This window comes from Bradyrhizobium sp. HKCCYLS20291, assembly GCF_051167715.1.
Lineage (GTDB): Bacteria > Pseudomonadota > Alphaproteobacteria > Rhizobiales > Xanthobacteraceae > Bradyrhizobium.
This window is the reverse complement of the sequence record NZ_JBNPTO010000030.1, coordinates 1-44,970: the sequence shown is the minus strand read 5'-3', so window position 1 is coordinate 44,970 and position 44,970 is coordinate 1. Positions and strand designations below refer to the sequence as shown.

Sequence of the window (44,970 nt, the reverse complement as noted above, 5' to 3'; positions counted from 1 at the left end):
AGCACGGTCATCCTGCGGCTGTCACAATCTTCGCCATCAATGAGCCCAAAAACTCAATTGGCTCACGGGCTCTACGGCTTCACGTCAGGCTACGGCGAGCTCGCCGCGTCCGGCGTCCGCCGCTTCACCCGCTTGATGGTGCCGGAGAACGAGAACAGCGGCTTCGTCCCCGAATGCAGCATGCCGCGCAGGAAGATCAGCGAGGCGCCGGCGCGGGTGACCTCGCCGGTGGCCTCGATCAGCTCGCCCTCGCGCGCGGCATCGAGGAATTCCGACGAAAACGACACCGTGACACCCGGCCCCTGCATGATCGGCGCGGCGAACGCAAACAGGCAGTAGTCCGCGAAGGTCATCAGGCAGCCGCCATGGACGTTGCCGCCGCCGTTCAGATGCTTCTTCTCGACCCTGAAGGCGCAGCGGATCGAGCCGTCGTCCTCCATGCGGTGCCAGAACGGGCCGGTGTGGGATTCGTAGCTGTCGCGCATCCAGGTGCGCCAGCCGGCAAATTCGCCTGATGTGGCGATGTGGATGCCGGGGCGGTTCTCGAAGGCGGAACGGGTCAGGTCGTGCACGTCGCGGGGCCTTTAACTGTTGATTTACCGTCTTAAATCCGATCGGTCGCAAATCTGCAAATATCCCGCCAGACGGTCCCGGCCAAAGCTCTGGACAGGGCGGATGAGGGCCGTAAAAGGCCTTTTCCCACTTGGCCTCTGTATTTATGAAGCAGGGTTTAAGGGACCAGCGGCCCACGGGCAAAGGCATCTCCATGCGCAATGAACCGCAGATCACCCCCGAGCTCGTCGCCGCCCATGGCCTGAAGCCCGACGAGTACGAGCGCATTCTGAAGCTGATCGGGCGGGTGCCGACCTTCACCGAGCTCGGCATCTTCTCGGCGATGTGGAACGAGCACTGCTCGTACAAGTCGTCGCGCATCCATCTCAAGGGCCTGCCGACCAAGGCGCCGTGGGTGATCCAGGGGCCGGGCGAGAACGCCGGCGTGATCGACATCGGCGACGGCCAGGCCGTCGTGTTCAAGATGGAGAGCCACAACCACCCGAGCTACATCGAGCCGTACCAGGGTGCGACAACCGGCGTCGGCGGCATCCTGCGCGACGTGTTCACGATGGGCGCGCGCCCGATCGCCTGCCTGAACGCGCTATCGTTCGGCGCGCCGGAGCATCCCAAGACCCGGCATCTGGTGTCCGGCGTCGTCGCCGGCGTCGGCGGCTACGGCAATTCCTTCGGTGTGCCCACGGTCGGCGGCCAGACCCGCTTCCACACCCGCTATGACGGCAACATCCTGGTCAACGCCATGGCGGTCGGCCTCGCCGACGCCGACAAGATCTTCTACGCGGCGGCCTCCGGCGTGAACATGCCGATCGTCTATTTGGGCTCCAAGACCGGCCGCGACGGCATCCACGGCGCCTCGATGGCCTCGGCGGAGTTCGACGACTCGTCCGAGGAGAAGCGCCCGACGGTGCAGGTCGGCGATCCCTTTGCCGAGAAGCTGCTGCTGGAGGCGTGCCTGGAGATCATGGCCGCCGATTGCGTGATCGCGATCCAGGATATGGGCGCGGCGGGCCTGACCTGCTCGGCGGTGGAGATGGGCGCCAAGGGCGATCTTGGCGTCGACCTCGATCTCGATGCGGTGCCGACCCGCGAGGCCGGCATGAGCGGCTACGAGATGATGCTCTCGGAAAGCCAGGAGCGCATGCTCATGGTGCTCAAGCCCGAGAAGGAAAAGGAAGCCGAGGCGATCTTCCGCAAATGGGGACTCGACTTCGCCGTGGTCGGCTACACAACCCCGAGCAAGCGCTTCGTCGTCAAGCATGGCGGCGACGTCATGGCCGATCTGCCGATCAAGGAGCTCGGCGACGAGGCGCCGCTGTATGACCGCCCGCATGTCGCGTCGCCCGTGCTGCCGGTGATCCATGCCCGCGAGGTCAAGCCGCCGATGGACATCATCCCGGCGCTGGAGAAGCTGATCGCGACGCCGGACCTGTGCTCGAAGCGCTGGATCTGGGAGCAGTACGACCACGTCATTCTCGGCAACACCGTGCAGCGCCCCGGCGGCGACGCCGCCGTGGTGCGCGTGCAGGATGGGCCAAAGGGCCTGGCGCTCACCGTCGACGTCACGCCGCGTTATTGCGAGGCCGACCCGTTCGAGGGCGGCAAGCAGGCCGTCGCCGAGGCCTGGCGCAACATCACGGCCGTCGGCGGCCGACCGCTGGCGATCACCGACAACCTCAATTTCGGCAATCCGGAGCGGCCCGAGATCATGGGCCAGTTCGTCGGCTGCCTGAAGGGCATCTCGGAAGCCTGCCGCGCGCTGGACTTCCCGGTCGTGTCCGGCAACGTCTCGCTCTACAACGAGACCAACGGCCGCGCGATCCTGCCGACACCCTCGATCGGCGGTGTCGGCCTGCTGGACGACTTCACCAAGTCCGCCAGCATTGCCTTCAAGGCCGATGGCGAGGCGATCCTGTTGATTGGCGAGACCCATGGCTGGCTCGGACAGTCGGCCTATCTGCGCGACGTCTGCGGCCGCGAGGAGGGCGCCCCGCCGCCCGTCGACCTGGCTGCCGAGAAGCGCATCGGCGACGTCGTGCGCGGCATGATCCACGCGGGCACCGCGACGGCGGCACATGACCTGTCCGACGGCGGCCTGTTGGTCGCGCTCGCCGAGATGGCCATGGCCTCCGGCATCGGCGCGCGGCTGCTGGCGGCACCCGCTTCGATCGTGCCGCATGCCTATTGGTTCGGCGAGGACCAGGCCCGCTATCTCGTGACGGTGCCCGAGACCGAGGCCGGCCGCGTGCTCGCCAAGATGCGCGGCGCGAACGTGCCGTGCACGCGCATCGGCACCACCGGCGGGACCGCGCTGGCCATTGCCGGCGAAGCCTCCCTCGAGATCGCCGCGCTGAAGACCCGCTTCGAAAGCTGGCTGCCGAGCTACATGGGCGGTAGCGCCGCATAACCCACCGCCGTCGTCCCGGACAAGCCATGACGGCGCCACGCGCCGTCATGGCGCTGATCCTGGACCCATACTCCGTGACCGGAGTTGTCAGGCGGGCTGGTCGTTGACCTGCGCCAACAACAACACCCTGTGGTTATGGGTCCCTGCGTTCGCAGGGACGACAGCGGAGTTTGTTAGCGCGGCGCCCCTTCCACATTCGTCATTGCGAGCGAAGCGACCTGTAAGCCGAAGCTCGAAGAGCGTAGGCGGAAGCAATCCAGGGCTCCGGCGGGACTGCTGGATTACTTCGTCGCTTCGCTCCTCGCAATGACGGACGGAAGCAGATGCGTGCTTACAGCACGTTCTTCGCGCCCGGAATCTGCCGCAGCACCCAGGTCGCGCCCCAGCTCAGGAGCACGCTGCCGATGAAGGCGATCGTGGCCTTGGCGACGGCCGGCAGATTGAGGTCGAACAGCCAGTACTGGATCCACAGCACGATCGGATAGTGCACGAGGAACATGCCGTAGGCGTCCGCCTGCATGCGATCGAGCACGGAGAACTCCGAGCGGCGGTGGTTGAGGAAGTAGGACAGGATCGCGAACATCATCGCAGCGCTGAAGATCACGAACAAGAAGCCGTAGGCTCCCTCGTACCAATGCGGCAGCACCGGCGGGTTGTCGAGCACCTCGCGCTTGATCGTGATCAGCACCCAGAGCAGCACATACGGCACGAGCGTCACGACGATCCAGGCGCCGAGGCCGCGTTGCGACATCTGTCCTTCGGCGGCCAGCAGGCCGCGCTCGAAATTGGCCGAGCCGATGCCGGCGCCGACGTAGAAATAGGCGGCGTAGAGCAGCACGCGGCTGGCCTGAACCGAGAACGGCCCGGCCTCGAACCAATGTGTCGGTCCGAAATACAGCCGCGCCGGAATGTAGAGCAGGCCCGTGATCAGCAGGAAAATGAAGAAGAAATCCCGCGGCTGCGCAAAGCCGCGCTGCGACAGGTTGTTGAGCGGCTCGAGGAGGCGCGGCGACACCCGATAAAGCAGGGCTGCCGAGGTGTCGAACGCCAGCAGCACCCATATGAACCAGATCGGTCCGCTCGGCCAAGGGCCGACGGTCACGGTCTTCCACCAGAAGGCTGAGAAGCTGGTGTCCGGATTGGCGCGCAGCTCGATCGCATAATAGGCGAGAGGGATCAGGGTCAGCGCGGCGATCGCGAAAGGCAGCCCGAGGCGGAGCAGGCGGTCGCGCAGGAATTGCAGCGTCGTCTTGTGGGCAAGGCCCGACCACACGAACAGGCCCGACAGGAAGAAGAACATGGCCATGAAGAAGCTGTCGGTGGCCAGCACGATGCCGTCGAAGCCGAGGAAGGAGGTCGGATCGGTGTGCCCGAAATAGGTGTAGGGAATCACGGCGTGGTGCAGCAGGACCACCAGCGTGAGAAATGTCCGGGCATGATCCAGCGCTGCGTTGCGCGCGCGGGCGCGTGGACGGGCCTGAAGCTCGACCTTGGCGGCGGCCGCCGATTGCGTAACCGATATGACCATGTGCTCCCCCAGCACCGCTGCTGCCGTGCCCGACTATAGATCTCGTTTCCAATGCTGCAAAATCAGCAAGCGCCCCGGCCCGCAAGCCGGTTTCTCACACATCCCGACGTTTTTTTGCACTTGATGTCGTTACGAACCGGCGATGTACGAAGTTACGTGCCACCTGTTCCGAAGTTGCGGAAATCCTCCCGGGTCCTCCCAGCGCTGAAGGAACCGGTTCCAGACACCGTCGTTAGTGAGGCGAACGCGCCGGCACGGCGCTGGACTGGAGGACGATACCGTGACTCTTCTCAAATGGGCGCTGCTGTTCTTCGTGATCTCGGTGATCGCCGGCATACTCGGCTTCACGGGTATCTCGGCAGCTTCCGCAGATATCGCGCGGATCCTGTTCTACATCTTCCTGGTGATCTTCCTCGTGCTCCTGATTCTCGGGCTCACGATCTTCAGGGTCTAGCGTGCCGAGAGGCTGCTGACGAACAGACGCCGGGCCGGCTGGCTCCAAGCCGACCGGCCGGCGATCTCAGGCAAGGTCAACTTGAAGGAATTTCCTCGATTCGCACCTTGTCGGGATAGAACGCCAGATGATCTGCGATCTCGGCCATGGCTGGAAAAGGCGTCTCATAGCTCCAGATCGCGTTGTCGAGCGTCTTGCCGTTGGCGCTGACGCTGAAATAGCTGGCATCCCCCTTGTAGGGGCAATGGGTCACGCGATCGGTCTTTTGCAGGGCCGCCATGTTGGCGTCGGCCCGCGGCACGTATTGAACCGCCGGATAGCTCGCCTCCTTCAGCGTCAACGCACTGGTGGTATCAGCGATGACCATACCGTCGGCGAGCACGCGAATTCGCTTTGGATTGCGGGTAATCGTGATCGGGTGGTCCGGCCCTGGCAGCTTCATATGAACCCTCCTCGTCCCGTTTCGGGTGCGTCACCCGGTCCACGCCATCTCGTCTGAGGCTGGTATATAGTGGTTCCGGGCGTGACCTCGAAAGCGGTTCGCGCTAGATTTCATCATCACGGTCGCGCGAGAGCGCCTTGATTCGATGCGTCGAACGGGCCACTGAGGGGGCAGCAGAGCATGTCTCTGGGGCTCTGCATCAGTTTGCCGCCGGACAGAAGGAGATGCACTGGGATGCCCATGGATGCCCACGATATCGAGCAGATGATCAAGGCCGCCATCCCGGACGCCCAGGTGACGATCCGTGATCTCGCCGGCGACGGCGACCATTATGCCGCGACGGTGATCTCCGAGGCCTTCCGCGGCAAGTCCCGCGTGCAGCAACATCAGCTCGTCTACCAGTCGCTGCGCGGCCAGATGGGCGACGTCCTGCATGCCCTGGCGTTGCAGACCGGGGTGCCGGAGCAGCGCTGAGAGAACGGCGGCCGCAACGCATCGGGGGGGAGATGGCGGTGGACAATCCGCGTGGTGCGCTGTTCCGCGTCATCGAGCCGAACCAGCACAGCCGCGTCACCTTCGTCGAGCTGTTTTTCGATCTCGTCTTCGTCTACGCGGTCACGCAGATCTCGCATTATCTGATCGGTCATTTCACGCTCCTCGGAGCCGTGCAGACCGCCGTCCTGTTTCTCGCCGTATGGTGGGTGTGGGTCTACACCGCCTGGGTCACCAACTGGCTCGACCCCGAGAAGGCGCTGGTCCGCAGCCTCCTGTTTGCCTTGATGCTCGCCGGCCTCGTGCTGTCGATGTCGATCGCGCGGGCGTTCGACGATCGTGGCCTATGGTTTGCCATCGCCTATGCGGCCATGCAGGTCGGCCGGACCGCTTTCTGGTGGATGGCGACACCGCCGCACAGGGTGGCCGTTCGCCGTAACGCCATCCGCATTCTCGCCTGGCTCATCGCCTCCGCCGTGCTGTGGCTGCTCGGTGGCCTGGCTGAGGGCTCCGTGCGGATGGGGTTGTGGGCCGCAGCGTTGACGCTCGAATACATCTCGCCCGCCGTTCGCTTCTGGGTGCCGGGCCTTGGGGCATCGACGGTGGAAGACTGGATGGTCGAGGGCGGCCACATGGCCGAGCGCTGCGCGCTCTTCATCATCATCGCGCTCGGCGAATCGATCGTCGTGACCGGCGCGACCCTTGCCGATCTCGACTGGACCTCTGCCAACGTCGCCGCCTTCGCCTGCGCCTTCATCGGGACCGTCGCGATGTGGGCGGTGTACTTCAACCGTGGCGCCGAGGCCGGCTCCGAGATGATTTCGCGATCGACCCGGTCCGGGCTCGTCGCGCGATCCGCCTACACCTATCTGCACATGCCGATCGTGGCCGGCATCATCCTGACGGCCGTGTCCGACGAGATCGTGCTCAAGCATCCTGCGGGACACACCGATTTCAAGACGGCCGCCGTGACGATTGGAGGGCCGTTTGTGTTTCTGATCGGGACCGTCCTGTTCAAGCGCGAAGTGCGCGGATTCCTTCAGCTGTCCCACGGGGCGGGCCTGCTCGCCCTGGCCGGTCTCGGCTGGTTTGCGACCGAGCTGCCGCCGCTGATCCTCTCGGCGCTGACGAGCGCGCTGCTGGCGATCGTCGCGCTGTGGGAGACGCTGTCACTGCGTTCGAAGCCGAAGGCTCACGGTTCTGCGACCAGCGCCTGAACGGAGAACATCTTCGCCGCATCGGTCCACACGGTCTGGACCTTCCAGCCCGAACCGCGCGCCAGCGCGCCGAACCGTTCGATGCTGTATTTGTAGCTGTTCTCGGTGTGGATGCTCTCGCCGGCACGGAACGCGATGGTCGTGCCGAGCAGCCGCACCGACTGCGGCTTCCGCGCGACCAGATGCATCTCGATGCGATGCTGTTCGCGATTGTAGATCGCGCGATGCACGAAGGCGGACAGATCGAAATTGCCGCCGAGCTCGCGGTTGATGCGCAGCAGCAGATTGAGGTTGAAACGCGCGGTCACGCCGGCCGCATCGTTGTAGGCCTCATGCAGGACGCGCTCGTCCTTTTCGAGATCGACGCCGACGATCATCAGCGCACCAGCGCCCAGGATCTCGCGCGCCGAGCGCAGAAAGCGGCAGGCTTCATGCGGCTCGAAATTGCCGATCGTCGATCCCGGGAAGAAGCCGACCTTCGGCTGTCCTGCGATGGCGTCGGGCAGCTTGAACGCCGTGGTGAAGTCGGCGATGACCGGATGGACAGCGAGAGCGGGGAAGTCGTGGCGAAGGCTGTCGGCCTGTTCGGTCAGGAAGTCACCGGAAATGTCGACCGGGACGTAGCTGGCAAAGCGGCAGCTTTCGAGCAGCAGACGCACCTTCGTGGTAGAGCCGGCACCGAATTCGATCAGCGCCGCATTCTCGGGAATGATCGCGGCGATCTCGGCGCCGCGATCCCGGAGAATGCCGAGCTCGGTGCGCGTCGGGTAGTACTCGGGCAGGCGCGTGATCTGCTCGAACAGATCCGAGCCTGTCGCATCGTAGAAATATTTCGGCGACAGCTGCTTCGGCTGCCGGGTGAGGCCTGCGACCGCATCGAGCGCAAAGGCCGACGTCTTGTCGTCGGGAAGGTGGGCATTGGACAGGGCATTGACGTGCACGTTCATGATACTCTCCTGGACGCGCACACGCGCGATTGTCGTGCCGGATGGCCGGCGGCTCAGGCGTAGTCGGCGAGCCTTAGTCCCGTGAATTGCCAGCGATGGTGGGGATAGAAGAAGTTGCGATAGGTGACACGGCTGTGACCCTCTGGCGTCGCGAGCGAGGAGCCGCGCAGCACCAGCTGGTTGACCATGAACTTGCCGTTGTACTCGCCGAGCGCACCTTCCATGGCGCGATAGCCGGGATAGGCGCCGTACGCGCTGCGCGTCCATTGCCAGACGATGCCGAACGCGTCGTTGAGCTGGCCGCCGCGCGCGGCGACCTCCCACTCCATTTCGGTCGGCAGATGCTTGCCCGACCAGCGCGCGAAGGCATCGGCCTCGTAGTAGCTGACATGACAGACCGGAGCGGCCGGGTCGATGCCGCGCAGTCCGCCGAGCGTCATGAGGCGCCACTCGCCCTCGACCTTGTACCAGTGCCCGGGCGCTTGCCAGTGCTCGCGGCTTGCCGTGGCGAAGCCGTCCATCAGCCACAAGGTCGCGGTCTCGTAGCCGCCGTCCGCCATGAAGGCGAGCCATTCGCGGTTGGTGACCAGATTGCGCGCGAGCTTCACCGGCCCGACCAGCGCACGATGCGCCGGCCGCTCATTGTCGAAATGATAGCCGGCTCCGGCGTGGCCGACGGTGTGGATGCCTTCGGGGAGGCTGATCCACTCTTCGCCGGTCCCGGCTGCGGCAGGGAAGCTCCAGGCCGGATCGTAGGCCGGCGCCGTCGGGTTCTGCGCAAACGCATGCAGCATGTCGGTCAGCATAAGCTCCTGATGCTGCTGCTCGTGGTTGAGGCCGATCTCGACGAGCGGAGCCACCGTCTCCAGGGCCGCGACGTCGGCGCGGCGGAGGAAATCGACCATGGCTGCATCGACGTGCTTGCGATAGGCGGTGATCTCGGCCGCTCCCGGACGGGTGATCAGCCCGCGCTCGCCCCGCGTATGTCGGGGCCCGGCGCTGACGTAATAGGAGTTGAACAGGTATGCATAATCGGCATGGAAGGGCGCATATCCCGGGCAGTGCTCGCCAAGAATGAATTGCTCGAAGAACCAGGTGGTGTGGGCCCGGTGCCATTTGGCCGGACTGGCGTCCGGCATGGATTGGATGACCTGATCCTCCGGGCTCAGGTGCGCGGCCCGACGCTCGGTCTCGCCCCGAACCGCCAAAAAGGCCTCGATCAGGCTCTCCGCGAGGAGGGGAGACCGTGCCGGGGATACATCATCAGGGGAGAGCGGGGCCGTAGCGGAGGCTGAACTGGTCACGAGGGTCTCCGTTTGCGGAGGAGAAAACGATCTTCGACGGAACAGGTTCCTTTCGAACGGTTCGTCCTAGATAGGGGTTTGGTTACGGGATGAAACCCTCGGAATGGCTATTATATTGCTGCCGTCAGGCTATGGTCGGGGCGGGGGCGAGCCCCTGACCCGACCCCCGGCATTTTACTTTGGCTGAACAACGGTTTGCGCTACATATGGGGAAGTGACCCGTCGCCCGGGACGGGCTTCGTCCCGGCGCGATCAGAGCGGCACCGAGCCCCAGGCGTTCCTTGAGGCGCCCTAGAGGAAGCGAAGATGAGCATCGAGCAATTCATTGACAACGAAGTGAAGTCGAACGACGTCGTCCTGTTCATGAAGGGGACGCCGCAGTTTCCGCAGTGTGGATTTTCCGGCCAGGTCGTGCAGATCCTCGACCATGTCGGCGTCGGCTATAAGGGCCTCAACGTTCTGGAATCGGCTGAACTGCGCAACGGCATCAAGACGTTCTCCAACTGGCCGACGATTCCGCAGCTCTACGTGAAGGGCGAGTTCGTCGGCGGCTGCGACATCGTCCGCGAGATGTTCCAGAGCGGCGAGCTGCAGCAGCTGTTCACCGACAAGGGCATCCCGGTCGGCACAGCGGCCTCCGCCTGAGCTATCCCGTCCGCAAGATCGGCGCGACCCGCTTCGAGGTCATCACGGCCGACATCACCAAGCTCGGCGTTGACGCCATCGTCAACGCCGCGAACTCGTCTCTGCTCGGCGGTGGCGGCGTCGATGGCGCCATCCACCGCGCGGCAGGGCCGGATCTCGTCATGGAGTGCCGCATGCTCCATGGCTGCAAGACCGGTGAGGCCAAGATCACGAAGGGCTATCGCCTGCCGGCGCGCCACGTGATCCACACCGTCGGCCCGGTCTGGCAGGGCGGCGAGCGCGGCGAACCGGAGCTGCTGGCGTCGTGCTACCGGCGCTCGATCGAGCTCTGCCACAAGCACCTGCTGGACTCCGTCGCGTTTCCGGCGATCTCGACCGGTATCTTCCGCTTTCCTGCCGAATGGGCAGCGTCGATTGCGGTGACCACGTCGATCGACGCGATCAGCGAGGAGACGTCGCTGTCGCAGATCGTGTTCTGCTGCTTCTCCAGCGAGAGTGCCGAACTGCATGATCAGGCGCTGAGCGCCGCGATCACGAGCCGCGGTCGCGGGAGATGACGACGCCTGGCCCGTCGCGAGGTCGCTAGGATGGGCCGCCAGATGTCGCGGCGGGCGCTGCTCGCCAGCTTGCCTGCAACCGCGATGCTCTCGGTCTGGGCCCGCGCCAGCCGGGCCTCGCCGCGCGATCTCGACCGGCAGCGGCTCGGCAAGGTCTCCGACTATTTCCGCAACGAGGTCGCTGCCGGCACCATTCCCGGTGCGGTCGTGCTGGTGCAGCAGCATGGCAGTCCGGTGCTGCTGCAGAGCTTCGGGCTGCGCGATCCCGCGACCGGCGCGGCGATGACGGAGGATGCAATCTTCCGGATCTACTCGATGTCGAAGCCCATCACCTCGGTGGCCGCGATGATGCTGGTCGACGACGGCCGGCTGAGGCTGGATGACGCGCTTTCGAGCTACATTCCCGCCTTCGCCGACGTGAGGGTCGACGGTCGGCCGCTGGCGCGTCCGATCACCATTCTCGATCTGCTGCGCCATACTTCGGGTCTCACCTACGGCTTTTACGGCGTGACCGCGGTGCGCCGGCTCTACGCCCATGCGCAGCTGTTCGATGGCGACATCGACAACGCGACATTCGCCACGCGTCTCGCCAGGCTGCCGCTGGCCGAGCAGCCGGGGACATTGTGGGACTACGGCCACTCCACCGACGTGCTCGGGCGGGTGATCGAGATCGTCTCCGACAGCTCGCTGTATCAATTCGAGCGGGACCGGCTGCTTGGTCCGCTCGGCATGCACGCGACCGCGTTCTCCCTCGCTGACCCTAGCCTGCGCAACCGCGTGGCCGAGCCGTCGCCGCGCGACTGGTTCGATCGGCCGATTGCCGGCCTGGACGATCCGATCCGTCCGAAGCGCTGGGAGTCGGGCGGGGCGGGCATGATCGGCACCATCTCGGACTACGCGCGGTTCGCGCAGATGCTGCTGAACAGCGGCGAACTCGACGGCCACCGCTATCTCAGGTCCGAGACGGTCGCGCTGATGACCCGAGATCATGTCGTGGGGGCAGGGATTCGTCGTGACGACCTCTATTTTCCTGGTCCGGACCACGGCTTCGGCCTGGGCTTTTCCGTGCGCCTGACGGAGAAGCCTCCGCTGCCGTCGGGCGAATATGGCTGGGACGGCGTCGGCGGGACGTTCTTCTTCGTCGATCCCGCCGACGATCTGTTCGTCATCGTCATGATGCAGGCGCCCTCGCAGCGCGGCCGCATCGCGAGCGATGTGCGGCAGCTCGTCTATGGGGCGCTTGCGTCGTGACCGTCATGCGCCGCGCGCGATCTCCCTCACATGGCCGATCATCTCCTCGATCATGGCGGCCGTCACATCGAGATGGGTGCAGGCGCGGATGCGGCCGTCCATCATCGCCAGCAGCACGCCGCGCTTGCGCAGTTCGGCCACCATCCGGTCGCCGGGCACGCCGGTGCCGTCGGGCTTGAAGAACACCAAATTGGTCTCGGGCTCCTGCACCTCGATGCCCTGGATCTGCGACAGCCCGCGTGCCAGCGCGCGCGCATTGGCGTGATCCTCGGCGAGCCGCTCGACATTGTGGTCCAGCGCGTAGATGCAGGCGGCGGCGACCACGCCGGCCTGGCGCATCGCGCCGCCGAGCCGCTGCTTCCAGCGCCAGACCTCGTCGATGAAGGCAGCACTGCCGGCGAGCACGCCGCCGATCGGCGCGCCTAGCCCCTTGGAGAAATCGATCCAGGCCGAATCCCAGCCGGCGGCCATCTCCGAGGCCGGAATGCCAGTGGCGACCGTGGCATTCAGCAGCCGCGCGCCGTCCATATGCGTCGCCATGCCCTGCGCTTTTGCGATCTGCACGATCTCGTCGAGCGCGGCCTTCTTCCAGATCGTGCCGCCGCCGATATTGGCGGTCTGCTCGACGCTGACGACGGTCTGCGGCGGCTGATAGCGCGAGCGCGGATGCAGCGCGGCCTGGAACGTCTCCGGCGTGAACTGCCCGTCGGGTCCTTTCAGCTGCGTCACCTGAAAACCGCCGAGCGCGGCATGCGCGCCGCCCTCGCGCGAGATGATGTGCGCGGTCTCGTGCGCCAGGATCTCGTCGCCGGGGCGGCAATGCACCAGGGTTGCCGCGACGTTGCACATCGTGCCCGAGGGCATCAGCACCGCGGCCTCCTTGCCGAGCAGGGCTGCGACGCGGGCCGTGAGCGCGTGCACGGTCGGATCGTCGCCGATCTGCTCGTCGCCGACCTCGGCCCGCGCCATCGCCTCGCGCATCGCGGCCGTGGGCCGGGTCTGCGTGTCCGACAACAGGTTGACGCGCACGGGCGGCGCCTTGGGATCGCGCGGGGGCGGGGTGTAGTACATCGGATGTCCTCGTTCGGCTTATCAGACCCCGACCTTACCCAACTCGCCGCGCTCCCGCAAAACGACCCTCCGAGCGGTTCACGCCGCCAGCCAGATGTCCGGCTGCAGCGGCCTGGAGACATCGATCGGCTCGGTGACCAGGAGCGGTGCCTCCGTGCAATCGAACACCCAGGACTCGAGCGGGCTCCGTCGCGCCGGTGACAGCAGCAGCGCAGGCCCCGGGCGCTGCCGCTTGATGTTCCAGCCCGTGTTCACGGCCGCCCAGCCGATCAGCATCGTCTGCCAGTCGTCGGCGGCGTCGGAGGATTCGTCGAAGCAATGCAGAAGTTCGAGCGCGAACGGATCGCAGCCGAGTTGCGCGTCGGCAAAGGTGAGCCCGGTTCCGAGATGGCGGATCACATGGGCTGTCGCATCGGACTGGACGTGCCAGCAGGAGCGTTCGAGGTGATCGAAGACCGTCGAGGGATAGATGCCGTCGTTGAACCGGTAGCGGATCCCCGAGGGACGTGCACGTAATGGCGAAGCGCGAAGCGGTGGCGACCGCAACGGCGGCAGAGGCGGAGCACCGACCGCATCGGCCGGCAATGCACCGAAGATGATATTGCGCCTGTTGAACTCCATGGCGAACGCCCCGCGACTTTACAACTGCAGACAGTGAATCACGGGATGGACACGCTGTCAGCCCAGCTGAGGCGATTTCGTGGCAAGTGTGGCATTCGGGAATCGGTTCGCCTGATCCGAAACCTCAAAAAGCAAAGGCCCCGGCGCATGCCAGGGCCTTCGGATTATCAGATGGGACCGGGCCGCCGTCAGTTCAAGACGGAGCCGGTCAAGATCAGCGCGAGTAGAACTCGACGATCAGATGCGGCTCCATCTGCACCGCGAACGGCACGTCCGACAGCGCCGGGATGCGGATGAACTTCGCGGTCATCTTGGAGTGATCGACCTCGACGTAGTCGGGCACGTCACGCTCGGCGAGCTGGCTCGCCTCGAGCACCACGGCGAGCTGCTTGGAGGCTTCCTTGACCTCGATCACGTCGCCCGGCTTGACCTGATAGCTCGAGATGTTGACCTTGCGGCCGTTCACCTTGATGTGGCCGTGGTTGATGAACTGGCGCGCGGCGAACATCGTCGACACGAACTTGGCGCGGAACACCACGGTGTCCAGACGGCGCTCGAGAATGCCGATCAGGTTCTCGCCGGTGTCGCCCTTGAGACGGCCGGCCTCGACATAGATGCCGTGGAACTGGCGCTCGGAGATGTTGGCGTAGTAGCCCTTCAGCTTCTGCTTGGCGCGCAGCTGCACGCCGAAGTCGGAGAGCTTGCCCTTGCGGCGCTGGCCGTGCTGGCCGGGGCCGTATTCGCGGCGGTTGACGGGGCTCTTCGGGCGGCCCCAGATGTTCTGGCCCATGCGGCGATCGATCTTGTACTTCGCCTCACTGCGCTTAGTCATCGCGTCCTCTTCAGTCTTTCGTTCGGGTTTGAGGAAACGCGCCCTCCTGTGTGTCCGGAAAATCCGGTCCACCGACAGGCCCATCCCCAAAGCATGAAGGGAGAAGGCCACGGGTCGCGAAACGCAACGCGGGCCGAAAGCGGCCCGCGAGCAGGGCGGTTCTTAAGGGAGAAACCGCCGTCTTGTCAAACCGCTAGGCCGGCTTTTCGCGCCCAAATCGCCTCCCGGGCCCGATTTTCTCCGCCACGGCGCCGATTCCGCCCCCTCAGCCGCCGATCGCCCTCACAGGCTTGGCCTCGGTGCCGCGCGAGGCCCGGATCTCGGCGGCAATCTCGCCATTCAGCACCTGCTCCAGCCGGGCAAAGGTCTTCGCGATCAGCGCCGCGTCGGTAACCCGGTGATCCCAGCGGATCATGACGCCAATGCCGCCGTCCGGCTGGGCGACGTCGAAGCTCAGGATGTACGGACCCGGGCTCAGCGCCTGCAGCTGGCCGCCGCCATAGGCCGAGACCCCGGTCACCGCGAAATTGCCGAACCAGTTGGCCCGCTGCCGGCCGAAGCTCAAGCCCACCCACCAGGCGAACCGGCGCAGCGGCCAGGGCAGCCGGGTGGTCAGCAGCATCTTGCGGAACGACGGCACCTGGTCGGCCGGCGCTTCCTTGCCCTGGCGGATGATGCCGTCGACCTCGGAAAGCGTCAGCCGGTCGGGATCGCCGACCCGCTGCGGCAGCACGCAGGGCTCGCCGTCCTCGACCCGGGCGGTCGCCACCATCGCGATGTTGCGCGGCAGCTCGTAGAACGCCGGCCAGGGCCATTTGACGTACAGCGTCCGCAAGGTCGGCTCGTCCCGGGCGACCAGCGCGAAGGCCTTGACGAAGATCGCGGCGAAGCCCGGCGGCTTGGCGGCAGCGCCGCGGGCGTCGAGCAGCGGCCGGATGTCGAGGGTTCGCGCCAGGGAGACGAACGGAACGTCGCTGGAAGCGCGCATCAGATCGATGATCAGGCGCCGTGGCACCGAGATGGACCTGGTCGTTCCGCGCATCCTGAAACCGTCACTCCCGTCGAATTCTGCTTGGCCTGATCCGTCTCCGGCGGCGGCTGCTGTTAGCACCGCCGGCCGGGTTACGGAAGCGCCGCGCTACATCATGATGCGCTTCCACGGAATCGCATCATGATCTATCCCTTTGTTTGAGCGTGATCTTTTCGGAAAACCGGCGTCCACTTTTCCGGATCATGCTCTATGGCGCCGGCGAGGCCAGCGGCTTGGTCTTGTCGACGACGTAGACCCCGAGCACCTTCAGCCCCTTGTCGCCGTGAACCTTGGCGTCGTGGACGACGCCTGCCGGGATCTGGAACGAATCGCCGGCCTTGAGGTGCCGGTCCGGCTGGCCCTCGACGATCAGATCGGCCTCGCCCTCCAGGATGTAGGCGGTCTCCACACCCGGGTGGGTATGGCGGCCCGCCGAGCCGCCGACGGCGACCTCGGCGATCGCCTGGACGATGGCATAGCCGTCCGGGAAATCGGTCTTCTGCAGCATCGTGCGCTTGATCGCCGGCTGCTGCGCCAGCGCGGCGCCGAGCCCGAGCACGGCCAGCGACAGGCCGAAAATCGTCTTCTTCATCATGGTGTTCTCCCCCACTATTGGTTTTCGTTCGGAACGTGAAGCGCGCGGGCGGTGACCCCGCGGAATCAGCGCCTGATCCCCTCGAAGCTTGCGGCAATGCCGCGCTGGAACAAGGACCAGTCGAAGCCGAGCGCCAGCGCCAGGTAGCCGCGCGCGATCATCGCATTGGCCTGCTCGGCCGAGCGCGCCACGCCGCCGATCGGCACGCCCGATTTGAGGATGCCGGCTTCGGCGCGGGCCATCAGGGATTTCACCTGGGGATCATCGAGTTGGCCGCGCTTGTTGATCGAGGTGGCCAAGTCGCCGGGGCCGATCACGGCGATGTCGATGCCGGGCGTCGCCATGATCTCGTCGATGCGCTCGACCGCCTCGACATGCTCGATCGTCACCATGCAGATCATGTCGTCATCGGCGGTCGCCATGTACTCGGCCATCGACACGTTCCAGTGGAACGGCGCATGGAACGGACCCCACAGACGGTCGCCAACAGGCGGATAGCGCACGCTGCGCACTGCCTTCTCGGCGTCCGCGCGGCTCGAGATCATCGGGAAGTTGATGCCGAGTGCGCCCAAGTCCATCGGTGCCTTCGCCAGATGCGGCTCGTTGGCGGCGATGCGCACCAAGGGCACGCAGGGTGTGCCCGACGTCGCCGTGATCATCGCATGCGCGGTGGAGAGATCGATCGGCCCGTGCTCGAGGTCGACGATGATCCAGTCGAGCTGCTGCGCCATGATGCGCACGGTCTGGATGCTCGGGATGGTGGCGATGGCGCCGAAGGTCGGCCGCTTGTCGCGCCAGGCCTGTTTGAGGCGGTTCAGCGGCTTGGGCGTTGCGGACATCGTCTTGTCTCCGTCAGGCCGGGACGCGGCCGCCGAAATAGGGTGTGAGCGCGCCGCTCAGCTGGTGCGGCCTGTTCGAGGTGAAGATCATGGTGGCGCCGCCGTCGGCGGCCTCAGCCACGACAGGGCCGAGCAGGTCGGCGACGCGCCGGGCGATCGCCGGGGCCGGATCGATCCAGGTCACGGGCCAGGGCGCCAGGCGTTCGAGCCGGTCGAGCAGCAGCGGATAGTGCGTGCAGGCCAGCACCACCGTGTCGGTCCGGGCGGCCGGATCCTCGGCATCGCCGGTGAAGCAGGCGGCGATCTCGGCCGCGATCGCGGCATCGCTGACGCTGGTCCCGCTCAGCGCGGCTTCGGCCAGCGACGCCAGCTCCGGCGAGCCGACCAGCGTCACCGCGCAGCCCTGCGCAAAGTCGCGGATCAGCGCATGGGTGTATTCGCGCTGCACCGTCGCCTTGGTGCCGAGCACGGAGACGCGTTTCGTCCGGGATTGGGCGCAGGCGGGCTTGATCGCCGGCACGGTGCCGACGAACGGGGTCGCGTAGGCCGCGCGCAGCTCGGCCAGCGTCTGCACCGATGCGGTGTTGCAGGCGATGACGACGAGATCCGGCCGATGCGCTGATATCAATTCGCCCATCAGCGGCACCACGCGGGCGATCAGCGCTTCCTGGCTGTGGTGGCCATAGGGGAAGAACGCGTCGTCGGCGACATAGACGTAATGCGCATCGGGCCGGGCCCGCACCACCTCGCGCAGCACGGACAGGCCGCCGAGGCCGGAGTCGAACACGAGAATCGTCGGGCGCTGGGTCACGCGGGCAGTGTACCGGAAGCAGGAGGCGGGTTCAGTCGGTTTTTCCCGTGAGGCTTGGGCGGGAGTGGGGCGCCTGGGTGTGTTCCGGCGGGGGAAGCGAAGGTTCAAAGCCTCTGTGTCTTCGCCGGGTCATCGTGTCCGTGATGGCCATCGGCGCATCCTCACATTCAGTGTCATCCCGGCGAACGCCGGGATCCATAACCACCGGCGGCAGCTGATGCGCGAGCTGGCAGCTCCAGCGTGCCTCCCACGCCCGCCGCGGATTATGGGTCCCGGGTCCGCGCCGCGCCGACGCTGTCGCGTCGTCGCAGCTTGCCCAGGACGACAGCGGAGGGTGAGGCGCGAGTGTCTCGTCTCTTTGGAATTCGTTTTCTCTCGAAACAGGCACAGCTGCCCGCCATCACAACAGGTGTCATCCCGGCGAACGCCGGGATCCATAACCACCGGCGGACATTGCTGCGCGAGCTGGCTGCTCCATCCTGCCTCACACGACCGCCGCGGAGTATGGGTCCCGGGTCGGCGCCCCGCCGACGCTGGCGCGTCGTCGTGTCTTGCCCGGGACGACAGCGAGTTTGGAGACATGCGCTCTCATCCTCGCACCCGCTTTCGCGTCCGAGTGTTGCTCATCTCATCGCCCTCCTAACAATGAGGGCGCGGGGAAGGCCGGGTGCCGGTCGCACCCATGGCCCGCCTGCGAAAAAAATGCAGGCGGCAGGAACCACAGGTACGGGCCGGATCATCCGGCCTTCCCCGCGCAATGGGTTTACGGCTTATACGTGCTCTCCCCGGGGACCGGCTGTCTTGCCCCCGTCGCCAGCGCGCTCGTCGAACTTGCACGCCGACTTGGCATCAGCACCGGGATGCCAGGACCACACGATTTCGCCGTGCGCATCGGATCGTTCGTCGGCATGATCGCTCACGCTGCAACCCGACACGCCCACCGCAGCCCGCACTCCACGCTCGTGACGATCGCGAAACGTCCCTCAAGTGAGACGGGATGGTGCAACATAGCATGTGTTTCTGAAAAACGGAAGAAGAATCTTCCAGAAACGGGCGGAGCCGGCGATTTCCTTGCAACGATTTGGAAATGCTGAATTTGCACGGCCGCGATGGCGTCTTGCGTCTCGGCACATCACCGTATCTGGTGGTGGAATGAGGAGGAGGGGGAGACTGCCTTGACCGGACGATCGCAACGCCGATTGCGGCGACCTGCTGGTCGAGCTCGACCGCACCGTGACCGTCGCCGAGTGCCGTCGCGTTGCGCAGGGCTTGAAGCAGGCGAGGCTTGATGTGGCCCGGCTCGGCGTGATCGCGCCCGCAATGGCATGTCGCGGTCGAGATCAAAGCGGGGCGGGCGAAGGATCATCAGATATGTGATGTCGCCGCCTGCGAAGTGGTTGGTGTCTGGAGTGCTGACATGGGAAGATTCTTCGCAGCGATCATCGTCCTCCTTGCAATTGGGGGAGGCGTTCTGCTGCGAGGAATAGATACGCGAGTGCTTTTCGGTGGTTCGAGCTTCACTAAGTCGGTCGAGGTCAGCGCTCCCGGATCGGATCGCGGCTACTATTACCGGTTCAAGGCCAGCTTCGCCTACAAGGGGGAGCCGCTCGATTTCGACATCGTGGTCGGCTGCAATGTCAGGATCACGACCTACAAGGACAACGACCGAACGGTCTACGTCGGCATTGCGCCGATGGCGTTCGGTCTCAAGATGAAAGATAGGCACGGCGTGGTGGTGCGTCCGCCTCACGCTTGCAGAGGTGAAACCACCGATAATGGCGAAGTTCCTCAAAATCTGCTGCCGCTCGTGGTCACCTACGAAGATGCGGAGGCACCGTGGTCTGGGATCGCCTATGCGTCGGAGGACGCTTATGAGAGTCCCATTTCCGAACTCAAATTCTTCGGCGCGACCATCGTAAAAGCCACCGCCGAGGAGTGGCGGGAATGGCGCCGCTCCGAAGCGCCGAAGAATTTCATCACCTACGAGCTTCTCGGCATCAACGCAAAGAACATGTGGGAAGCTCCTCACTGGAAACCAAGCTATCGGGTGATGGCTTCGGGCTGTCTTGCCGCCTCCTGGGTCAAGCTTCCTGAGCCGGTGCGCGACTTGGTCCACCGGTTTTGGCCGTCCACGAACCCTCTCTATTGGTTTCCGAGTCGGGACATGCGCGACGCATTGTGGAGCGTTGCTGTAGATCCCAAGGACCCGCTGCTGTTCGAAGGCAATCGTTTTTTAGACTACAAGCAGGAGCTGGCCGACTCGGATGGGAGCCAAGGGTTGCCCCGACACCAATCAGGTGCTGTCATATTCTTCAAGCATTACGTTGCCGGCGACCTCTATCCAGCGCGGATCGATCGCTCGGTGAACCTATTGAGAGCCGACGGCGAACTACCTCCCGAGATCAAAGAAAAGCGGCTACCGCCGCGGATTGAAGCAGAAGCGAGGCCCGAGTTGCGTGGGTTTGCCTATTGCGATGACACCGTGTTCAAGATCGAGGAGGTGCCGGGCGGCTTCTACGGAACTCCGTTCTACCTAAGCGACATCAATGGCACGGCGATCAACGAGGACCTTCAGTCGTGGCGTGTGGGATCCAGTTTGGTCCTCGAGCGTGACGAGTTTGTGATTCTTCCACGCAGATATCAGATCGGAACCATCTTTGGGGGGTTATGATGAGCCTTGCGTCGCTTGAACCTTGCAGCAGCTCTCGCCGAACAGGTCTATGATCGAGATACTGATTGGTCGAGGATGTAGCTATGCTTTGTGATAGTTCATTAGTTTAAAGTGAATTGTTCCAATCGGATATTTTGCTGTCAGCGTTGTCGATCAGTTGGCTTCTTGCAACAACATGGCGTTCGTAATGGCCGAAAAAGAAACACCTAAATACGTTCTCCACATAAGGTCTGGCCGTCCGGCGGCTGCTTCGACTGAAGAATCGGCGGAGCGCTGGCAGAAACTTGTCGAGAGAAGAACACTTCGGTCGCGCGAGGAGCTTATGCCTGTGGCGCTCCAGCTTGTTCAGGATCAAGCGGTCGTGCGCCAGTTCCGGGCAGTGCACGGATCCGAGAACGAGGAGTTGGCGAGCCAATTTATCGATCAAATAGAACGAAGCGCGCGGGCGATCGATCCAGTTGTAACGCATGCAGGTGCTGCAACGATAACCGTGATCCTCATGGAAATGCTGACGAGCTCGGGTGAGGATTCAGATGGCAACCGCTAGCATTGGGAGCGCATCGCAGTTGTTTTGTCGATTGTCGCGAAGAAGCAAAGCGCCGCCGTCAGGCGGCGTGTGCCCACCGTCGAGCCGCGTGTTATGTGGTGAGGTGGTGAGCACCGCGTCATGACGAACAGCGTGTGACGCTATGGCTCGGGCTCACCGCGCCCAGCGCTTCAGTCCTCGTCGTGCTCGCCTTCTTCGAGCTCCTCCAGCTCCTCGCTCGCGTGGTCGATCACGTCGAGGGCTTGCTGGACCTCGATGAGGCTCTTGACCACAATTTCCGTTTCGCCCTTCTTGTAACCGGCCGCAACGGCCTTGGCCAAATTCAGGCGCATGTCGACCAGCACGTTGCGCGCGGTCAGGAAGACTTCGAGATCGTTGTCGGCCATGTTGCTCCTCGTCAAGGCTGTTCATGCAATTGGTAGCCCGGGCGTATGGCGGGCATATGTCGAATCGGGTGTGCATCGGCATGACGGTTGTCGTGTCGCGGACAGTGCACTCAACAGACCTGCGTCGACGGCCGGGGTGATCACGATCCTTGTGAGAGGCTGACCCAAACCGCTCGTGCAGACGTTTGGGAAGCACGGGCCGAAGTCGGTCCTCGCCAGGGAGGTGCGCGTGGCGCAAGAGCAGGCACCATGCACCGTGTATTTCGACGGATCCTGCCCGCTGTGCCGGGCGGAGATCGGCTACTACGTCCGTACCGACGAGGCTGGCGCGCTGTGCTTCATCGACGTCTCGCAGGCGGGCGCCGCAGTGCCGGACGGCTTGACCCAGCGAGAGGCGATGCAGCGGTTCCACGTGCGGGCCGGTGACGGGCGGCTGCTGTCGGCGCTGCGGCGTTCGTCGAGGTCTGGCGGCGGCTGCCGCGCTGGCGCTGGGCGGCGCGGCTTGCATCGCTGCCGAGCGTGCTGACGGTGCTCGAACTGGGCTACCGGCTGTTTCTTCCCGTCCGGCCCTTCATCTCCCGCACCGTCGCGCACGTCCAGCAGCGCAAGGCACGGCATCCGACGGTGCCCCGCACCGGTGACGGTTCGGCCGGTCAATGACACACCCGGGTCCTTGAACGACCGTGGTGGACATCCATATGACCTCCATACGCCATCCATTTGGATGGTCTTTGGATGGTCCGCATGCCCGACAATGTCCACCCGCTCCGCAGCAAAGCTCCGGATACCGAGAAGATCACCGTCAATCTCGGCTATGTCGATCTCGGTCAGGTCGACCTGATGGTGCGGGAGGGGTTCTATTCCAACCGCGCCGATTTCATCCGCACCGCGATCCGCAACCAGCTCGATCGCCATGCCGACGTGGTCAAGCAGTCCACGCTGCGCCACAGCCTGGACCTCGGCTTGCGCAACTTCAGCCGCGCCGATCTCGAGGCCGTGCAGCGCGCCGGCGAGATGCTGCAGATCAACGTGCTGGGGCTCGCGACCATCGCCGCCGACGTCACGCCCGAATTGGCGCGCGCCACGATCGCCTCGATCGCGGTGCTGGGCGCGCTGCATGCTCCCCCCGCGGTCAAGGCCGCGCTCGCCGACAGAATGAGGTAGCGTCATGCTCGATCAGGATATCATGCGCGAAGCGACGCTGTTGACGCGGGCCGGCCGGTTGGCGGAGGCCACGGCGCTGCTGCAGCGGATGCTGCAAGGCGCGAGCCGCCCGGCTGCGGCAAAGGCTGGTCCCGCGCGGCTGTCACCCCCGACCATCGACGGCGAAGCGACGCGCATCGGCGAGCGCACGCGCTCCGCTCGGGACGCGTCTGCGCCCGCGCGCACGGCGCAACCCGCGACAACGCAAGACATTTCGACACAAGAGATCCCATCGCGCGGCCCGTCCGCCTTGGCGCGCAAGCGCTTCGTCCGTCGTGACGGCCTTGGTCCCCTCCCGGAGATCGGCCTGCGAGGTCCGAATCTCCGCGCACCTTCGCCGCGGGACACCACGCCCGAGGGCGCGCGCTTCACCCAAGCCAGCTTCAGCAATGCGGCCGGACGCCGGTCCTACAAGCTGCTGATCCCCAGCGAAACGCACCAGCGCCCGTTGCCGCTCGTCGTCATGCTGCACGGCTGCACCCAGTCGGCGGACGATTTCGCCGCCGGGACACGGATGAATTTCGCGGCCGAGGAGCAGGGCTTTTTCGTCGTCTATCCCGAGCAGACGAGCGGCGCCAACTCGTTGAAGTGCTGGAACTGGTTTCGCCCCGGCGATCAGCAGCGCGACGGCGCCGAGCCGTCGCTGATCGCGGGCATCACCCGCCAGGTGATGCACGATCATGCAGTCGACCCGCGGCGCATCTACGTCGCGGGCCTGTCGGCCGGCGGCGCGGCCGCGGCCGTCATGGCGGCCACCCATCCCGATCTGTACGCCGCCGCCGGCATTCATTCCGGCCTCGCCTGCGGGGCTGCGCGTGATCTGCCTTCGGCGCTGATCGCCATGCGTCAGGGCGGCTCGGCGCCCGCGGCCGAGCGCGGCCCGGCGGTGCCGACCATCGTCTTTCACGGCGATCGCGACGCGACCGTGCATCCGGTCAACGGCGACCGGATCGCGCAGTCCGCCGGGGGACGCGGGATGGCCTCCGTGATCAGCGGCCGCGTGCCCGGCGGCCACGCCTACACCCGGACGATCCTCACCGATCGCGGACAGGTGATTTCGGAGCACTGGACGATCCACGGCGCCGCTCACGCCTGGTCGGGCGGCAGCCCGGCCGGCTCCTACACCGATCCGAAAGGCCCGGACGCATCGCGCGAGATGCTGCGCTTCTTCCTCGCGCATGCGCTGAAGTGACCTGGCGCCACTAACATTAGTCTTGACTAATGAATTAGTCTTGGCTATTGTTTCTGAATGACCGAAGCCGAAACCGTCACTGCCGTCATGCGCGCCTTGGCCGATCCGACGCGGCGGGCGGTGTTCGAGCGCATCGTCGCGTCCGACGAGATCACCGTCGTCGAGCTGACCCGCGGCAGCACCGTGACGCAGGGCGCCATCTCGCAGCATCTGAAATCCCTCAAGCAGGCTGGCCTCGTCTGCGAGCGCCCGGAGGGACGCAAGGTCTATTACCGCGCCGAGCCGCGCGGGCTGGAGCCGCTGGCCGACTGGATGAGCCATTACGGCGCGTTCTGGCGCGACCGCTTCGCTGATCTGAGACACCTGCTGAAGGACATCGATCCATGAACCAGACCGTGAAACCGGACACCCAGGACATCGTGGTGGAGGAGATCTTCCCGCATGCGGCCGAGGTCATCTGGAAAGCGCTGACCAATGGCGAGCTGATCGGCCGCTGGCTGATGGCGCCGAAGGGCTTTGCGGCCGTCGCCGGCACGCGCTTCACCTTCCAGACCACGCCGGCAGGCGAATGGGACGGCACCATTCATTGCGAGGTGCTGGAGGTCGTGCTGAACGAGCGGCTGGCCTACGCGTGGAAAGGCGGCCATGCGGATAATGTCGGCTACGGCGCGCCGCTGGAGACGGTGGTCACCTTCAGCCTGTCCAGGACCGATAAGGGCACGCGCCTTCGCCTGGTGCATTCCGGCTTCGTGCTGCCGGCCAACGAGACCGCTTATCGCAAGATGGGCGAGGGCTGGAAGACCGTCGTCAAGAAGCTCGATCAGATCGCCGCCGAACACGATGCTTCGACGCGATCGCATTGAGAGGGCAACATGACCAGGTCCTATGTCGGTGGCTGCGCCTGCGGCGCGGTGCGTTATGAGATCAAGGGCGAGCCCGCCGTGATGCTGGATTGCCAGTGCCGGCAATGTCAGCGCGACAGCGGGACCGGCCATCAATCGCACCTGACCTTCGTTGCGGCGGAGGTGAAGCTCGACGGCGAGGTCTCTCATTTCCAGACCGTCGGCGATGGCGGCACCGTGAAGCGGCGCGCGTTCTGTCCGAGCTGCGGCTCGTCGATGCATCTGACGTTTCCGGCGATGCCCGACCTCTTCATCGTCACGCCGGCGAGCCTCGACGATCCCAGCCGCTACCGGCCGCAACTGGTGTCCTGGACATCAGCCGGACATGCCTGGGATCACCTCGATCCGTCGCTGCCGACATTCGACAAGATGCCGCCGCAGTGAGTTCGGAACTGGGGTGATATCGACATTGCCGACCTCCGCTGTCATCGTCCACGACGGCGGACGATCCGGTACGCCATGGCAACCCTGGTGGCGCGATGTCGCGAGTCCTGAACTGGTTCTTCCGCAATCGCGCCACCGGCGAGATCACGATTGCGCAGATGCCGAACCCGGCGCTGTGGATCGTGCTGGTGGGCATCCTCGTCGGCTGGATCTGGCATCCCGCGGGGCAGACGGGCCGCAATCTCGATTGTCTGGTCAAAGCGGGCCTCGTCGTCTGGGCGTTCGACGAGCTCGTCCGCGGCGTCAATCCCTGGCGCCGCTGCCTCGGCGCGGCGGTGCTGATCTACGAGATTCGCGACCTTTGAATGGTCGTGAACGAATGTGAGTGAGGCGCCACAGCGCCGACGACTCGTTGCTTGATATGCATCAACCGATAAACACGGCTTCAGACCGATTGTACGTGTCGTCCGGTCTCGAGACGTTCGCCGGATAGGAATGCAGTCCGATGAGTCCGACCAGCACCAACGACGCGAGCGCCGTCACGCACAGGGAAACCGGCGCCGCCCCGGTGTTCCGCGCCCGCAAGCTCAGCAAGACCTACCTGATGGGCGAGGTCGAGGTGCATGCGTTGCGCGATGTCGATCTCGACATCTACGAGGGCGAGTTCGTGGTGCTGCTCGGTCCGTCGGGGTCGGGCAAGTCGACCTTGCTGAACATCCTCGGCGGGTTGGACAGCCCGACCTCGGGCGATGCGCAATGGCGCGATCATCAACTGGTCGGCGCTGATGACGCCGAGCTGACGCGCTACCGGCGTGAGCATGTCGGCTTCGTGTTCCAGTTCTACAATCTGATCCCGAGCCTGACCGTGCTCGAAAACGTCCAGCTCGTCACGGAGATTGCCGACCGGCCGCTCGATCCGCTGGAGGTGCTGAAGCTGGTCGGGCTCGAGCGGCGGATCGACCATTTTCCCTCGCAATTGTCCGGCGGCGAGCAGCAGCGGGTCGCAGTGGCCCGCGCCATCGTCAAGGCGCCCGACGTGCTGCTGTGCGACGAGCCGACCGGGGCGCTGGACTACGAGACCGGCAAGGTGGTGCTGGCCGCGATCGCGCGCGCCAATGAGCGGCTCGGCACCACCACCATCGTCATCACCCACAATGCGGCGATCGCCGGCATGGCCGACCGCGTGCTGCGGCTCGGCGGCGGCCGCATCGTCGGCGAGACGCGCAATCCGCGGCGGCTCTCGGCCGAGGAGGTGACGTGGTGAGCCTGCTCAACCGCAAGCTCTGGCGCGACATCGGCGCCATGCGCGGGCAGGTGATCACCATCGCGCTGCTGGTGGCGGCCGGTGTCGCCGTGTTCGTCGGCTCGGTCTCGACCTATCAATCGCTGCGCGCCGGCTGCGAGTGGTTTTATGCCGAAGCGCGCTTTCCGCAGGTCTTCGTCACCTTGAAGCGCGCGCCGCTGGCGCTGGTCGGCCGGCTCAACGAGATTGCTGGCGTCATCGCGGTCGAGCCGCGCATCGTGCGCGAGGTCATCGTCGATGCGCCGGCCGCGTCGCTGCCGGTGTCGGCGCGCATGGTCTCGCTCAGCCGCGCCGGCGACGAGCCGCTGGCGCGGCTGCATCTGCGCCGCGGCACGGCGCCCGCGCCGAGCGATGCGCGCAGCGCCGCCGTCAACGAGGCGTTTGCCGAGGCCAACGGTGTCAAGCCGGGCGATGAGATCCGCGTGCTGCTCAATGGCCGGCTGCAGGCGTTCCGGGTCTCAGGCATCGCGCTGTCGCCGGAATATGTCTACGCGGTGCGGCCGGGATTGCCGATCCCGGACGATCGCCTCTACGCCATCCTGTGGGTCGACCGCAGCGCGGCCGAGGCCGCCTTCGACATGAAGGGGGCGTTCAACGACGCGGTGGTCGCGCTGGCGCCGGGCGCCGCTGCGCAGCCCGTCATCGAGGAACTCGACCGACTGCTCGAACCGTATGGCTCGATCGGCGCGATCGCGCGGCGGGACCAGCCGTCGAACCGGTTTCTCGAGGACGAGCTGAACCAGCAGAAGGTGATGTCGATCACCATTCCGATCATCTTCTTCGGCGTCGCCGCTTTTCTGCTCAACAGTGCGCTCGGACGGCTGGTCGCGGCGCAGCGCGAGCAGATAGCGGCGCTCAAGGCGCTCGGCTTCCCGACCTCGGCTCTGACCTTGCATTACCTCGCGCTGATGCTGGTCATCGTGCTGATCGGCTGCTTGCTGGGCATTGCCGGCGGCTTCGGCTTCGGGCAGGCGATGATCGCGAGCTATCACGGCTTCTTCCGTCTGCCGGAGCTGCCGTTCCGGCTGGCGCCATGGGCGATGCTGGCAGGAGTCGCGATCAGCGCTGCGGCCGGGTCGCTCGGCGTCATCACGGCGCTCCGCGCCGTCGTCCGCCTCGCGCCGGCGGAGGCGATGCGGCCGGCGATGCCACTCGGCTTTCGCCGCTCCTGGCTCGAATTGATGATGCCCGGCGGGGCACGGCGTGCGCGGCGGATGATGATGCTGCGAAATATCGCGGGGCGTCCGTTCCGCTCGCTGTTCACCGTCGTCGGCATCGCCTTCGCGGTGCCGATGATGGTGCTCGGGATCTTCTGGCGCGATGCGATCGGCGAGATGATCGAGCTGCAGTTCAATCTGGTCGAGCGCGGCAACGCCACCATCAGCTTCCCGCATCCGGTGGATCGCGCGGTGTTGCGCGATCTGGCGCGGGAGCCTGGCGTGCTGCTCGCCGAAGGTCAGCGCATCGTCCCGGTGCGGCTGCGCGCCGGTCATCGCAGCTACCTGACCTCGGTGGTCGGGCTGGCGGCGACGGATCAGTTGCGCCGGCCGCATGATGCGGCGCGCCGGCCGATCGCAGCAGTGCCCGACGGCATTACCCTGACGCGGCGGCTCGCCGAGCGGCTGGCGCTCGGCGCCGGCGACCTCGTCACCGTCGAGGCGATGGAGGGCCGGCGGCAACGGCGCGACGTCCCGGTCAGCGCCATCGTCGACGAGGCGATCGGGATGGCGTCCTACATGGATATCGACACGCTCAACCGCTTCACCGGCGAGGGCAACGTCCTCTCGGCCGCCAGCCTGCACGTCGATCCGGCGGCGCTGGCCGCGCTCGGCACGCGGTTCAAGAGCCTGCCGATGATCGAATCTGTTTCGATGAAGGCCTATGCCGTCGCCTCGTTCATGGACAAGATCGCGGGCCTCGTGTTTGTCACGGCGGGCATCCTCACCGGCTTCGCCGCGATCATTACGATCGGCGTGGTCTACAACAGCGCCCGCATCAGCCTGCAGGAACGGGCCTGGGAGCTCGCCAGCCTGCGCGTGCTCGGCTTCACCCGCAGCGAGGTCGCGGGCATTCTGTTCGGCGAGTTCGCGCTGGAGATCGCGGTCGGGATTCCGCTCGGCCTGCTGCTGTCGCGCGGCATCATCGCGCTGATCGCCCGCCTGCATTCCAACGAGAGCTTCGAGATCCCCGGCGTGATCGCGCCGCGGACCTACCTGATCGCGACTGCTGTGGTGTTGGCCAGCGCCGGGATCAGCGCCATCATCGTCCGCAGGCGGGTCGATCGGCTCGATCTGGTCGCCGCCCTCAAGACCAGGGAATGAGCATGCGTCCCGTGTTGCGCCTGATCGTCATCGTGTCGGCAGCTCTGGCGGTCGCCGCCGGCATCGCCTGGATGGTGATGCCGAGCCCGGTGCCGGTGGAGACGGCTGCGGTGACCAAAGGACAGTTCGTTGCGACCGTCGAGGACGACGGCAAGACGCGGGTGCGCCAGCGCTATGTCGTGGCCGCGCCGCTCGCCGGCCGGTTGGGGCGCATCCGTTTCAAGGCCGGCGACCAGGTCAAGGCCGATGATGTGGTTGCCACGATCACGCCGGCGCCGGCGCCGCTGCTCGATCCGCGCGCGCGCCGCGAGGTCGAGGAGCGGCTCGGCGCGGCCGAAGCGAATGTGGAGCGCGCCAAGGCCGTGGTGGCGCGTGAGCAGGCGCAGAGCGCGCAGGCGAGCGCCGATCTCGCGCGCACCACGGCGCTGGCTGCGAGCGGCGCTGCGACGGCGCAGGCGAAGGAGCGCGCCGAGCTCGCGATGCAGATCGCCGACCGCGACCTGCGGGCCGCCGAATATGTCGACCATGCCGCGGGACACGAACTCGGCCAACTCAGGGCGATGCTGGCGCGCTATACGAGCAACACCGATGCCGACGCGCCCGCGGACAGTTGGAACGTGACGGCGCCGGTTGGCGGGCTCGTGCTGAAGGTGACGCAGGAAAGCGAGACGACGGTGCAGCCGGGTACGGCGCTGCTCGAGCTCGGCGATCCCCATGATCTCGAAGTGGTCATCGACGTCTTGAGCACCGATGCCGTCGAAATCCGTCCCGGCGCCGAGGTCGCGATTGATCGCTGGGGCGGTCCGGGCAGGCTGTCGGGCCGGGTTCGCCGTGTCGAGCCGGCGGCCTTCACCAAGATCTCGACCCTCGGCGTCGAGGAGCAGCGCGTCAACGTGCTGATCGACATCGTCTCGCCGGCCGAGCAATGGCAGCGGCTCGGCGACGCCTATCAGCTCGATGCGCAGATCGTCGTCTTCACCCAGGACGATGCGACCATCGTGCCGACCGGCGCGCTGTTCAGGCGCGGCGACGACTGGTCGGTCTTCGCATTGAAGGACGGCCGCGCCGAACTGCGCAAACTGCGCATCATCCGCCGCTCCGGCCGGTTCGCGGCGGTGGCCGAGGGCGTCGGCGGCGGCGATGTCGTGATCATCTATCCGAGCGACCGCGTTGCAGATGGTGTCAAGGTCGCGCCGCGCTGACACGTGGCGTCCCCCGGGGCCTCACCGCTGCGACGCCAGCGTCCTGAGCCGCGATTGCCGCGCCAGCGCATGCGCGATCAGGCTGTCCATCAGCGCCGGCTGGGGCAGGCCGGTGGCCTCCCACATCTTCGGGTACATGCTGATGTTGGTGAAGCCGGGCAGGGTGTTCACCTCGTTGACGTAGACCTCGTCGCCGCGGACGAAGACGTCGACGCGCGCGAGGCCCTCGCAGCAGAGCACGCCGAACACCTCGGTCGCCATCTTGCGGATGCGCTGCGCCAGGCCGGGCTCGACCTGCGCCGGGACGTGCAACGAGGCGCCGTTGGCATCGGTGTACTTGGCCTCGTAGGAGTAGAAGCCGTGGCTGCCCGCGGGCACGATCTCGCCGAGCTCGGAGGCGGCAATCTCGCCGTCGGCGCGCTCGAGCACGGCACACTCGATCTCGCGCACCGGCGCGATGCAGCGCTCGATCAGGATTTTTCGGTCGAAGCGCAGCGCCAGCCGGCACGAGGCGTCGAACTCGTCGGCGTTGCGCGCCTTGGAGATGCCGACCGAGGAGCCGAGATTGGCCGGCTTCACGAACAGCTCGGAAGAGCCGACGGCGGCGACCGCCGCGTCATAGGTCGCCGGCGAGGCCGCGGTCATGGTGACGAACGGCACGATCGGCAGGCCGGCATCGCGCAGCAGGCGCTTGGCGACGTCCTTGTCCATCGCGACCGCCGATCCCAGCACGCGGCCGCCGACATAGGCGACGTCGGCCAGCTCGAGGGCGCCTTGCACCGTGCCGTCCTCGCCGTTCGGGCCATGCAGCACCGGAAAGATCACGTCGAAGGCGAGCTCGCGCGTGCCGGCGCCGCCATCGCCAAGGACGAGCGCACGGCCCTGGCCGGCGGGCAGCAGCACGATGTCAGGCCCATCCATGGGCACCGTGAGTGCGGCGTTCGCGCGGTCATTGACAGCATCGGCGAGCACCCAGCGGCCGTCATGCGTGATGCCGATCAGCGTGATCGCGTAGCGGCCGGCATCGAGCGAGCGAAAGATGTTGGCTGCCGAGGCCCGGGAGACGTCGTGCTCCGCCGAGCGCCCGCCGAACAGGATCGCCACGCGGATCTTTGTGTCAGTCATCGTTCGTCCAGCCCCAAGCCTCTGCGGAGCGTGACGGTACAGCAAGAGCGCGACGCGTCGCAATCACGCTGTCGCCGTGCGTATCGCGCAGAGCTCTGCCGATCACCGGCTTCGCATCTCGCCGTCCGAGCACAGCATGGTCGTGCCGCCGGCATGCATGCAGCTGCGGTAGAGCGGCGGCTCGACGAAGCGACCGGACCAGATGCCGCGGCCGGCACGGCGGGCGGCAAGCTGATCGCTCGCGTAGGCGCCGTGCGAATATTGCGGTTCCTCGATCGCGAGCCCGCGCGACACCATGAACCGGCCGAGATCGACAGCACCGGCGGCGCAGCGCGCGACGATGCGGCCATAGCGATCGCCGTCGACGGGCATGCAGCTGATGACCTTGCCGCGGGCAAAGGCGTCGAGCGTGTTGGCGGCCAGCGCGCCGCATCGATACGGTTTGCGGCCGCGGCAGAGCTGCGCGCTCTCGGGCGCATCGATGCCCCACAAGCGAATGCGCGTGCCGTGAATATCGAGCGTATCGCCGTCGACGATGCTGGCGCGACCGACGAGGTCGCGGGCCGTCGCCGGCCATGCGGTGACGAACGAGAGAACGATGCAGACGAAGTGAGGGAGGATGACGCGCAAGACCGGAACCCGTTCACGAGCAGCCGTGCCGTTCGTCCATTGGACGAATCAACGGCTCGTGAGCTGTTATAGCGAAGTTCGGTCGTGCATTTGTGGAACGGGCGTGCGCGGCAGTCTCGATCGCCGTCAGCGCGCCGGGTCAGCTGATGATGGCCCGATTGATGCGCGCGACATGCTCCACCTCCGTGGCCAGCATGCTCAGGTGTTCGGCAAGTCGCGCGAACAGCTCGCGCTTGTCGCGATCGGTGGCGAGATCGCGGATGAGGGCGCATTCCGCCGCATCGGCTCGCAGCTTTTCTGGCTGCGTCATCAACTCTGACATTCGTTCGCTTCCCTGCCGCGCCGGCAAGTTCTCGAAACGGATGAGACTCTGCATTGTTCCGTGATCACGTAAAACTTTTTGACGGGTTCGCCGTCACCCGATCGGAATACCTTCGCGGTCCTCGGTTGCGGCGCGGGCCGTCAGCGCTCGCCCGGCCACCACGTCGACGCAGGATGGGCTGCCGAGATCTTGGTCTCGCGCAGTGCGACTAGCGCACTCCGCTTGTAGGGATGGCCGCGCAGCCGCGAGCAGTCCTGGCAGCGCATGTAGCGCTCGAGCTCGTGGATCGGCGTCGTCTTGGGCCGACGGATGATATCGAGCGCGACGGTCTGGTTGGTATCGCAGCCGAGGCAGCGCACTTCGAGATAGAAGTAGCCGGCATTGAGCGCGTCGCCGAGCAGCGGCGAGGGTTGCGCCGGGCCCTTGTAGCCGAGCATGCGCTTGTTCCAGGCCTCGCAGGCGAGACGATCGGCTTGCTTGCGCGCGCGCGTCGCCTGCTCCTGGGCGATACGAATGCCGGCGCCGTACAGTCTCTCGCGCGATTTCGTGGTCATGACGCATGATCGGCGCTGACGCCTGCAGCGGCAAGCCGCTAGGTTTTGGGCTGCAGCAGCGTTCGAACTACAAGCTTGTTCACAGGGGGAGCGCCCCGATACCGCTAGCGAGCAATGGGCTACCATCGGGGCGCCTCGCATCGTGCCAGTATCGCGAAATGCAGTCTCAACGATACTACGTAGCGCGGCGCAACTTTTACGGTACGTTGGGCGCTCGTTTTGCTACGTAGCCCGCGCGAGCAGATCTCTGCAACGGTGCTTGCCAGCGCGTGAAAGACGACTTTTCATCCTGCGGAAGGATGAGTTCGGAGGGTGCAGCGGAACGCAACTACGTAGAAAAAGTTCCAAACTTTTTCGACACGCGTGGGAGTTCCTTGTGCTTGTTCCCCTCCGCGGGGGGCGATAGACCTTCGGCTCGGGGTCAATCGTGCGCGCGGGTCAGAGTCTTTCAAAGTTGGTCGTTCGGAGCAGGCCGTGGTCGCCGATCACGTTCCTGCTCACAGCCCTTGCTGTCGCGCTGTCCGCCGGCGGCCGTGTCGGCCTCGATCTGCTCGGCGCGACGCTGCCATATGCGACGTTCTATCCAGCCGTGATGCTGGCGGCTTTGCTCGGCGGCGTCCCCTCGGCCATCTTTGCCGCCTGGCTGTCGGCTGCCGTCGTACTGATCGGATTTACGGATCGCCCCGGCCATGAAGAAGCGGTCAACCTCGTCGGCTTCCTGAGCACATCGGCGCTGATCATCTGGCTCGCGAGCCTGAGCCGCGACGCGTTGCTCGAGCTCAAGCGCAGCGAGCACGCACGCGAGCTGCTGCTCGGCGAACTGAGGCATCGCGTGAACAACCAGCTTGCGGTGTTTCAATCGATCGTGCGGTCGAGCCTGTCGGGCGAGGATCGCGGCAAGGGCGAGGCGATTGCGATGAGGCTCGACGCGGTCGCGCGCGCCAACAGCCTCGCCTGGTCGGACCACCGCCTCATGAGCCTGCGGATGCTGCTCGATGCCGAGCTGCAGGCCTATCGTGCCTCCGGCGCCGTGATGCTGGAGGGAGCGGACGTGCAATTGGGGCCGGACGCGGTGCGCAATCTCGCGCTGGTGTTTCATGAGCTCGCGACCAATGCCGTCAAATACGGCGCGCTGCGCGGCAACGGCGGACGGCTCGAGGTGCAGCTGACGCAGGACGGTGGCCGCAGCGTCGTGACCTGGCGCGAGATCAGTCCGCACGCGGTCGCGCCACCGCACAACGAAGGATTCGGCACGCGCATGATCCGCGCCAGCCTCGCCGCGATCGGCGGCAGCATCGAGCAGGACTATCGCGACACCGGCTTGCTGTGCCGGATCAGGTTCGAGCCGGGTGTGTAGCGAGCACTGATGAAGTTCCCTGTTGTCAGGTTCCGCGGGCGCGTGATCATCCTAATCTGAAACGCGCGCTTGTGTCGTCACGTATGTCTTGAATGGATCGACGTGACATGCTGCTGCTAGTGGGAATGCTGATGATTGCGGGCATCGTGACCTGGATGGGCACGGAGTACGTGATCGATCACGTCGTCACGCCCCTGGTCGACGGCGCGCAGACGCCGCTGTCGCCGTCGCCTTGACTTGATCGCCGGCGGGAAACGCTCCACGATTAACCCATAGACGATGCGGGCAGGGGAGCGTGAGATGAAATGCTGGGAGATGCAGGGGCCGGGCGGCATCGATGCGCTTGCGCTGGTCGACAAGCCGGTGCGAGCGCCCGCGCGCGGCGAGGTGCTGGTGCGGCTGACGGCGGCGAGCCTCAATTATCGCGACCTGCTGACGGTGAAGGGCGGCTACGGCTCGCGTCAGAAATTTCCGCTGGTGCCGCTGTCGGACGGCGCTGGCGTGGTCGAAACCGTCGGGGACGGCGTGGCGGCGTTCGTGCCGGGCGATCGCGTGATCGGCAGCTTCTTCGAGAGCTGGACCGGTGGCGAGCCGAGCGAGATCAAGATGCGCGCGGCGCTCGGCGGTGCCGTCGACGGCACCCTGACGGAGTACCGGATCTTTCCGGCGCAGGCGCTGGTGCGGACGCCGGCGCATCTCTCCGACATCGAGGCCGCGACCTTGCCTTGCGCCGGCGTGACCGCGTGGAGCGCGGTCGTGAAGCTCGGCGGCATCCGGCCGGGCCAGACCGTGCTGACGCAGGGCACCGGCGGGGTCTCGATGTTCGCGCTGCAGATCGCCAAGCTCGCCGGTGCGCGCGTGATCGCGACCTCGTCGAGCGAGGCGAAGATCGCGCGGCTGAAGCAGCTCGGGGCCGATGTCACGCTGAACTACAAGACCACGCCGGACTGGGGCAAGCAGGCGCGCGAGCTGACCCGACAGGGCGCCGATCTCGTCGTCGAGGTCGGCGGCGTCGGCACGCTGAACGAGTCGATCCGCGCGACGAAAATTGGCGGCACCATCGCGTTCATCGGCGTGCTCGCCGGCGCGCCGGCCGCCGAGCTGCGTCTGCCGCTGATGGTGATGCAGCAGCAGCGGCTGCAGGGCGTCACCGTCGGCTCGGTCGACGACCTGCAGGCGCTCGCCAATGCATTGGCGCTGCATCAGGTGAAGCCCGTGGTCGACCGGGTGTTTCCTTTTGCCGAGGCGCGCGAGGCGTTCCACTACATGTCGAGCGGCGCGCATGTCGGCAAGGTCGCGATCGCGCTTCGCTAGGCCATCTTGCGCGCCGGCAGCGTCATCGCGATCACGCCGATGACGACGCAGCCGAGGCCGATCCAGGCGGTCGGCGCAAGCCGTTCGCCGAGGCCAACAACGGCGATGGCGACGCCGATCGGCACGCGCAGATAGGATTGCGCGGTCGCGCCGATCGAGCCGAGCGTCTGCACCAGGCGGAAATAGATCACCATTGCGGCCGCGGTCGAGACGGTCGCCAGCGCGAGCAGCGCCAGCACGGAGCGCAGCGATGGCGTCAACGTCCAGGGATGATCGACGATCAGCGCCAGCGGGATCAGGATCACCGCGCCCGAGAGCAGCGAGCCGGCGGCCGGCAGCATCGGGTCGAGGCCCTTGAAGCTCTTTCCCATGATCGCAGCGCCGGCATAGCAGATCGTCGCGGCAACGATCGCGAGCTGCGCCCACAGCTCGTGGCCGAAGCCGTGCAGCGCCCCGACGCCGACGATGAGGCCGGTGCCGGCAAGACCGGCGGCGACACCGCCGAGCTTACGTAGCGTCACCGGCTCGTGGCGCGTGACCAGTGCGGTCAGCATGAAGGTGAAGATCGGCGAGGTCGCGTTCAGGATCGTGGCGAGGCCGGCCTCGACGCTGCGCTCGGCCCAGGCGATCAGCGTGAACGGGACGACGCTGTTGAGGCCGGCCTGGATCACGAAGCGGCGCCATGTCGCGCGCTCGCGCGGCCAAGCCAGCCCGCGGCTGCGGATGATGGCCGCGAGCAGCAGGCCGGCGATCAGCGTGCGCGTGGCGATCAGCGTCAGCGGCGGGATCGTCTCGACGCCGATCCTGATGAACGTATAGGACGCGCCCCACAGGGTGGAGAGCAGGAGGAGGAGGGCGAGGTCTGTGGTGAGGGCGGTCCGGCGCATGCGGGCTCGCGGGCTAGGAGAAGGAGGGCTTCTCATAGCCGGGGGCCCGTGCTCGACGCTTCGATCATGGACGAAGTGTTCCTGCCACGAGCACAGTCCGTAGGGTGGGCAAAGGCGCGGCCGTGCTGTCGCGCCGCGCGAGATCGCAATGGCGCCGTGCCCACCATGCTGCAGCGGATCATGCCGCGCGACGGTGGGCACGCTGCCGCCTTCGGCGGCCGCTTTGCCCACCCCACATTGTCACGAACGGATCAGTTCGCCGGCATGCTCTTCTCGACCAGCTTCACCCAGTACGACGCGCCGGCGCTCAGGATGTTGTCGTTGAAGCGGTAGGCCGGGTGGTGGCACTCGTTGCCGGGGCCCATGCCGAGGAACACGAACGCGCCGGGGCGGGCTTCCAGCATGAAGGCGAAGTCCTCGCCGCCCATCAGGGGAATGGCGCGGTCGTTGACGCGCTCATTGCCGGCGACGTCACGCGCGACATCGGCGGCAAACGCCGCCTGCGCCGGGTGGTTCATCGTGACCGGATATTTGCGCTCGTAGATCGCCTCCGCCGAGCCGCCATAGGCGCGCGCGGTGGCCTCACAGACTTCAACGATGCGCTTCTCGACGAGGTCGCGGATCTCCGGATCGAGCGTGCGCACGGTGCCGAGCATCTCCACGGTCTCGGGGATCACGTTGAAGGTGGTGCCGCCGTGGATGGCGCACACCGAGATGACTGCCGACTTCAAGGGATCGACGTTGCGCGCCACGATCGACTGCAGCGCGTTGACGATCTGCGAAGCGATCAGGATGCTGTCGACCGCCTTGTGCGGGCCGGCGCCGCCGTGGCCGCCCTTGCCGGTGACCTTGATGTGGATCGCATCGGCCGAGGCGAGCATCGCGCCGGGCGAAACCTGGAAATGACCTTCCGGCACGCCCGGCATGTTGTGCATGCCGTAGACCTCCTGGATGCCCCAGCGCGTCATCAGGCCGTCGTCGACCATCGCCTTGCCGCCGGCGCCGCCTTCTTCGGCTGGCTGGAAGATCACGATCGCCGTGCCGTCGAAATTGCGCGTCTCGGCGAGATATTTCGCGGCGCCCAGCAGCATCGCGGTGTGGCCGTCATGGCCGCAGGCATGCATCAGGCCCGGCGTCTTCGAGGCGTAGGGCACGCCCGAGGTTTCCTCGATCGGCAGCGCATCCATGTCGGCGCGCAGGCCGATGGTCTTGCTCGAGGCCGAGTTGCGGCCCCGGATCACGCCGACCACGCCGGTGCGGCCGATGCCGGTCACCACTTCGTCGCAGCCGAACGCGCGCAGCTTGTCGGCGACGATGCCGGCGGTGCGGTGCACCTCGTACAGCAGCTCGGGATGTTCGTGGAAGTCGTGCCGCCAGGCGGCCATTTCGTCTGACAGGGCGGCGATGCTGTTGAGGATCGGCATGAGGAGATCGAACTCGCTGAGAGGGGACTGCTCGCTGAGCGGATGAGGGTGCGCCGGGGGTGCGGCCTCGTCGGCCGCGCCGGGACCTTGCGCGAAGCTGCAACTATGACCCGGGCCAAGAGGCGAGGCAAGTTGCGGCCGGGAAGGGCGCCATGCAGCGACGGGCGGTCGAGGCGGCAACCTTGCCGGCCGTTCCGCAAAACGGAACGGTCTCATGCCTCGTCGGATGTTTCCCACGGCGTCGGCGCCTTGGTGAAGGCGCGCCACGCCTCGCACAGCGGACGTTCGAGGTTGACCAGCGCATGCGCCTGCCAGCCGGCAATCGCGGCGGCCGCCATCGCGGCATCGGTCGAGGTGGTGCCGAGACCTTCGATCACACCGGCGGTCACCGCGATGTCGTTGAACTGCCCGAGCTGCTGCTGCAGGCCCGCCAGCCGGCCGGCGTATTTCTTCGCAGGCTTGGTCGCACCATGCAACGGCAGCAGGAAATCGACGCTGTAGCGCAGCTTCTTCAACGCCAGGCGCAGGCGGTGGCGATCCTCCGCCGGCAGCTTCCTGAAGCCACGGCCGCGCTTGAGCGCCTTGCGATGATGCTCAGCCAGGATGTGGTCGGCAAAGCCGATCGCGGGGGCGGCGAGGCGCCGCAGCGTCTCCGGCGCCACGTCGTTGCGCCAGCCGCGGGTTTCGATCCAGGCCCCGAGGCCGAGCACGAAGCCGGCGCAGCGCCGGTCCGCAAGGGCCAGACGCAGCCTGCGATAGGCCAGATCGCGCTGCCGTTCGGCCAGCGCGCGTAGTGTGTCGAAGCCGGCCACCGACGGACAGGCCTGTGCGATCTCCGGCAGCGTCTCGGTCAGGAAGACGTCGAGGTCGCGTGCCGACGAGAGGCTCTGTGCGAGCCAACGGGCGTCGGCGGCCAGGCCATCGAGCGTGGCCGACGTCTCGACCGGCTGCATCAGATGCAGCGCGGCGCGCAGCCGGCGCAGCGCGACCCGCAGCTGATGCACGCCCTCGGTGTTGCGGCCGTCTTCGGCGGCGGGCATCGCCTGCAGCAGATGATGCAGGCTGCCCTGCAGGATGACGGCAAAGGCCTCGTCGAGCGAGACGGCCGGATCCAGCCGCGGCTTGCGCGGCTTGTCGGCGCCGGGCGCGCGGCCGGCGGCAAGGTCGAACCCGCGCGCCGACTTGCTGCGGATCGAGGGCCGGACCGGGCCATGCTCGGCGAGCCGCAGCGCGACCTCATAGATCACGGCCGGACTGCCGCCCTTGAGCTCCAGCTCGATCTCGCTCACGACCTCGCTGCGCTCACCGGCCCTGATGACGCCGCCATCGAAGGCGACCTCGATCGTGCCGGAGGGCAGCTCGAGCAGGCGGACGTGACGATGGACGTCGGCGGAAAACACCGGCGCGAGCCTGTGCGTGTCGAGCTCGCGGCGCAGCTCCTCGGGGAGCAGGGTCATTGCCAGTGCGGGATCGGGCGCCAGCGACGGCACGTTCGCCTCCCACTCGCCACGCTTGAGCGGATCGTCGCCCGCTTGTGTCTTGACGGTCTGGACGAAACGGCTGCCGCTCTGGCGCACGCGCAAGGTCAGCCCGTGCTTCCACAGCGTCCGGTTCGGCGTGTCGTAGTAGATCGACTTCAGATGTTTCCGCGTGCCCTTGTTGCGCGCATGGGCCGTGATCACGGCGGCCTCGTTGAAGCTCGCGATCTGATCCGGCGCGACCAGCAGCTTCAACTCGATCTCGTGGCCGCCGGTGGATGCCGCGGGCAGGGCCGGCAGCTCCGACGTCGCCACCTCGGGCGGCACGGGCGAGCCGCCGCTGACCGCTGGTGGCTCGACTTTTTCGACAGCGCGGTCGCTGATCGACGCGCTCGCGCCCTGGTCCGGCATGTTGAGATCTGTAACGGTTCAATGACGACGGCAGCAGCTTATCGGATGTGGCGCGATAGGACAGCATGGAACCGGGGAGCGCGGTCTCTCTCCGTTGGCTGGTTGGTGCCGCGTCCGGCGTCTTTGGCCAGCGCCTTCAAGGCGGTAGAGCGCAGCAGCGCGCGACGGCCGGCTCGACGGGAATCAAATCAAAATTATGTGTGTGCAGCGGGCGGCGAGCCGGGTTTGGCATGCCATGCCCCACGACCCCTGTCAGATCCAGCCCGTCAGCATGAAGCGTGTCGCAACGAACACCGCGGTGGCGGCGGTCGCGACGCTCGCCGCGGCCATCAGGTTGCGGCCCCGGCGCGCCATCGCGCGCGAGCGCTCGCGCGGGTCGAGCGCGGGATCGAACGAGGTCCGCCGGCTGCGCCGGTGGCGGATGGTCTGAACCCAGAAGGCAAGCGCAACGAGGCCGGCTGCGATCGCAAACACGGTCGATACGCCGGCCGCAAAGCCGAGATCGACGCCGACGCTTTCGAGCATGGCGCGCAGCCGCACGGCGAGGCCGGCCAGCAGCGTGGCCGCGTAGTCTGCAGCCGCCGCACCGGTGTAGAGCAGCACCGCCGTCCACACGACGGCGGCCATGGCGATCAGCATCGACAGCAGCACGGCGAGGCCGTCGCAGGCCATGAAGCCGATCGAGGCGGCGATCAGCGCCAGCGCCGGCATCACGTTGCCCAAGGGAATGGGAAGGATGATGGTGACGGCCATCAGCAGCAGCGGCAGCGCCAGCAGCATCCGCGCGGTGCGGCCGGTCAGCCAGACCAGCCGGTCCTCGCGCAGGCCGCGCTCGGCAGTGCCGGCCCAGTCGAGCCCGGCGCGGATCACCTTGCGCAGCAGCCGCTGCGGCACCGGCCGGCGGCGCAGCGGCTCGGGCAGCCACAGCCGCTCGGCCCCGAACAGGATCTGTAGCGCCACCAGCGCAACCAGGGTGCCGAACACCATGCCGAACGGTCCGGGCAGCGGCAGCAGCGCCGGAATGGTCAGCAGCAGCAGCGTGAGGCCGAGGCCTTCCGACTCGAGACTGTCGAACAACTCGCCGACCGACGGTTCTTCCGACCGCACCGTGCGCGCAATGGCGAGCAGCCGCCGGCTGATCGGGCCGTTGTGGCGGCGCGGCCCGGACGAAACCTCATCGTTGGATGCGACATCGTTCATCGCCGCGCCGTGACCTCTCACTCTTCCATCGTCATTTCACCTGCTCGACCGCAGGCCGGGTTTTCCACAACGAATAGGCAATGCCCGCGCCGAGCAGACCGAAGGTGATGCCGAGCGACAGCGCCGGCGGAAACTTCTCCAGCCCGAGCAGGTCGGCGAGGAAGATCTTCGAGCCGATGAAGATCAGCACCGCCGCCAGCGCCAGCTTGAGATACTGGAAGCGGTCGACCATCGCGGCCAGCGCGAAGTACAGCGCACGCAGGCCGAGGATCGCGAAGATGTTCGAGGTGTAGACCACGAACGGGTCGGTCGAGATCGCAAAGATCGCGGGCACCGAGTCGACGGCGAAGATGACGTCGGCGAACTCGATCAGGATCAGCGCCAGGAACAGCGGCGTCATGAACCAGGTCGGCTTGCCGCTCGCATCGGGCTGACGCACGAAGAAGCGTTCCTCGTGCAGGCGGTCGGTGACGTCGAAGCGGCGGCGCATCCAGTTCAGCGCCGGGTTGGCGCCGACGTCGTGCGGCTTTTCCTTGAACACCAGCATCTTGATGCCGGTCGCGACCAGGAACAGCGCGAACACGTAGAGCACCCAGCTGGCCTGCGCGACGATCGCAGCGCCCAGGCCGATCATGATCGCGCGCAGCACGATGACGCCGACGATGCCCCAGAACAGCACACGGTGCTGATAGGCGCGCGGGATCGCGAAATAGCTGAAGATCATGGCGATGACGAAGACGTTGTCCATCGCCAGGGCCTTCTCGATCGTGAACGCGGTGAGATAGGCGGTGCCGGCCTCCGAGCCGAGCTGCCACCACACCCAGCCGCCGAAGGCGAGCGCGAGCAGGATGTAGACGGCACTCATGACCAAGCTCTCGCGCACCGAGATTTCGCGCGTCTTGCGATGGAGGATGCCGAGATCGAAAACGAGAAGGGCGAGCACGATTGCGAGGAAGGCGAGCCACATCCAGACAGGCTTGCCGGCAAACGCGATGAGCAGGAAATCCACGGGGGTCCTCTTATCAGGCCGGTGAAATTGATGTCGTCAGGTCCGACATCGTGAGCACCGGCAGCTTCACCAGAGGGGCCCGGACCAGGGGTATGCCCGATGACGTATGTGCCTCCCGGTCGGTTTTCAAGAGCCGGTCGTCCGCACCGCATCGGCGTTCAGCAACATGAACGACGTGACAACGCAGGCGGAGGTGCGACAGAGTGTCTGCCGGCGCGGCAGTCTGCTTGCAGGCCGTGGCCTGCGAACTAATTCCAGGGGGCCGGAGATCCGGGCCCCTCTGATAGTCCCTTAAGGCTATGATGTCGGACTCTCTTTGTAACAGATACCGCTGGCGGTATTGCGCGCTTCGCGCGTTGCTTGGAGTTTGACGAGATGCGGCCACACGCGTCGCTTGTGACTATCAACCTTTGCGGCCATCGCCCCACGCGCCACGATTCCAGCAGGCGCAGAAAAGTTCGCTCGGCCGTGAACCCTCTGGTCAGCGGTTGCTATCGTGATGGAACCGGAGTGGCGGCTGATCATTCTGTATGGAACCTGCGCGACGCGACGCGCACTGGCATTTTGTGTACGGGAGACAATCGTGACCACGGGGGCTGACCAGGTGTCGATCGCGAAGGCGCCGCCGTCGCGACCGAATGTCGCAACACGCCGGCTCCTGGTGATCATCAACCGCGGCAGCCGCTCCGGCGGCGAGGCCGCCGGCGTCGCCGTGTCGCGGCTGGGCGCGGCGGGCTATGACCTCGTGATCTCGGCGCCGCATAGTCCGCGCGAGGTGTCGCCGTGGATCGAAGCTCATGCCGACGATGCGGAGGCCGTAGTCGTCGCCGGCGGAGACGGCAGCCTGAACGCGGCTGCGCCTGCGCTGGTCAGGACCGGCCTTCCGCTCGGCATCATTCCGGCCGGTACGGCCAACGATCTCGCTCGCACGCTCGGTCTTCCCCCGGACATGGAGGCGGCGGCGGACGTGATTGCAGCCGGCCAGCGCCGGCAGATCGATCTTGGCGAGGTCAACGGACATCCGTTCTTCAACGTCGCCAGCCTCGGCCTGAGCGCCGAGCTCGCGCGGCAGCTGACCAAGGAAACGAAGCGCAGGTTCGGGCGACTGGGCTACGCGCTCACGGCGCTGAAGGTGCTCACCAATGCGCGGCCGTTCCGGGCTGTCATCGTGTCGTCGGACGGCGCGGTGCGCGTGAAGACCTTGCAGATCGCAGTCGGCAACGGCCGCTACTACGGCGGCGGCATGGCCGTCGATCACCGCGCGGAGATCGACGATTCCCATCTCGATCTCTATTCGCTCGAGATCGGCCGCGTCTGGAAGCTGTTGGCGATGGCCTATGACTTTCGCAGAGGCCGGCACGGGCTATGGCAGGAGGTGCGCGCGTCGCGCGACACGTCGTTCGAGATCCGCACCCGCAAGCCACGCCCGATCAATGCCGATGGCGAGCTCGTCACCTTCACGCCGGCGCGGTTTTCCGTGCTGCCGCGCGCCGTGACCGTATTCGTGCCCAAAGCCGAAGGGCAGGCCGGCGCCTGACCGCCGCTTGATCCGCAGCGCGCGGTACCTCGTTTTCGACAGATCACCCGAATGAGAGACTCATGACCAAGCAGACCCGCTTCAATCTCTGGTACGCTGTTGTCGCGATCTTCGTCGCGATGATGATCCACAATGCGTGGACGAGCTATCGCCAGGTCGCCGTCATCCCCTACAGCCAGTTCCAGGATCTGCTGTCGGCGGGCAAGGTGAAGGAGGTCGGCGTCTCCGAGAACTATCTCGAAGGCAGCCTGAAGGAGCCGCTGCCCGGTGGGCAGACGCGCTTCGCGACGACGCGCGTCGACCAGGAGTTCGCCAAGGAGCTCGCCAAGGCCAACGTCACCTTCACCGGCCGCGTCGAGAGCAACATTCTCGGTGACATCCTCTCGCTGGTGATGCCGATCGCGCTGTTCTTCGGCGTCTGGTACTGGCTGTCGCGGCGGATGATGGGCGGCGCCGGCGGGCTTGGCGGCGGCCTGATGCAGATCGGCAAGAGCAAGGCCAAGGTCTATGTCGAGGCCAACACCGGCGTACGCTTCGACGACGTCGCCGGCGTCGACGAGGCCAAGGACGAGCTGCGCGAGATCGTGGCCTTCCTGAAGGATCCGAAATCCTATGGCAGGCTCGGCGGCCGCATGCCGAAGGGCGTGCTGCTGGTCGGCCCGCCCGGCACCGGCAAGACCCTGCTCGCCAAGGCGGTTGCGGGCGAGGCCGGCGTGCCGTTCTTCTCGATCTCCGGCTCGGAGTTCGTCGAGATGTTCGTCGGCGTCGGTGCGGCGCGTGTGCGCGATTTGTTCGAGCAGGCGCGTGCGAAAGCTCCCGCCATCATCTTCATCGACGAGCTCGATGCGCTCGGACGCGCCCGCGGCATGGGCCCGTTCGCCGGCGGCCATGATGAGAAGGAGCAGACACTCAACCAGCTGCTGGTCGAGCTCGACGGTTTCGATTCCTCGGTCGGTCTTGTGCTGCTGGCGGCGACCAACCGGCCGGAGATCCTCGATCCGGCGCTGCTGCGCGCCGGCCGCTTCGATCGCCAGGTGCTGGTCGACCGCCCGGACAAGCCGGGCCGCATCCAGATCCTGCGGGTGCATTTGAAAAAGGCGAAGCTCGCGGCCGACGTCGACCCGGAGAAGGTAGCGGCGCTGACGCCCGGCTTCACCGGCGCCGATCTCGCCAACCTCGTCAATGAGGCGACCCTGCTGGCGACCCGGCGCGGCGCCGACGAGGTCACGCTCGACGATTTCAACAATGCGATCGAGCGCATCGTCGCCGGCCTGGAGAAGCGCAACCGGCTGCTCAATCCGAAGGAACGCGAGATCGTCGCCTATCACGAGATGGGGCATGCGATCGTCGCGATGAGCCTGCCGGGCACCGACCCCGTGCACAAGGTCTCGATCATTCCGCGCGGCGTCGGCGCGCTCGGCTACACCATCCAGCGCCCGACCGAGGACCGCTTCCTGATGACCCGCGAGGAGCTCGAGAACAAGATGGCGGTGCTGCTCGGCGGCCGCGCCGCAGAGCTCGTGGTCTACGGCCATCTGTCGACCGGTGCGGCGGACGATTTGCGCCGCGTCACCGACATCGCGCGGTCGATGGTGACGCGCTACGGCATGTCGGAGCAATTGGGTTCGGTCGCCTATGAGCGCGACAACCAGTCGTTCCTGGCGCCCGGCGCCTCGCGCAGCGCCGACTATGGCGAGGCTGCGGGCGACGCCATCGACGCTGAGGTCCGCGCCATCGTCACGTCAGCGCTGGAGCGCACCCGCAAGCTGCTGCAGGACAAGCGTGACGTGCTGGAGCGCGCCGCGCGAAGGCTGCTGGTCAAGGAGACGCTGGATGAAGGCGAGCTCGCAGCCCTGCTCAAGCAGGACCAGCGCGCCGGCGATCTCGTCGCGGCGGCGCAGCCGATGTAGCTCGTGACTGCGTAGGGTGGGCAAAGGGTGCGCCAGGAAAGCTGGTGCGATCCGGCTGGTGCAAGTCCAGCCCAGGTAGGGTGCAGCA

At 66.3% G+C, this 44,970-nt stretch carries 47 protein-coding genes; 25 read left to right on the top strand and 22 right to left on the bottom strand.

What is annotated here, in order from left to right; all coding sequences use genetic code 11:
* Positions 1-89 precede the first annotated feature (89 nt).
* On the bottom strand, positions 90-572 hold the full coding sequence (locus ACQR07_RS36180) for a PaaI family thioesterase (protein ID WP_434864913.1): 483 nt from the start codon (positions 570-572) through the stop codon (positions 90-92).
* Positions 573-766: 194 nt separating this feature from the next.
* On the opposite strand from ACQR07_RS36180, the gene purL reads away from it, so the two are divergent.
* Positions 767-2,977: a phosphoribosylformylglycinamidine synthase subunit PurL gene (gene purL / locus ACQR07_RS36175; protein ID WP_434906813.1), complete on the top strand. Its 2,211-nt coding sequence runs from the start codon at positions 767-769 to the stop codon at positions 2,975-2,977.
* Between the two features lie 331 nt (positions 2,978-3,308).
* On the opposite strand, the gene ACQR07_RS36170 is transcribed toward purL, so the two are convergent.
* Positions 3,309-4,505, bottom strand: a complete 1,197-nt coding sequence (locus tag ACQR07_RS36170; RefSeq protein ID WP_434906812.1) for an acyltransferase family protein — start codon at positions 4,503-4,505, stop codon at positions 3,309-3,311.
* Positions 4,506-4,785: 280 nt separating this feature from the next.
* On the opposite strand from ACQR07_RS36170, the gene ACQR07_RS36165 reads away from it, so the two are divergent.
* Entirely contained in the window at positions 4,786-4,959 is a 174-nt protein-coding gene (locus ACQR07_RS36165; RefSeq protein WP_434906811.1) for a DUF1328 domain-containing protein, read from the top strand.
* A 76-nt stretch (positions 4,960-5,035) separates the two neighbouring features.
* On the opposite strand, the gene ACQR07_RS36160 is transcribed toward ACQR07_RS36165, so the two are convergent.
* Positions 5,036-5,401 (bottom strand): DUF427 domain-containing protein, encoded by a 366-nt coding sequence (locus ACQR07_RS36160; protein WP_434906810.1) that lies wholly within the window; start codon positions 5,399-5,401, stop codon positions 5,036-5,038.
* 234 nt (positions 5,402-5,635) lie between these two features.
* Between ACQR07_RS36160 and ACQR07_RS36155 the strand changes: the two genes are divergently transcribed.
* Positions 5,636-5,875, top strand: coding sequence for a BolA family protein (locus tag ACQR07_RS36155; protein WP_434906809.1), 240 nt, complete (start codon positions 5,636-5,638; stop codon positions 5,873-5,875).
* Between the two features lie 32 nt (positions 5,876-5,907).
* A complete protein-coding gene (locus ACQR07_RS36150; protein ID WP_434906808.1) occupies positions 5,908-7,110 on the top strand; it encodes a low temperature requirement protein A in 1,203 nt (400 codons plus the stop codon).
* On the opposite strand, the gene egtD is transcribed toward ACQR07_RS36150, so the two are convergent.
* Positions 7,086-8,057, bottom strand: a complete 972-nt coding sequence (egtD, locus tag ACQR07_RS36145) for an L-histidine N(alpha)-methyltransferase (protein ID WP_434906807.1) — start codon at positions 8,055-8,057, stop codon at positions 7,086-7,088. The genes ACQR07_RS36150 and egtD overlap by 25 nt on opposite strands.
* Positions 8,058-8,110: 53 nt before the next feature.
* Positions 8,111-9,361 carry an ergothioneine biosynthesis protein EgtB gene (gene egtB / locus ACQR07_RS36140; RefSeq protein WP_434906806.1) on the bottom strand — a complete coding sequence of 417 codons (1,251 nt, stop codon included), beginning with the start codon at positions 9,359-9,361 and terminating at the stop codon, positions 8,111-8,113.
* Positions 9,362-9,667: 306 nt separating this feature from the next.
* Here egtB and grxD point away from each other — a divergent pair, with 306 nt between their 5' ends.
* From grxD to ACQR07_RS36125, 3 genes are read left to right on the top strand one after another with little or no spacing between them, the layout of a single operon-like run.
* Positions 9,668-10,006: a Grx4 family monothiol glutaredoxin gene (gene grxD / locus ACQR07_RS36135; RefSeq protein WP_006609190.1), complete on the top strand. Its 339-nt coding sequence runs from the start codon at positions 9,668-9,670 to the stop codon at positions 10,004-10,006.
* Positions 10,003-10,563, top strand: a complete 561-nt coding sequence (locus ACQR07_RS36130) for an O-acetyl-ADP-ribose deacetylase (protein WP_434906817.1) — start codon at positions 10,003-10,005, stop codon at positions 10,561-10,563. The genes grxD and ACQR07_RS36130 overlap by 4 nt, the downstream gene beginning before the upstream one ends.
* Before the next feature lie 30 nt (positions 10,564-10,593).
* Entirely contained in the window at positions 10,594-11,814 is a 1,221-nt protein-coding gene (locus ACQR07_RS36125; RefSeq protein WP_434906805.1) for a serine hydrolase domain-containing protein, read from the top strand.
* A gap of 3 nt (positions 11,815-11,817) precedes the next feature.
* On the opposite strand, the gene ACQR07_RS36120 is transcribed toward ACQR07_RS36125, so the two are convergent.
* The 7 genes from ACQR07_RS36120 to murI all read right to left on the bottom strand — a co-directional run bounded on the left by ACQR07_RS36120 (position 11,818) and on the right by murI (position 17,613).
* Positions 11,818-12,885: a threonine aldolase family protein gene (locus tag ACQR07_RS36120; protein ID WP_434906804.1), complete on the bottom strand. Its 1,068-nt coding sequence runs from the start codon at positions 12,883-12,885 to the stop codon at positions 11,818-11,820.
* Positions 12,886-12,963: 78 nt separating this feature from the next.
* Positions 12,964-13,506 (bottom strand): hypothetical protein, encoded by a 543-nt coding sequence (locus ACQR07_RS36115; protein WP_434906803.1) that lies wholly within the window; start codon positions 13,504-13,506, stop codon positions 12,964-12,966.
* A gap of 214 nt (positions 13,507-13,720) precedes the next feature.
* The gene (rpsD, locus tag ACQR07_RS36110; RefSeq protein ID WP_434906802.1) at positions 13,721-14,338 is read right to left on the bottom strand and encodes a 30S ribosomal protein S4; all 618 of its coding nucleotides are present in this window, start codon (positions 14,336-14,338) and stop codon (positions 13,721-13,723) included.
* Positions 14,339-14,603: 265 nt separating this feature from the next.
* Positions 14,604-15,380, bottom strand: a complete 777-nt coding sequence (locus ACQR07_RS36105; RefSeq protein WP_434906801.1) for an acyltransferase — start codon at positions 15,378-15,380, stop codon at positions 14,604-14,606.
* A gap of 196 nt (positions 15,381-15,576) precedes the next feature.
* Entirely contained in the window at positions 15,577-15,963 is a 387-nt protein-coding gene (locus ACQR07_RS36100) for a cupin domain-containing protein (RefSeq protein ID WP_434864899.1), read from the bottom strand.
* 65 nt (positions 15,964-16,028) lie between these two features.
* Positions 16,029-16,802, bottom strand: a complete 774-nt coding sequence (locus ACQR07_RS36095) for an HpcH/HpaI aldolase family protein (RefSeq protein WP_434906800.1) — start codon at positions 16,800-16,802, stop codon at positions 16,029-16,031.
* Positions 16,803-16,815: 13 nt separating this feature from the next.
* On the bottom strand, positions 16,816-17,613 hold the full coding sequence (murI, locus tag ACQR07_RS36090; RefSeq protein WP_434906799.1) for a glutamate racemase: 798 nt from the start codon (positions 17,611-17,613) through the stop codon (positions 16,816-16,818).
* Positions 17,614-19,030: 1,417 nt separating this feature from the next.
* On the opposite strand from murI, the gene ACQR07_RS36085 reads away from it, so the two are divergent.
* Positions 19,031-20,284, top strand: a complete 1,254-nt coding sequence (locus ACQR07_RS36085) for a hypothetical protein (protein ID WP_434906798.1) — start codon at positions 19,031-19,033, stop codon at positions 20,282-20,284.
* Positions 20,285-20,471: 187 nt separating this feature from the next.
* Positions 20,472-20,831: a hypothetical protein gene (locus tag ACQR07_RS36080; protein WP_434906797.1), complete on the top strand. Its 360-nt coding sequence runs from the start codon at positions 20,472-20,474 to the stop codon at positions 20,829-20,831.
* Positions 20,832-21,001: 170 nt separating this feature from the next.
* Here the strand turns inward: ACQR07_RS36080 and ACQR07_RS36075 are convergent, their stop codons facing one another.
* Positions 21,002-21,217 carry a hypothetical protein gene (locus tag ACQR07_RS36075; protein WP_434906796.1) on the bottom strand — a complete coding sequence of 72 codons (216 nt, stop codon included), beginning with the start codon at positions 21,215-21,217 and terminating at the stop codon, positions 21,002-21,004.
* 229 nt (positions 21,218-21,446) lie between these two features.
* Between ACQR07_RS36075 and ACQR07_RS36070 the strand changes: the two genes are divergently transcribed.
* The 11 genes from ACQR07_RS36070 to ACQR07_RS36020 all read left to right on the top strand — a co-directional run bounded on the left by ACQR07_RS36070 (position 21,447) and on the right by ACQR07_RS36020 (position 29,724).
* Positions 21,447-21,743, top strand: coding sequence for a DCC1-like thiol-disulfide oxidoreductase family protein (locus ACQR07_RS36070; protein WP_434906795.1), 297 nt, complete (start codon positions 21,447-21,449; stop codon positions 21,741-21,743).
* Positions 21,692-21,877, top strand: a complete 186-nt coding sequence (locus tag ACQR07_RS36065) for a hypothetical protein (RefSeq protein ID WP_434906816.1) — start codon at positions 21,692-21,694, stop codon at positions 21,875-21,877. The genes ACQR07_RS36070 and ACQR07_RS36065 overlap by 52 nt, the downstream gene beginning before the upstream one ends.
* A gap of 84 nt (positions 21,878-21,961) precedes the next feature.
* Entirely contained in the window at positions 21,962-22,381 is a 420-nt protein-coding gene (locus ACQR07_RS36060) for a CopG family transcriptional regulator (RefSeq protein ID WP_434906794.1), read from the top strand.
* A gap of 4 nt (positions 22,382-22,385) precedes the next feature.
* Positions 22,386-23,612: an extracellular catalytic domain type 1 short-chain-length polyhydroxyalkanoate depolymerase gene (locus ACQR07_RS36055; protein ID WP_434906793.1), complete on the top strand. Its 1,227-nt coding sequence runs from the start codon at positions 22,386-22,388 to the stop codon at positions 23,610-23,612.
* Between the two features lie 57 nt (positions 23,613-23,669).
* The gene (locus ACQR07_RS36050) at positions 23,670-23,999 is read left to right on the top strand and encodes an ArsR/SmtB family transcription factor (RefSeq protein WP_434906792.1); all 330 of its coding nucleotides are present in this window, start codon (positions 23,670-23,672) and stop codon (positions 23,997-23,999) included.
* Positions 23,996-24,475, top strand: coding sequence for an SRPBCC family protein (locus tag ACQR07_RS36045; RefSeq protein WP_434906791.1), 480 nt, complete (start codon positions 23,996-23,998; stop codon positions 24,473-24,475). The genes ACQR07_RS36050 and ACQR07_RS36045 overlap by 4 nt, the downstream gene beginning before the upstream one ends.
* A 9-nt stretch (positions 24,476-24,484) precedes the next feature.
* Positions 24,485-24,898, top strand: a complete 414-nt coding sequence (locus tag ACQR07_RS36040; protein WP_434906790.1) for a GFA family protein — start codon at positions 24,485-24,487, stop codon at positions 24,896-24,898.
* A 95-nt stretch (positions 24,899-24,993) separates the two neighbouring features.
* On the top strand, positions 24,994-25,263 hold the full coding sequence (locus ACQR07_RS36035) for a hypothetical protein (RefSeq protein WP_434906789.1): 270 nt from the start codon (positions 24,994-24,996) through the stop codon (positions 25,261-25,263).
* Between the two features lie 140 nt (positions 25,264-25,403).
* Positions 25,404-26,162, top strand: coding sequence for an ABC transporter ATP-binding protein (locus tag ACQR07_RS36030; RefSeq protein ID WP_434906788.1), 759 nt, complete (start codon positions 25,404-25,406; stop codon positions 26,160-26,162).
* Positions 26,156-28,522 (top strand): ABC transporter permease, encoded by a 2,367-nt coding sequence (locus ACQR07_RS36025; RefSeq protein WP_434906787.1) that lies wholly within the window; start codon positions 26,156-26,158, stop codon positions 28,520-28,522. The genes ACQR07_RS36030 and ACQR07_RS36025 overlap by 7 nt, the downstream gene beginning before the upstream one ends.
* Positions 28,523-28,524: 2 nt before the next feature.
* Complete coding sequence (locus tag ACQR07_RS36020) at positions 28,525-29,724, top strand: efflux RND transporter periplasmic adaptor subunit (RefSeq protein WP_434906815.1); 1,200 nt, start codon at positions 28,525-28,527, stop codon at positions 29,722-29,724.
* 21 nt (positions 29,725-29,745) lie between these two features.
* On the opposite strand, the gene ACQR07_RS36015 is transcribed toward ACQR07_RS36020, so the two are convergent.
* From ACQR07_RS36015 to ACQR07_RS36000, 4 genes are all read right to left on the bottom strand, one after another.
* Complete coding sequence (locus ACQR07_RS36015) at positions 29,746-30,849, bottom strand: D-alanine--D-alanine ligase family protein (RefSeq protein WP_434906786.1); 1,104 nt, start codon at positions 30,847-30,849, stop codon at positions 29,746-29,748.
* A gap of 102 nt (positions 30,850-30,951) precedes the next feature.
* The gene (locus tag ACQR07_RS36010; protein ID WP_434906814.1) at positions 30,952-31,470 is read right to left on the bottom strand and encodes a thermonuclease family protein; all 519 of its coding nucleotides are present in this window, start codon (positions 31,468-31,470) and stop codon (positions 30,952-30,954) included.
* Between the two features lie 148 nt (positions 31,471-31,618).
* Positions 31,619-31,855 (bottom strand): hypothetical protein, encoded by a 237-nt coding sequence (locus tag ACQR07_RS36005; RefSeq protein ID WP_434906818.1) that lies wholly within the window; start codon positions 31,853-31,855, stop codon positions 31,619-31,621.
* 86 nt (positions 31,856-31,941) lie between these two features.
* The gene (locus ACQR07_RS36000) at positions 31,942-32,355 is read right to left on the bottom strand and encodes a hypothetical protein (protein ID WP_434864881.1); all 414 of its coding nucleotides are present in this window, start codon (positions 32,353-32,355) and stop codon (positions 31,942-31,944) included.
* 454 nt (positions 32,356-32,809) lie between these two features.
* On the opposite strand from ACQR07_RS36000, the gene ACQR07_RS35995 reads away from it, so the two are divergent.
* The 3 genes from ACQR07_RS35995 to ACQR07_RS35985 all read left to right on the top strand — a co-directional run bounded on the left by ACQR07_RS35995 (position 32,810) and on the right by ACQR07_RS35985 (position 35,026).
* Positions 32,810-33,712 (top strand): sensor histidine kinase, encoded by a 903-nt coding sequence (locus ACQR07_RS35995; RefSeq protein ID WP_434906785.1) that lies wholly within the window; start codon positions 32,810-32,812, stop codon positions 33,710-33,712.
* Positions 33,713-33,819: 107 nt separating this feature from the next.
* Complete coding sequence (locus ACQR07_RS35990) at positions 33,820-33,948, top strand: hypothetical protein (protein WP_434906784.1); 129 nt, start codon at positions 33,820-33,822, stop codon at positions 33,946-33,948.
* Positions 33,949-34,012: 64 nt separating this feature from the next.
* Positions 34,013-35,026: a zinc-dependent alcohol dehydrogenase family protein gene (locus ACQR07_RS35985; RefSeq protein WP_434906783.1), complete on the top strand. Its 1,014-nt coding sequence runs from the start codon at positions 34,013-34,015 to the stop codon at positions 35,024-35,026.
* Here the strand turns inward: ACQR07_RS35985 and ACQR07_RS35980 are convergent.
* The 5 genes from ACQR07_RS35980 to ACQR07_RS35960 all read right to left on the bottom strand — a co-directional run bounded on the left by ACQR07_RS35980 (position 35,023) and on the right by ACQR07_RS35960 (position 41,435).
* The gene (locus tag ACQR07_RS35980; RefSeq protein WP_434906782.1) at positions 35,023-35,913 is read right to left on the bottom strand and encodes a DMT family transporter; all 891 of its coding nucleotides are present in this window, start codon (positions 35,911-35,913) and stop codon (positions 35,023-35,025) included. The genes ACQR07_RS35985 and ACQR07_RS35980 overlap by 4 nt on opposite strands.
* Before the next feature lie 251 nt (positions 35,914-36,164).
* Positions 36,165-37,337: a M20 aminoacylase family protein gene (locus ACQR07_RS35975; protein ID WP_434906781.1), complete on the bottom strand. Its 1,173-nt coding sequence runs from the start codon at positions 37,335-37,337 to the stop codon at positions 36,165-36,167.
* A gap of 212 nt (positions 37,338-37,549) precedes the next feature.
* Positions 37,550-39,226 (bottom strand): CHAD domain-containing protein, encoded by a 1,677-nt coding sequence (locus ACQR07_RS35970; protein ID WP_434906780.1) that lies wholly within the window; start codon positions 39,224-39,226, stop codon positions 37,550-37,552.
* Positions 39,227-39,478: 252 nt separating this feature from the next.
* The gene (locus ACQR07_RS35965; protein ID WP_434906779.1) at positions 39,479-40,426 is read right to left on the bottom strand and encodes an exopolysaccharide biosynthesis protein; all 948 of its coding nucleotides are present in this window, start codon (positions 40,424-40,426) and stop codon (positions 39,479-39,481) included.
* Between the two features lie 31 nt (positions 40,427-40,457).
* The gene (locus tag ACQR07_RS35960) at positions 40,458-41,435 is read right to left on the bottom strand and encodes a TerC family protein (protein WP_434906778.1); all 978 of its coding nucleotides are present in this window, start codon (positions 41,433-41,435) and stop codon (positions 40,458-40,460) included.
* Between the two features lie 583 nt (positions 41,436-42,018).
* On the opposite strand from ACQR07_RS35960, the gene ACQR07_RS35955 reads away from it, so the two are divergent.
* Together ACQR07_RS35955 and ftsH are read left to right on the top strand one after the other, a co-directional pair.
* The gene (locus ACQR07_RS35955; RefSeq protein WP_434906777.1) at positions 42,019-42,972 is read left to right on the top strand and encodes a lipid kinase; all 954 of its coding nucleotides are present in this window, start codon (positions 42,019-42,021) and stop codon (positions 42,970-42,972) included.
* 62 nt (positions 42,973-43,034) lie between these two features.
* Positions 43,035-44,882, top strand: a complete 1,848-nt coding sequence (gene ftsH, locus ACQR07_RS35950) for an ATP-dependent zinc metalloprotease FtsH (protein ID WP_434906776.1) — start codon at positions 43,035-43,037, stop codon at positions 44,880-44,882.
* The last annotated feature ends 88 nt before the right edge of the window (positions 44,883-44,970 follow it).

What these genes read in the sequence shown, in the direction of transcription:
- ACQR07_RS36150 (WP_434906808.1), top strand. Translation starts at nt 5,908, where the DNA reads ATGGCGGTGGACAATCCGCGTGGTGCGCTGTTCCGCGTCATCGAGCCG.
- ACQR07_RS36170 (WP_434906812.1), bottom strand. Translation starts at nt 4,505, where the DNA reads ATGGTCATATCGGTTACGCAATCGGCGGCCGCCGCCAAGGTCGAGCTT.
- ACQR07_RS36120 (WP_434906804.1), bottom strand. Translation starts at nt 12,885, where the DNA reads ATGTACTACACCCCGCCCCCGCGCGATCCCAAGGCGCCGCCCGTGCGC.
- ACQR07_RS35965 (WP_434906779.1), bottom strand. Translation starts at nt 40,426, where the DNA reads ATGAACGATGTCGCATCCAACGATGAGGTTTCGTCCGGGCCGCGCCGC.
- ftsH (WP_434906776.1), top strand. Translation starts at nt 43,035, where the DNA reads ATGACCAAGCAGACCCGCTTCAATCTCTGGTACGCTGTTGTCGCGATC.
- ACQR07_RS35985 (WP_434906783.1), top strand. Translation starts at nt 34,013, where the DNA reads ATGAAATGCTGGGAGATGCAGGGGCCGGGCGGCATCGATGCGCTTGCG.
- ACQR07_RS35990 (WP_434906784.1), top strand. Translation starts at nt 33,820, where the DNA reads ATGCTGCTGCTAGTGGGAATGCTGATGATTGCGGGCATCGTGACCTGG.
- ACQR07_RS35970 (WP_434906780.1), bottom strand. Translation starts at nt 39,226, where the DNA reads ATGCCGGACCAGGGCGCGAGCGCGTCGATCAGCGACCGCGCTGTCGAA.
- ACQR07_RS36085 (WP_434906798.1), top strand. Translation starts at nt 19,031, where the DNA reads ATGGGAAGATTCTTCGCAGCGATCATCGTCCTCCTTGCAATTGGGGGA.
- grxD (WP_006609190.1), top strand. Translation starts at nt 9,668, where the DNA reads ATGAGCATCGAGCAATTCATTGACAACGAAGTGAAGTCGAACGACGTC.
- ACQR07_RS36060 (WP_434906794.1), top strand. Translation starts at nt 21,962, where the DNA reads ATGCCCGACAATGTCCACCCGCTCCGCAGCAAAGCTCCGGATACCGAG.
- ACQR07_RS36125 (WP_434906805.1), top strand. Translation starts at nt 10,594, where the DNA reads ATGGGCCGCCAGATGTCGCGGCGGGCGCTGCTCGCCAGCTTGCCTGCA.
- egtD (WP_434906807.1), bottom strand. Translation starts at nt 8,057, where the DNA reads ATGAACGTGCACGTCAATGCCCTGTCCAATGCCCACCTTCCCGACGAC.
- ACQR07_RS36020 (WP_434906815.1), top strand. Translation starts at nt 28,525, where the DNA reads ATGCGTCCCGTGTTGCGCCTGATCGTCATCGTGTCGGCAGCTCTGGCG.
- ACQR07_RS36030 (WP_434906788.1), top strand. Translation starts at nt 25,404, where the DNA reads ATGAGTCCGACCAGCACCAACGACGCGAGCGCCGTCACGCACAGGGAA.
- rpsD (WP_434906802.1), bottom strand. Translation starts at nt 14,338, where the DNA reads ATGACTAAGCGCAGTGAGGCGAAGTACAAGATCGATCGCCGCATGGGC.
- ACQR07_RS36045 (WP_434906791.1), top strand. Translation starts at nt 23,996, where the DNA reads ATGAACCAGACCGTGAAACCGGACACCCAGGACATCGTGGTGGAGGAG.
- ACQR07_RS36005 (WP_434906818.1), bottom strand. Translation starts at nt 31,855, where the DNA reads ATGCAGAGTCTCATCCGTTTCGAGAACTTGCCGGCGCGGCAGGGAAGC.
- ACQR07_RS36055 (WP_434906793.1), top strand. Translation starts at nt 22,386, where the DNA reads ATGCTCGATCAGGATATCATGCGCGAAGCGACGCTGTTGACGCGGGCC.
- ACQR07_RS36155 (WP_434906809.1), top strand. Translation starts at nt 5,636, where the DNA reads ATGCCCATGGATGCCCACGATATCGAGCAGATGATCAAGGCCGCCATC.
- purL (WP_434906813.1), top strand. Translation starts at nt 767, where the DNA reads ATGCGCAATGAACCGCAGATCACCCCCGAGCTCGTCGCCGCCCATGGC.
- ACQR07_RS36040 (WP_434906790.1), top strand. Translation starts at nt 24,485, where the DNA reads ATGACCAGGTCCTATGTCGGTGGCTGCGCCTGCGGCGCGGTGCGTTAT.
- ACQR07_RS35980 (WP_434906782.1), bottom strand. Translation starts at nt 35,913, where the DNA reads ATGCGCCGGACCGCCCTCACCACAGACCTCGCCCTCCTCCTCCTGCTC.
- ACQR07_RS36015 (WP_434906786.1), bottom strand. Translation starts at nt 30,849, where the DNA reads ATGACTGACACAAAGATCCGCGTGGCGATCCTGTTCGGCGGGCGCTCG.
- ACQR07_RS36050 (WP_434906792.1), top strand. Translation starts at nt 23,670, where the DNA reads ATGACCGAAGCCGAAACCGTCACTGCCGTCATGCGCGCCTTGGCCGAT.
- ACQR07_RS36000 (WP_434864881.1), bottom strand. Translation starts at nt 32,355, where the DNA reads ATGACCACGAAATCGCGCGAGAGACTGTACGGCGCCGGCATTCGTATC.
- ACQR07_RS36100 (WP_434864899.1), bottom strand. Translation starts at nt 15,963, where the DNA reads ATGATGAAGAAGACGATTTTCGGCCTGTCGCTGGCCGTGCTCGGGCTC.
- ACQR07_RS35975 (WP_434906781.1), bottom strand. Translation starts at nt 37,337, where the DNA reads ATGCCGATCCTCAACAGCATCGCCGCCCTGTCAGACGAAATGGCCGCC.
- ACQR07_RS36160 (WP_434906810.1), bottom strand. Translation starts at nt 5,401, where the DNA reads ATGAAGCTGCCAGGGCCGGACCACCCGATCACGATTACCCGCAATCCA.
- ACQR07_RS36115 (WP_434906803.1), bottom strand. Translation starts at nt 13,506, where the DNA reads ATGGAGTTCAACAGGCGCAATATCATCTTCGGTGCATTGCCGGCCGAT.
- ACQR07_RS36080 (WP_434906797.1), top strand. Translation starts at nt 20,472, where the DNA reads ATGGCCGAAAAAGAAACACCTAAATACGTTCTCCACATAAGGTCTGGC.
- ACQR07_RS36105 (WP_434906801.1), bottom strand. Translation starts at nt 15,380, where the DNA reads ATGCGCGGAACGACCAGGTCCATCTCGGTGCCACGGCGCCTGATCATC.
- ACQR07_RS36075 (WP_434906796.1), bottom strand. Translation starts at nt 21,217, where the DNA reads ATGGCCGACAACGATCTCGAAGTCTTCCTGACCGCGCGCAACGTGCTG.
- ACQR07_RS36035 (WP_434906789.1), top strand. Translation starts at nt 24,994, where the DNA reads ATGTCGCGAGTCCTGAACTGGTTCTTCCGCAATCGCGCCACCGGCGAG.
- ACQR07_RS36095 (WP_434906800.1), bottom strand. Translation starts at nt 16,802, where the DNA reads ATGTCCGCAACGCCCAAGCCGCTGAACCGCCTCAAACAGGCCTGGCGC.